We start from the raw sequence: 55,008 nt of genomic DNA, 5'->3' as shown, positions 1-55,008 counted from the left end.
GTCGAAGCGCTGGTCACCCTGGCGCTCCAGCTCATAGCGGCGCAGCGCGCTCATCGCGCCGCCCCGGTCCTTGGCGTGCTCGGTCCACAGGATGTCCACGAGGGGGCGCCCGTCCAGCTCGGGGTGGGCGTGGGTCTGCGCGAAGTGTCCGGGCACCACCCGCGCCCCCAGCTTCCACGCGCCCGTATGCGCGACCCCGTCGCCCGCCAGCAGCCGCAGGAAGTGCGACTTCCCCGAGCCGTTGCTGCCGAGTACGGCCACCCGCTCCCCGTAGAAGACCTCCAGGTCGAACGGTTTCATCAGCCCGGTGAGCTCCAGCCCCTGGCAGGTCACCGCGCGCACTCCGGTCCGGCCGCCCTTCAGCCGCATCCGGATGTCCTGCTCACGCGGCGGCTCCTGCGGCGGGCCCGCCTCCTCGAACTTCCGCAGCCGGGTCGTGGCGGCCTGGTAGCGGCTGGCCATGCCGGAGTTGTACGCCGCCTTCTGCTTGAGGGTGAGTATCAGCTGCCGGAGCTTGGCGTGCTCCTCGTCCCAGCGCCGCCGCAGCTCCTCGAAGCGGGTGAAGCGCTCCTTGCGGGCCTGGTGGTACGTGGCGAAGCCGCCGCCGTGCACCCAGACGTCGCTGCCCGCCGGGCCCGGCTCCACGCTGATGATCTTCTCGGCGGAGCGGGCCAGCAGCTCCCGGTCGTGGGAGACGAACAGCACCGTCTTCTTCGTCTCCCGCAGCCGCTCCTCCAGCCACCGCTTACCGGGGACGTCCAGATAGTTGTCCGGCTCGTCCAGCAGCAGCACCTCGTCGGCGCCGCGCAGCAGCGACTCCAGCACCAGCCGCTTCTGCTCACCGCCCGACAGCGTCCGCACCTGGCGCCACTGCGCCCGCTCGTACGGGACGCCGAGCGCGGCCATGGTGCACATGTCCCACACCGTCTCGGCCTCGTACCCGCCCGCCTCGGCCCAGTCGCTGAGCGCCTGCGCGTAACTCATCTGCGCGGGCTCGTCATCCTTCGTCATGATCGCGTACTCGGCCGCGTCCACCGCCCCGGCGGCCTTCCGGATCCCCGGCCGCGCGACCGACACCAGCAGGTCCCGCACCGTCCGGTCGTCCCGTACGGACCCCACGAACTGCGGCATCACCCCGAGCCCGCCGCTGACCGTCACCGCTCCGCCGTGCGGCTTGAGCTCCCCCGCGATCAGCCTCAGCAGCGTGGTCTTCCCCGCGCCGTTGGCCCCCACCAGCGCGACCGCGGCGCCCTCACCGACCCGGAACGACACATCCCCGAGCAGCACCCGCCCGTCGGGGAGGTAGTACTCGAGATGGCCCGCCTCCACATGTCCCATGCACCGGATTGTGACCTCTGGTGGTGTACCGGACCAACCGGTTTAGCACCCGACCGGATTAAGATGCGCGCCATGAGCTTTGGGCAAGGGGGGCCTTACGGGCCCGGGGGATCCCAGCCGCCGACGCCTGACTGGGCGGCACTCGCCGACGACACCGCGAGGCGTGGCCGCCGCCGCAAGCTGCTGTTCATCGGCGGCGGTGTGCTCGCGACGGCCGCCGTCGCGGCGATCGTCGCCACGGCCGTGATCAGCAGCGGCGGCAAGGGTGACTCCAACAAGTCTGACAAGTCCGCCAGTCAGCTGCCCGCGCCGCAGGACCTGCCCAGCGAGTCCCCCACCCCCGAGCCCACGTTCTCCGATGTGGCCCCACCGGCCCCACCGAAGCCGCTGGACATCATCTCCAGCGCGAAGCGGGACAAGGCGCCGATCAGCACCGGCACGCTCTTCTCCGGTGACAAGGCCGTCGGGAACGGCCATGAGTACTCCAAGGCCGCCACCGCCGCCACGAAGAACTGCGCGACGGCGGCCCAGGGCGGCCTCGGCTCCGTCCTCACCAACAACGGCTGCCGCCAACTGTTCCGCGCGACCTTCTCCAAGGACGGCGTCGCGGTCACCGTCGGCATCGCCGTCTTCGACACCAAGGCGGCGGCGGAGCGGGCCAAGAATCAGTCGGGGCCCAATGTGGCGTCCCTCGCCGGCGGCGGCGTACCCGTCTTCTGCCGCCAGGCCGACTGCCAGGCATCCGCCAACGCCATTGGCCGCTACGCCTACTTCACCATCGCCGGCTACACCTCCGGCAAGGACGTGACCAGCAGCGACACCAAGGCGGTGGGGGCGGGACGCGATATCGCGGACTACGCCTTCCGCCGCATCCTGGAGCGCGGCAACCAGCAGGCGTCGGCGGCGGCGACGGCCACCAACTAGAAGCCGCCGCCCGGCCCGTACCCGGCTCCGCGGCCGGGCACTGGCGGACGGCGGCGCTCTGTTACGCCTTCAGCGCCTTCTCCAACTTGGCGACCTGCGCCGAGACCACGACGTCCGGGAGGAGGGGCTTGGTGGGGTTCGCGATGTCGACGCCGAAGAACACGGACAGGTGCGTACCGGAGCGCACGACCGTGAACTTCACGGTGCCGACGTCCTCCGTGCCCGCCTCGGCCAAGGTGTAGGTCAGCGCCTCGTCGCCGAGCTTCGGCGCGGTCAGCGTCTCCACCTTCGCGACGTCCGCCTTCTCGCCGCTCCCGTCGGTCGCCTTGAACCCACCGGCGCATGCCGCGAGAGCGCCCCGCAGGTCCGATACGGTCTGCTCGGCACCGGCCTCCGCGTACGAGGACACCCGGATCATGCCCGTGGCGGTCCCCGTGCCCTTGCCGCCGCCGGTCAGCGCCCCGGCCGAGGAGAACGTCGCGTACGCCGAGTCCTTCGGCGCCGGGTTCGTCTGAGCACCCATCAACTGCGCCAGCGGCTGGCACTTGGCGTCCGCGGCCTTGGCCTCGCCGCCGTCCGAGTACTCCTTGTCCGTCATCTTCTCGACGTCGAAGCCCTTGATGTCGGCCTTCACGACCACGGCCTTCTCCAGCGCGGCCTTCGGCAGCGGCGCGGCCTGCTGCTCCGCCGCCGGCGCCTTCTCGGCCGACCTCTCCGACGACTTGTCGGACTTCTTGTCACCGTCGGAGTCGCCGCCGCACGCGGTCACCAACCCCAGCGCCGCCACGGCCGTGACCGCCAACACGACGCGCGACACAGACTTACTCACGTTTTTGTCCATCCTTGATTGACTCTCCCGCGATCGCGGTCGAGATCATCAAACATCGGGTTGCACCTGGTCGAACAGAGATTTCCATGACAATCCGATATCGCCGGAAAGGTTGCACAACGCCGGATCACGAGATCACAACGGCCCGGCGGCATGGAATCCCCGAGCATGGCAGAGGCCGCCCTGCTCGTGAGCGAGATTCAGCCGATGCGCCGCCTCACGGCATTCGGCTCACGCGGGCGCGGCGCCTGCTCTCGGCAACCGACGTACAACCCTCGCGGAAGGTTGTACCGGATGACCCAGATGTGGGGCATCACATATCACCATGCGCATAAGCAACCTTTCCCGCGTCCAACGGTCTTACCGACCGATCGATGCTTACCGAACCCATACCGGCCCCATACCGGGATCATGTGGGCGTATTTCAGAGTGGCTTGTGAGTTGAGCGCATTACGGAGAGCCGAAGGGGAGGCAGCGGCGCGACGGTCCGCACAGGCCGCGCGTACATCACCATGAAGATCTCATTCCTGCTGCACAACGCGTACGGCATAGGCGGCACCATCCGCACGACCTTCAACATGGCAAGCGCGCTCGCCGCCCGCCACACGGTCGAGATCGTCACCGTCATGCGGACCCACAGCGCCCCCAGCCTCCCCCTCCACCCCGCCGTCCGGATCACGCCGCTGATCGACCGGCGCCCGGACGCGAAGGGGAGCGACGCGGACAACCCCCTCCTGCAGCAGCCCACTTCGCGCATCCCGGCCGCCGAGGCGAAGGGCACCACGAACTTCAACGCGCTCACCGACCAGCGCATCGCCGCCTACCTCTCGGACACCGACGCGGACGTGGTCATCGCGACCCGCCCCGGGCTGGTGATCTACCTCGCCGAGTTCGGGCAGCGCCGCTATGTGCGGATCGGGCAGGAGCACCGGATCTACGGCACCCATCAGGCCTCGCTCCGCGCCGCCTGCGACGCCGCGATCGCCCGCCTGGACGCGTACACCACCGTCTCGGCGGCCGACGCGGCGACGCACCGCGCCCATCTGCCCGGCGTCGCCACCCGTATCGTCGGGCTGCCCAACGGGGTCCCCGCCACGGAGGTCGAACCCTCCGACGGCTCGGCCAAGCTGGTCGTGGCGGCCGGGCGGCTCATCCCCGTCAAGCGGTACGACCTGCTGGTGGAGGCCTGGGCGACAGTCGCCGCCAAGCACCCCGACTGGCATCTGCGCCTCTACGGCCGGGGTCCCCAACAGCCAGTCCTCCGCCGCCGGATCGACGAACTCGGCCTGGCCGACCACATCACGCTCATGGGCGCCCACTCCCCCATCGAGACCGAGTGGGCCAAGGGCTCGATCGCCGCCGTCACCTCGCGCGAGGAGTCGTTCGGGATGACGATCGTGGAGGCCATGCACTGCGGTGTACCCGTCGTCGCCACCGACTGCCCCCACGGACCCGGCGAGATCATCACCCACGGCCAGGACGGCCTCCTCGTCCCCGTCGGCGACCGCGACGCCATCGCCAAGGGGCTGTTGAGCCTGATCGAGGACAACGAACTGCGCCGCACGATGGGCGCGGCAGCCCGCGCGGCCGCCCAGCGGTACGCGCCGGAGCGCGTGGCGGAGGCGTACGAGCAGCTGTTCACGGAGCTGTACGAGGCACGCGGCGCGTCCGCCCCGGCCACCCGGCGCGGACGCGGTCCGCTGCTGGGGTTCCACAGCCCCTTGGCAATGGCGTCACCCCTGAAGACCACCCTCAAGGGCGCGGTGAAGCAGCTGATCCGCAAGCCGCTGCGCCCCAGCGCCTCCTGCCGCGTCGACGCGGACGGAAACCTGACCGTCCTGATCGACCGTACGGACATGCGCGGCGCCGACCTCGCGCTCGTCCTCACCCGCCGCGACGACCACGACGGCCGGGGGATCGCCCCGCTCACCCTGCCCCTGCGTCCCCCCGCCACCGATGACGCCCCCTGGACCGCGCTGCTCGACCGCCGCGCCCTCACCCTCGCCGAGGGCCGCTGGGACCTGCACGTCCTACGGCCCGGCGACGGCGTCAGCCGCCGGGTGCACTGCCGCTTCGCGGAGGGGCGCGGCCTGCTGGGCCTGGAGCCGCTGCCGGACGCCCCGTTCTCCTGGTGGATCCCGTACCGCACCGCCGGCGGCCATCTCGCCCTGCGCACCTGGCACCGCCGGGCCCACGCCGAAGCCCGTACGATCCGCGCCGACGCCGAGGCGATCAGCGTGACGGGCACCCTGCACGGCACCGTCTTCCCGGCGGACGGGGCCCCCACCGTCCGGGCCGTTCCGCGCGGCGGCGCGTCGAGCCCCTTCACCATCCCCGTCACGGCCCTCGGCCCGGCCGACTTCCGCGCCACCATCCCGTACGAGCGGATCCGCGAGGCCGCCGCTCACTCGGCCAAGGCGCCGGTATGGGATCTGACGCTCCGTCTCACCGCGGATGGCGCCGCGGTCGCGGGCGACACCGCTCCGCTCCGAGTCGGCCGGATCCTGGGTGACATCGTCGACCGCAACAAGACGGACCTCTACCCGGTCACCGACGGGATCCGCCCCTACCTGACCAAAGCGAACAACCTGGCTGTCACCCTCCCGGCGTGACGCTTCAGCAGCAGCCCGCCCCAGCCGCAGGATGCGCCAGCGGCAGCGTCCGCTTGTTGCGGGCCTCGCGGTTGCGGGCGGCGAGTTGGTCATCGGCCGGGTAGCCGACCTCTTCGAGGGTCAGCCCATGGGGGCGTACGACATGGACCGCGGAGTCGCGCACCCCGGCGGCCAGCACCTTGGCGGGCCAGTCCGCCGGGCGGTGGCCGTCGCCGACGAAAAGAAGGGCGCCGACCAGGGCCCGGACCATGTTGTGGCAGAAGGCGTCGGCCCGCACGGTCCCCGTGATGATGCCGTCGGGACCGCGCTCCCAGCTCAGCCGCTGGAGGGTGCGGATGGTGGTGGCGCCGTCGCGCTTCTTGCAGTACGCCGCGAAGTCGTGCTCCCCGAGCAGCTTCTGCGCGGCCTCGTTCATGGCGTCCACGTCCAGCGGCCAGTCGTGCCACAGCACATGGCCGCGCAGCAGCGGGTCGACGCCGCCGGGGTGGTCGACGACGCGGTAGGCGTAGCGGCGCCAGATGGCGGAGAAGCGGGCGTTGAAGCCGGGCGGGGCCTCGGCGACGGACCAGACGCGTATGTCGTGCGGAAGCCGGCCGGCCAGGCGGCGCAGCAGCTTCTCGTGGTGCTCGGCCCAGATGGGCTCCGGGAGGTCGACATGGGCGACCTGGCCGCGCGCGTGAACGCCGGCGTCGGTGCGGCCCGCGACGGTCAGCTCCACCGGGTCCCGCATGCGCATGACGACCTGCAAGGCGCTCTCCAGCTCGCCCTGTACGGTGCGCACCGTGTCCCGGCCGCGCTGCTTGGCCCAGCCCGAGAAGTCCGTGCCGTCGTACGACAGGTTCAGCCGGACGCGTACATAGCTTTCGGGCGCCTCGTCCGTCACCCAGAAATCCTCTCCATGCGGGACGGGCCCGCCCCCCAAGTCGCTGGGGGCGGGCCCGTCACCTCAAGCCTCAGAACGCTCAGGCGTCCTTGCCGCTCTCATCAGCCGCTTCCGTGGCGGGCTCGGCCGGGGCCTCAGCGGCCTCCGCCGGGGCCTCGGCGGCCTCGTCCTTCTTCAGGCCCTCGAGCGCCTGGTCGCCGGCAGCGTCCTTCGCGGTGCGCTTGGTGGCGGCCTCGGCCTCGCCGACAGCCTGCTGCTGCACGGTCAGCGCCTCGACCAGCTCGATGATCGCCATGGGCGCGTTGTCGCCACGGCGGCTACCGATCTTGGTGATGCGGGTGTAGCCACCCGGCCGGTTCTCGTAGCGCGGGCCGATCTCCGTGAAGAGGGTGTGCACCACGCTCTTGTCACGGATGGTCTGCAGCACCAGACGGCGGTTGTGAAGGTCGCCCTTCTTCGCCTTGGTGATCAGCTTCTCCGCCACCGGGCGCAGGCGGCGGGCCTTCGCCTCGGTGGTCTTGATGCGGCCGTGCTCGAACAGCGAGGTGGCGAGGTTCGCCAGCATCAGCCGCTCGTGCGCCGCGCTGCCGCCCAGACGGGCACCCTTGGTGGGCCTCGGCATTGTTTCTCCTTTGGTCTGCACCGGCCGTATGAGGTACCGGTGTCAGTTACCGACGGGCGAGCGCCCGCCGGAAGTCTTCAGGCTTCAGCTCAGGGCCCCGAGCGCGCGGCTCGGGGCCCCAGGGCTCAGTACTGCTCGGTCTCGACGAAACCGGCGTCCGCGTCGTCGTCCGCGCCGAACGCGTCCGCGGCGGCGGTCGGGTCGAACCCGGGCGGGCTGTCCTTGAGCGCCAGGCCCATACCGGCCAGCTTGGCCTTGACCTCGTCGATCGACTTGGCGCCGAAGTTGCGGATGTCGAGCAGGTCCGCCTCGGACCGCGCCACGAGCTCACCCACGGAGTGGATGCCCTCACGCTTGAGGCAGTTGTACGAGCGGACGGTGAGCTCGAGCTCCTCGATCGGCAGCGCCAGATCGGCGGCCAGGGCGGCGTCCGTCGGAGACGGGCCCATGTCGATGCCCTCGGCGTCGATGTTCAGCTCGCGGGCGAGACCGAACAGCTCGACCAGGGTCTTACCGGCGGAGGCCATGGCGTCGCGCGGGCGCATCGCCTGCTTGGTCTCGACGTCGACGATCAGCTTGTCGAAGTCGGTGCGCTGCTCGACACGGGTCGCCTCGACCTTGTAGGTGACCTTGAGCACCGGCGAGTAGATGGAGTCGACCGGGATCCGGCCGATCTCCTGGCCGACCTGCTTGTTCTGGACGGCGGAGACATAGCCGCGACCGCGCTCGACGGTCAGCTCCATCTCCAGCTTGCCCTTGCTGTTCAGCGTGGCCAGGACCAGGTCGGGGTTGTGCACCTCGACACCGGCCGGCGGGGCGATGTCGGCGGCGGTGACCAGGCCGGGGCCCTGCTTGCGCAGGTACATCACGACCGGCTCGTCGTGCTCGGAGGAGACGACCAGCTGCTTGATGTTGAGGATGAGGTCGGTGACGTCCTCCTTGACGCCCGGCACGGTGGTGAACTCGTGCAGGACCCCGTCGATCCGGATGCTGGTGACAGCCGCACCGGGGATCGAGGAGAGGAGCGTACGACGCAGGGAGTTGCCGAGGGTGTAGCCGAAGCCCGGCTCCAGCGGCTCGATCACAAACCGGGAGCGGAATTCGTCGACGACCTCTTCGGTCAACGAAGGACGCTGAGCGATCAGCATGGTGTTCGATCCTTCAGTCGTGGGCGCCCGCTATTTGACGCCCTCTGTACTGACGATGGTACGGGCGGCACGGGCCAAACGGCTCGTACCGCCCGTAATCCGGAGCCCCTCCTCCATAAATGGCGAGCGGCCCAAGCGTCGTGCTTACTTCGAGTAGAGCTCGACGATCAGCTGCTCCTGCACCTGGGTGTCGATCACCTGGCGCTCGGGCAGCGAGTGGACGAGGATCCGCAGCTGCGACGGAATGGCCTCCAGCCACGCCGGCACGGTGCGCTCGCCGGCCTCGGCCTGAGCCACCTGGAAGGGGGTCAGGGTCCGGGACTTCGGGCGGACCTCGATGATGTCGTTCACGGCGACGCGGGCCGACGGGATGTCGGTCTTGCGGCCGTTCACATTGATGTGCCCGTGGCGGACCAGCTGCCGGGCGTGGTCGCGGGACTTGGCGAAGCCGGCCCGGTAGACCACGTTGTCCAGCCGCGACTCGAGGATGCGAAGAAGGTTCTCACCGGTCTTGCCGGTCTTCTTGTTCGCCTCCGCGTAGTAACCACGGAACTGCTTCTCAAGGACGCCGTAGATACGGGTGGCCTTCTGCTTCTCACGGAGCTGCAGCAGGTACTCGCTGTCCTTGGTGCGCCCGCGACCGTGCTCACCCGGGGGGTAAGGACGGATCTCGATCGGGCACTTCGCGCTCTCGCACTTGCTCCCCTTGAGGAAGAGCTTCTGCTTCTCCCGACGGCAACGCTTGCAGTCGGCCCCGGTGTAACGCGCCATTTTCTGGTATCTCTCCTACTTCAGCTGGTCAGACGCGGCGGCGCTTGGGCGGCCGGCATCCGTTGTGCGGAGTCGGAGTGACGTCCTGGATCGAACCCACCTCCAGGCCGGTGGCCTGGAGCGAGCGGATCGCGGTCTCACGGCCGGAGCCCGGACCCTTGACGAACACGTCGACCTTGCGCATGCCGTGCTCCTGCGCCCGGCGGGCGGCCGACTCGGCGGCCATCTGCGCGGCGAACGGAGTCGACTTGCGCGAGCCCTTGAAGCCGACGTGGCCGGCAGAGGCCCAAGAGATCACATTCCCGGTCGGGTCGGTGATCGAGACGATGGTGTTGTTGAACGTGCTCTTGATGTGAGCGTGCCCGTGGGCGACGTTCTTCTTCTCCTTGCGGCGCACCTTCTTGGCGCCGGCCGTACGGCTCTTCGGAGGCATTCGGTGTATCTCCCGTGGAGGTGGTCGGTCCTACAGCCGGACCGCTTGAACAGCGTCCGGTGCGGACTACTTCTTGCCCGGCTTCTTCTTACCGGCGATGGCGCGACGCGGGCCCTTGCGGGTGCGGGCGTTGGTGCTGGTGCGCTGGCCGTGGACCGGCAGGCCGCGGCGGTGACGCAGACCCTGGTAGCAGCCGATCTCGACCTTGCGGCGGATGTCGGCCTGGATCTCGCGACGGAGGTCACCCTCGGTCTTGATGTTGTTGTCCACGTACTCGCGGATCTTGACCAGGTCCTCTTCCGCCAGGTCGCGAACGCGGGTGTCCGGGTTCACGCCGGTGTTGGCGAGGGTCTGCTGGGCAAGGGTGCGGCCGATGCCGAAGACATAGGTGAGGGCGACCTCGACGCGCTTGTCGCGCGGGAGGTCAACGCCTGCGAGGCGTGCCATGAATCTGGCTCCAGATGGTTGTCGGAGGTCTTCCGCAGCACCACTCCCGGCCGCCGCGCGGCGGCCGCCGGGTCCCCGGCCTCCGACCGGGGGTGTCGTCCCCGCGGGCACGGGAACGGGTGACTGCGTATGTACGTATGTGTATGCGTCGCGCGAAGATACTGCGAGGTGCAGGTCGTGCGGTCAGGCGTACGTCAGCCCTGGCGCTGCTTGTGGCGCAGGTTGTCGCAGATGACCATGACCCGACCGTGGCGGCGGATCACCTTGCACTTGTCGCAGATCTTCTTGACGCTCGGCTTGACCTTCATGGGTGTGAGGTTCTCCGGGTCGTGAGATCTACTTGTAGCGGTAGACGATCCGTCCGCGCGTCAGGTCGTACGGAGAGAGCTCCACGACGACCCGGTCATCGGGCAGGATGCGGATGTAGTGCATACGCATCTTGCCGCTGATGTGCGCGAGGACCTTGTGACCGTTCTGGAGCTCCACCTTGAACATCGCGTTCGGCAGAGACTCGATCACGGTGCCCTCGATTTCGATGGCGCCTTGCTTCTTGGCCATGTCCTGCTTTCGGGATCGGCTACCTTGATCGGTTCGCGACATGCCGAAGGACACGCGTGAGCCGACGTGTCAGTCTACGTCAGCCCATCGAGAAACACGAATCCGGGGCAGCATGCCCCGAATCGGAGATCATTAAGCCGATCGGGATCTTACGCCAGGGGGTCCGGGGCCGCCTGTATGCCGTACTCGGCGAGCTTGGCCGCCCCGCCGTCCACGGCGGTGAGCACCAGCGGGCCCTCCTCGGTGAGCGCGACCGAGTGCTCCCAGTGACTGGACCAGGTGCCGTCGTCCGTCTTGACCGTCCAGTCGTCGGACAGCACATGGGTCTTCGCGGTGCCCAGGCTCACCATGGGCTCGATCGCGATACAGAAGCCGGGCACCAGCCGCGGGCCCTTGCCGCGCTTCTTCGAGACATAGTTCAGCAGGTGCGGGTCCATGTGCATCTGGCTGCCGATGCCATGGCCGCCGTAGTCCTCGACGATCCCGTACTTACCGGAGGCCGGGCGCGGCTGGCGCCGGATGTAGCCCTCGATGGCCTTGGAGATGTCGACCAGGCGGTTGCCCTTGCGGACCGCGGCGATACCGGCCCACATGGACTCCTCGGTCACCCGGCTCAGCTCGTACAGCTCGGGCGCGTGGCCGTCGCCCACGAAGGCGGTGAAGGCGGCGTCACCGTGCCAGCCGTCCACGATCGCGCCCGCGTCGATGGAGATGATGTCGCCGTCCTTGAGGACGGTCTCGCGGTCCGGGATGCCGTGCACCACGACATCGTTCACCGAGGTGCAGATGGTCGCGGGGAAGCCCCCGTAGCCCAGGAAGTTCGACTTGGCGCCGTGGTCGGCGATCACCTTGCGGGCGACGTCGTCCAGGTCCTTGGTCGACGCACCGGGGACGGCCGCCTCGCGGGTGGCCTGGTGGATGGCCGCGACGACCAGTCCCGCCTCACGCATCTTCGCGATCTGCTCGGGGGTCTTTATCTCCACCACTGGGACTGCCTTCCCGCGTTTCCGCCGTTGCCGTCATTCACCTGGCCGACCACCAGGCCGACGCTCTTTGCACAACTCTCTGCACAACAGTACGGCCGCGGCGCCCGATGGGCACCGCGGCCGTAAGCCCTTGAGCGACCTCAGGCCGCCTTGGCCGCCAGCACGTCCATGGCCCGCTGGGTGACCTCGGAGACCTTGCCGAGCGCCGGAATCGTCACGACCTGGCCCTTGGCCTTGTAGTAGTCGATGATCGGCTCCGTCTCGCGGTGGTAGACCTCCAGCCGCTTGCGGACGGTCTCCTCGCTGTCGTCCTCGCGCTGGTACAGCTCGCCGCCGCACTCGTCGCAGACGCCTTCGGCCTTCGGCGGGGCGCCGGTGACATGGAAGACATGGCTGCTGTCATTGCGGCAGATGCGCCGCCCGGCGATACGCCGGACGACCTCGTCCTCGGGGACCTCGAGGTCCAGCACCGCGTCCAGCGAGATCTGGTTCTCCCGGAGGAACTCATCCAGCGCCTCGGCCTGCGCCAGATTGCGCGGGAAGCCGTCCAGCAGAAAGCCCGGCGCGGCGTCCGGCTGGCGCATCCGGTCTTCGGCCATGCCGATGGTGACCTCGTCCGGCACCAGCTGGCCGGCCCGCATGTACTCCTGCGCCTGCCGGCCGAGGGGCGTGCCCTGGCTGATGTTCGCGCGGAAGAGGTCGCCCGTGGAGATGTGCGGGATCGACAGGTTCTTGGCGAGGTACGCGGCCTGCGTACCCTTGCCAGCCCCAGGAGGCCCGACGAGGACGATTCGCATCAGCGGAGGAACCCTTCGTAATGTCGCTGCTGAAGCTGGCTCTCGATCTGCTTCACGGTCTCCAGGCCGACACCCACGATGATCAGGATGCTGGTCCCGCCGAACGGGAAGTTCTGATTCGCCTTGAGCGTCACCAGCGCCACCGTGGGCACCAGGGCGATCAGCCCCAGGTAGAGCGAACCGGGCCACGTAATGCGGTTCAGCACGTAGCTCAGATACTCGGCCGTGGGACGACCTGCCCGGATGCCCGGAATGAACCCACCATACTTCTTCATGTTGTCGGCAACTTCTTCGGGGTTGAAGGAGATGGCCACGTAGAAGAAAGCAAAGAAGACGATGAGCAGGAAGTACGTGGTGATGTAGTACGGGTGGTCGCCCTTGACGAAATTGGTCTGGATCCATTGGGCCCAGCCCGCTTTGGACCCGCTGAACTGAACGATCAGCGCGGGAATGTAGAGCAGCGAGGACGCGAAGATGACGGGAATCACACCCGCCTGGTTGACCTTCATCGGAATGTAGGTCGAGGTGCCGCCATACGAACGACGGCCGATCATGCGCTTCGCGTACTGGACCGGAATGCGGCGCTGGGCCTGCTCGACGAAGACCACCAGGCCGACCATGACCAGGCCACAGGCGACGACCAGGCTGAACTCCAGCCAACCGCCCATGATCTTGCCCTGCTGCTTGATCGTCCACATGGCGCTCGGGAAGCCGGCCGCGATGGAGACGAACATCAGGATCGACATGCCGTTGCCGATGCCGCGGTCGGTGACCAGCTCACCGAGCCACATGATCAGCGCCGTACCCGCGGTCATCGTGATCACCATGACGACCGTGGTGAAGATCGCGTCGTCCTTGACGATCTGGTTGCCGACGTCGCAGGCCTGGAACAGCTGGCCGCTGCGGGCGGTGGCCACCAGGCCGGTGCCCTGCAGAATCGCGAGCGCCACGGTCAGGTAGCGGGTGTACTGTGTGATCTTCGCCTGACCTGACTGGCCCTCCTTCTTGAGGGCTTCGAGGCGCGGGATCACCACGGTCAGCAGCTGCAGGATGATGCTCGCCGTGATGTACGGCATGATCCCGAGCGCGAAGATGGTGATCTGCAGCAGCGCGCCGCCGCTGAACATGTTGACCAGACCGAAGAGCCCCTGCTGACCCTTGGCCTGATCGATGCAGGTCTGGACGTTCTGATAGTTAATGCCCGGGATCGGGACATGTTGCCCGAGCCGGAACAGCACGATGATGCCCAGCGTGAACAGCAGCTTCTTGCGCAGGTCGGGCGTCTTGAACGCCCGGGCGAACGCGGTGAGCACGGTGCCTCCTGCGCCCCCCGCGTCAGCCGCGAGAGGTGGTGGTCTTGAGAATCGACGAATACTTATCGGTCAAGGCCCGCGCGTACACGGGCCGCGCGGAAGGTAACAACGCACGCCACCTTACCGGCGACCTGGCCCCCCTTGGAACGACCAACCGGGGATGCCCCGTATGTGGGGCATCCCCGGCCAGGTGTGCCACCGTTCTCAGACGAGCTCGGTGACCGTGCCTCCAGCGGCGGTGATCTTCTCCTTGGCGGAACCGGAGACGGCGTCGACCGTCACCTGGAGCGCCACGGAGACCTCGCCGGTGCCCAGCACCTTGACGAGCTGGTTCTTGCGAACCGCGCCCTTGGCGACCAGGTCGGCCACCGTGACCTCGCCACCCTGCGGGTAGAGCGCGGCCAGCTTGTCCAGGTTGACGACCTGGTACTCGGTGCGGAACGGGTTCTTGAAGCCCTTGAGCTTCGGGAGCCGCATGTGGAGGGGCATCTGCCCACCCTCGAAGCGATCCGGAACCTGGTAGCGGGCCTTGGTGCCCTTGGTGCCACGACCAGCGGTCTTACCCTTGGACGCCTCACCACGACCGACACGGGTCTTGGCGGTCTTGGCACCCGGGGCGGGCCGGAGGTTGTGGACCTTCAGCGGGTTGTTGCTGTCCGCCATGTCAGTCGACCTCCTCGACCGTCACGAGGTGCCGCACGGTCTTCGCCATGCCGCGGAACTCGGGGCGGTCCTCCTTGACAACCGTGTCGCCCAGCTTCTTCAGGCCGAGCGAGCGCAGGGTGTCGCGGTGGTTCTGCTTGCTGCCGATGTACGACTTCGTCTGCGTGATCTTCAGGCGGGCCATGCTTACGCACCCACCCCGGCACGCGCCCGCAGCAGAGCGGCGGGGGCGACGTCCTCGAGCGGCAGACCACGACGGGCGGCGATCTCCTCGGGGCGCTGAAGCCCCTGGAGAGCGGTCACCGTGGCGTGCACGATGTTGATCGGGTTCGACGAGCCGAGCGACTTGCTCAGCACGTCGTGGATGCCCGCGCACTCCAGCACGGCGCGCACCGGGCCACCGGCGATCACACCGGTACCGGGCGAAGCCGGCTTCAGCAGCACGACGCCCGCGGCCTTCTCGCCCTGGATCGGGTGCGGGATGGTGCCGGCGATCCGGGGGACCTTGAAGAAGTGCTTCTTGGCCTCCTCCACACCCTTGGCGATGGCGGCCGGCACCTCCTTGGCCTTGCCGTAACCGACACCCACGGTGCCGTCACCGTCGCCCACCACGACCAGCGCGGTGAAGCTGAAGCGACGACCACCCTTCACAACCTTGGCGACGCGGTTGATCGCGACAACGCGCTCGACGTAAGCGGTCTTCTCGGCAGCTGAGCCGCCGTCCCGCCGGTCCTTCCGGTCCCGCCGCTCGCCGCCACCGGCGCCGCCACCGCGGCGCTGGGGTCCAGCCATTGGATTTACCTCTCTCGTTTATGTCCGCTGTGCGTAGGGACCTGGGCTAGAACTTCAGCCCGGCCTCGCGGGCGGCGTCCGCCAGAGCGGCGATACGCCCGGCGTACTGGTTACCACCGCGGTCGAACACGACGGCCTCGACGCCCGCCGCCTTGGCCCGCTCGGCAACCAGGGCGCCGACCTGCTTGGCCTGCGCGCTCTTGTCACCCTCGCCGCCACGGATGGACGTGTCCAGGGTCGACGCCGAGGCCAGCGTGTGGCCCGCGATGTCGTCGATGACCTGCGCCACCATGTGACGGTTGGAACGCGTCACGACGAGGCGGGGGCGCTCCGGCGTACCGGAGATCCGCTTGCGGACGCGGATGTGACGGCGCTTGACGGCAGCGGCCTTACGGGCGTCGCCCTTGGCGATCTTCACACCGTATGCCATGGCTTACTTACCAGCCTTTCCGACCTTGCGGCGGATGACCTCGCCCGCGTACTTCACGCCCTTGGCCTTGTAGGGGTCGGGCTTGCGCAGCTTGCGGATGTTCGCGGCGACCTCGCCGACCTTCTGCTTGTCGATGCCCTCGACGCTCAGCTTGGTCGGGGACTCCACCTTGAAGGAGATGCCCTCGGGGGCTTCAACCACGATCGGGTGGCTGTAGCCCAGGGCGAACTCCAGGTTGGAGCCCTTCGCCTGGACGCGGTAACCGACACCGCTGATCTCGAGCGCCTTGCTGTAGCCCTGGGTCACGCCGGTGATCATGTTCGCCACCAGCGTGCGGGACAGGCCGTGCAGGGCCTTGTTCTGACGCTCGTCGTTCGGGCGGATGACAACGAGCGTGTTGTCCTCACCCTTGGCGACCTCGATGGGCGCGGCGACGGTGTGCGAGAGAGAACCCTTGGGGCCCTTCACTGCGACCGTACGGCCATCGATGGTGACGTCCACACCAGCGGGAACCTGGATGGGCAGCCGTCCAATTCGCGACATGGCTCTTCCTCCGTTCCCTGGTTACCAGACGTAGGCGAGGACTTCCCCGCCCACACCCTTCTTGCCTGCCTGCTTGTCGGTGAGCAGCCCGTGCGACGTGGAGATGATCGCCACGCCCAGGCCGCCGAGCACCTTCGGCAGGTTGGTGGACTTTGCGTAGACCCGCAGACCCGGCTTCGAAATCCGCTTGATGCCGGCGATCGAGCGCTCGCGGTTGGGGCCGAACTTCAGCTCGAGGACGAGGTTCTTGCCGACCTCGGCGTCCTCGACCTTCCAGCCGGTGATGTAACCCTCCTGCTGGAGGATCTCCGCGATGTGCGACTTGATCTTGCTGTGGGGCATCACGACGGAGTCGTGGTACGCCGAGTTCGCGTTTCGCAGACGGGTCAGCATGTCTGCGATCGGATCGGTCATGGTCATGATGGCCTTCGGCCTCTCTCGCCGGGGTTTCCTATCTGCGCCATCCCTCTCACCCAACTCAGTGGTGGGCACGGGTGCGGCGCGGGGACCTACGGCGTAGTAAGACGATATTGGGCAGCGGGTGCCCAACCCCACAAGCCTACGGGATTGTGGGGCGGGCTCCCGCCAACCATTTGCTTACCGAGAGTCCTGGTTCCTCCCTCTTAGGGGATTACCAGGAGCTCTTGGTCACGCCCGGCAGCTCGCCACGGTGAGCCATCTCACGGAGGCACACGCGGCACAGGCCGAACTTGCGGTACACGGAGTGGGGCCGGCCGCAGCGCTGGCAGCGGGTGTACCCGCGGACACCGAACTTCGGCTTGCGGGCGGCCTTAGCGATCAGAGCCTTCTTCGCCACGGTCAGTTCTCCTTGAACGGGAAGCCGAGGAGACGAAGCAGGGCGCGGCCTTCCTCGTCGTTGGACGCCGTGGTCACCACGGTGATGTCCATGCCGCGCACCCGGTCGATCTTGTCCTGGTCGATCTCGTGGAACATGACCTGCTCCGTGAGACCGAAGGTGTAGTTGCCCCGGCCGTCGAACTGCTTGGGCGACAGACCACGGAAGTCGCGGATGCGCGGCAGCGCGAGCGACAGCAGGCGGTCCAGGAACTCCCACATGCGGTCACCGCGGAGGGTGACATGGGCACCGATCGGCTGGCCCTCACGCAGCTTGAACTGCGCGATGGACTTGCGGGCCTTGGTGACAGCCGGCTTCTGGCCGGTGATCGTGGCGAGGTCGCGGATGGCGCCCTCGATCAGCTTGGAGTCGCGGGCGGCGTCGCCCACACCCATGTTGACCACGATCTTGGTGAGACCGGGGATCTGCATGACGTTCTCGTAGGAGAACTGGTCCTTCAGCTTGCCCGTGATCTCTTCGCGGTAGCGCAGCTTGAGGCGCGGTGAAGTGGTGGTGGCAGTCATCAGATGTCCTCACCGGTCCGCTTGGCAACGCGGATCTTGTTGCCCTCGTCGTCGAAGCGGTATCCGACGCGGGTGACGACCTTCTTGCCGTCCTTCTCCACCACGAGCTGAACGTTGCTCACGTGGATCGGGGCCTCGGTCGTCACGATGCCACCGGTCTTCGAACCACGAGCGGTCTGGCCGGCCTTGGTGTGCTTCTTGACCCGGTTGACACCCTCGACCAGGACGCGGTCCTCGCGGGGGTAGGCCTGGATGACCTTGCCCTGCTTGCCCTTGTCCTTGCCGGTGATGACCTGAACCAGGTCGCCCTTCTTGATCTTCATCGGTTACAGCACCTCCGGCGCGAGCGAGATGATCTTCATGAACTTCTTCTCGCGCAGCTCACGGCCCACCGGGCCGAAAATACGGGTGCCGCGGGGGTCGCCATCGTTCTTGAGGATGACGGCCGCGTTTTCGTCGAAGCGGATGTACGAACCGTCCGGGCGGCGGCGCTCCTTGACGGTGCGCACGATGACCGCCTTGACGACGTCACCCTTCTTCACGTTGCCACCGGGGATCGCGTCCTTGACGGTGGCGACGATGACGTCACCGATGCCCGCGTAGCGGCGACCGGAACCGCCGAGAACACGGATGCAAAGGATTTCCTTCGCGCCCGTGTTGTCGGCGACGCGCAGTCGCGACTCCTGCTGGATCACGTCTATCTCCTGATCGTCTGCCGGTTCCCGGCAGGGGCCGTGTGTCACGGACCCCTGCCGAGCCTGGCGGAACTGGCCTGAGGGCTGCTGCCCTCAGGGGATTACTTGGCCTTCTCGAGGATCTCGACGACGCGCCAGCGCTTGGTCGCGGACAGCGGCCGGGTCTCCATCAGGAGGACACGGTCGCCGACACCCGCGGCGTTCTGCTCGTCGTGCGCCTTGAGCTTGTTCGTACGGCGGATGACCTTGCCGTACAGGGCGTGCTTGACGCGGTCCTCGACGGCGACGACGACGGTCTTGTCCATCTTGTCGCTGACGACCAGACCCTCACGGGTCTTGCGGAAGCCGCGCTTCTCGTCGTTGTTCTCTGCAGTCACATTCGTCTCGCTCATCAGGCGCTCTCCACCGTCTCGATGCCGAGCTCGCGCTCCCGCATCAGGGTGTAGATCCGGGCGATGTCCTTGCGGACGGCCTTCAGCCGGCCGTGGTTCTCGAGCTGTCCGGTCGCCGCCTGGAAGCGGAGGTTGAACAGCTCTTCCTTGGCCTCACGGAGCTTGCCAACGAGGTCCTCGTTGTTCAGCTCACGCAGCTCGGACGCCTTGGTACCGGCCGCCATCACGACTCACCTGCCTCGCGCCGCACGATCCGGCACTTCATCGGGAGCTTGTGAGCAGCGCGGGTGAGCGCCTCACGCGCAATCTTCTCGTTCGGGTAGGACAGCTCGAACATCACCCGACCGGGCTTGACGTTCGCGATCCACCACTCAGGCGAGCCCTTACCGGAACCCATGCGGGTCTCGGCCGGCTTCTTCGTCAGCGGACGGTCCGGGTAGATGTTGATCCAGACCTTGCCGCCACGCTTGATGTGGCGGGTCATCGCGATACGCGCGGCCTCGATCTGACGGTTGGTGACGTACGCCGGGGTGACGGCCTGAATGCCGTACTCGCCGAACGCCAGCTCCGTGCCGCCCTTGGCCATACCCGACCGCTTCGGGTGGTGCTGCTTGCGGTGCTTGACCCTGCGAGGGATCAGCATGTCGGTCAGGCCTCCGTTCCGGTGCTCTCAGCAGCCGGAGCAGCGGTCGCGGCGGCCTCGGCCTTGGGGGCCTCGGCTGCGGCGTTCTGCTGCTGCGGCTTACGGCCGCGGCCACCGCGGTCGCCGCCACGGCGCTGCGGGCGGTCGCTGCCGCCACCACGCGACGGGCGGTTGCCGGCGCGGGCGGCGGCGTTCTCGGCGCGGACCTCGGCGATGTTCTTGACGTCGCCCTTGTAGATCCAGACCTTCACGCCGATGCGGCCGAACGTAGTACGGGCCTCGAAGAAGCCGTAGTCGACGTTCGCGCGGAGCGTGTGCAGGGGCACCCGGCCCTCGCGGTAGAACTCCGAGCGGGACATCTCGGCGCCGCCGAGACGGCCACCGCACTGGATCTTGATGCCCTTGGCACCGGCCTTCATCGTGCTCTGCATCGACTTGCGCATCGCACGACGGAAGGAGACGCGGGAGGACAGCTGCTCGGCGACGGCCTGGGCCACCAGCTGAGCGTCCACCTCGGGGTTCTTGACCTCGAGGATGTTCAGCTGCACCTGCTTGCCGGTGAGCTTCTCCAGCTCGCCGCGGATACGGTCGGCCTCCGCGCCGCGGCGGCCGATGACGATGCCCGGCCGGGCGGTGTGGATGTCGACGCGGACGCGGTCACGGGTGCGCTCGATCTCCACCTTGGAGATACCGGCGCGCTCCATGCCCTTCGTCATCATCCGGCGGATGGCGACGTCTTCCTTGACGTAGTCCTTGTACAGCTTGTCGGCGTACCAGCGGGACTTGAAGTCCGTGGTGATGCCGAGCCGGAACCCATGCGGGTTAACCTTCTGGCCCATTACCGGGTTCCTTCCTTGCTGCTGACGACCACGGTGATGTGGCTGGTCCGCTTGCGGATCCGGTAGGCGCGGCCCTGGGCCCGCGGACGGAACCGCTTCAGGGTCGGGCCCTCGTCGACGTACGCCTCGGAGATGACGAGGCTGTCGGCGTCGGTGTGGTCGTAGTTGTGCGCGGCGTTGGCAATGGCGCTGTCCAGCACCTTGCCGACCGGCACGCTCGCGGCCTGCGGAGCGAATCGCAGGACCGCCTGAGCCTCCGTGGCACTCATGCCACGGATGAGGTCCACCACGCGGCGGGCCTTCATGGGCGTGACGCGGATGTACCGCGCCTGGGCCCTGGCTTCCATGGTTGTCCCTTCGGTGTCTGTCTGAGTCATTCGCTTGTTCCGCTGATCAGCGACGACGCGACTTGCGGTCGTCCTTCTCATGGCCGCGGAAGGTGCGGGTCGGCGCGAACTCGCCGAGCTTGTGGCCGACCATCGACTCGGTGACGAACACCGGGACGTGCTTGCGGCCGTCGTGCACCGCGATCGTGTGGCCGAGCATGGCCGGGACGATCATCGAGCGGCGGGACCAGGTCTTGATGACGTTCTTGGTGCCGGCTTCGTTCTGGACATCCACCTTCTTGATCAGGTGGTCGTCGACGAAGGGCCCCTTCTTGAGACTGCGCGGCATCTAAACCCGCTCCTAGCGCTTCTTGTTCGTCTTGCGGCGGCGGACGATGTACTTGTTGCTGGCCTTCTTCGGCGAGCGAGTACGACCTTCCTTCTGGCCCCACGGGGAAACCGGGTGGCGACCACCGGAGGTCTTGCCCTCACCACCACCGTGCGGGTGGTCGACCGGGTTCATCACGACACCACGCACGGTCGGGCGGACGCCCTTCCAGCGCATACGGCCGGCCTTGCCCCAGTTGATGTTCGACTGCTCGGCGTTGCCGACCTCGCCGACGGTGGCGCGGCAGCGGATGTCGACCAGGCGGACCTCACCGGAGGGCATGCGCAGATGCGCGAAGGAGCCCTCCTTGGCCAGCAGCTGCACGGAGGCACCCGCGGAGCGGGCGAACTTCGCGCCGCCGCCGGGCCGCAGCTCGATGGCGTGGATCGTGGTACCGACCGGGATGTTGCGCAGCGCCAGGTTGTTGCCCGGCTTGATGTCGGCCCCGGGGCCGTTCTCGACCCGGTCGCCCTGCGACAGGCCGCGCGGCGCGATGATGTAGCGCTTCTCGCCGTCGGCGTAGTGCAGCAGCGCGATACGCGCGGTGCGGTTGGGGTCGTACTCGATGTGTGCGACCTTCGCCGGGACGCCGTCCTTGTCATGACGGCGGAAGTCGATCACGCGGTACGCACGCTTGTGACCGCCACCCTGGTGGCGGACCGTGATGCGGCCGGCGTTGTTACGACCACCCTTGCTGTGCAGCGGGCGGACCAGCGACTTCTCCGGCGTGGACCGCGTGATCTCGACGAAGTCGGCGACGCTGGAGCCACGACGGCCCGGGGTCGTCGGCTTGTACTTGCGGATACCCATTTCTCAGTCCTCGGAAGATTCCGGACTTCTGGACGCTCCGATCTCCGTTAGGAGACCGGGCCGCCGAAGATGTCGATTCGGTCGCCCTCGGCGAGGGTCACGATGGCGCGCTTGGTGTCCTTGCGCTTGCCGAAACCGGTGCGGGTGCGCTTGCGCTTGCCCTGCCGGTTGATCGTGTTGACCCCGGTGACCTTGACCGAGAAGACCGCCTCGACGGCCTGCTTGATCTGGGTCTTGTTCGCGCGCGGGTCGACGATGAACGTGTACTTGTTCTCGTCCAGCAGCGCGTAGCTCTTCTCGGACACGACCGGCTTGACGAGAACGTCGCGGGGGTCCGTGAAGGTCTTGCTGGTGACAGCGGTCGCCTCACTCATCAGGCGGCGCTCCCTTCGGTCTTCTCAGCGGCCTTGGGACCAGCCACGAAGGACTCGAAGGCGGCCTTGGTGAAGACCACGTCGTCGGAGACGAGCACGTCGTACGTGTTCAGCTGGCCCGGCTCCAGGATGTGCACCTGGGGCAGGTTGCGGGCGGACAGCCACGCGGCCTCATCGCTCCGCTCGACGACCAGGAGCAGGTTCTTGCGCTCGCTGATCTTGCCGAACAGGGTCTTGGCGGCCTTGGTGGAGACCTCGCCCTCGATCACGCCGGTCACGACGTGGATACGGCTGTGGCGCGCCCGGTCCGAGAGGGCACCGCGCAGCGCGGCGGCCTTCATCTTCTTCGGGGTGCGCTGGCTGTAGTCGCGCGGCACGGGACCGTGCACGACGCCACCGCCGGCGAACTGCGGCGCGCGGGTCGAGCCCTGACGGGCGCGGCCGGTGCCCTTCTGGCGGTACGGCTTCTTGCCACCGCCGCGGACCTCGCCACGGGTCTTCGTCTTGTGCGTGCCCTGTCGGGCAGCGGCCAGCTGGGCGACGACGACCTGGTGGATCAGCGGAACGCTGACCTGCGCGTCGAAGATCTCCGCGGGGAGCTCGACGGTCCCGGCCTTGTCGCCTGCCGGCGAAAGGATGTCAATGGTGCTCATCGGTTACCTCAGGCCCCCTTGGCCGCGGTACGGACCAGGACGAGGCCGCCGTTCGGACCAGGAACCGCTCCCTTGATCAGGAGCAGACCCTTCTCCGCGTCAACGGCGTGGACGGTCAGGTTCTGGGTGGTGACCCGCTCGTTGCCCATACGGCCGGCCATGCGCAGGCCCTTGAACACGCGGCCCGGGGTGGCGCAGCCACCGATGGAGCCCGGCGAGCGGTGCTTGCGCTGGGTGCCGTGGCCGGCGCCCAGGCCCTTGAAGCCGTGGCGCTTCATGACACCGGCGGTGCCCTTGCCCTTGCTGGTGCCGGTCACATCGACCTTCACACCGGAGTCGAACACCTCGGCCGTGACTTCCTGGCCGAGCGCGTACTCGGAGGCGTCGGCGGTGCGCAGCTCCACCAGGTGGCGGCGCGGGGTCACGTCGGCCTTGGCGAAGTGGCCCTTGAGGGGCTTGTTCACCTTGCGCGGGTCGATCTCGCCGAAGGCGATCTGGACGGCGTCGTAGCCGTCCGAGTCAGCGGTACGGACCTGGGTCACGACACAGGGGCCGGCCTTGACGACGGTGACCGGGACGATGCGGTTGTTCTCGTCCCACACCTGCGTCATGCCGAGCTTCTCGCCCAGGACGCCCTTGATCTGCTTAGCCATCTCGCGCGTCACCTCAGAGCTTGATCTCGATGTCGACGCCGGCCGGCAGGTCGAGACGCATGAGCGAGTCGACGGTCTTCGGCGTGGGGTCGAGGATGTCGATGAGGCGCTTGTGCGTACGCATCTCGAAGTGCTCGCGCGAGTCCTTGTACTTGTGCGGCGACTTGATGACGCAGTACACGTTCTTCTCTGTGGGCAGCGGCACCGGGCCCGCGACCGACGCACCAGTGCGGGTCACCGTCTCGACGATCTTCTTCGCCGAGGAGTCGATGACCTCGTGGTCGTAGGCCTTGAGCCGGATGCGGATCTTCTGTCCCGCCATGGCTGCTTCGTAGTCCTGTCTCTCGTAACGCTCCGGAACCCGGTCGGTTTCCGTCCCTCCCCGCCGCACCTCCGACCCACGCGGTCGGGCGTGTCGCACCCCCTCCGGCAAATCTCGGCATGCGAGATCCCTTATGGAAGAGGGTTGTGGGGGAAGAACACCCACCGGGTGCCTGGCCGGGGCCCCGCTGACACTTCCCGGAAGATTCCCGTACTTCCGCCCCTGATGAGAGGCGACGAGTACTGTGGGACTCGCTTCCGGTCCTCCCGGCGGGAGGCGCGCAGCATCGGCACTCAACCGAGCAACCCGGATAGTCTGCCACACGGGCCGTGCCGGATGCCAATTGGGAAGCGGTGAAGCGTACCCCTGACGGGGGGTTCTTCAAACTCGGCGCGCGCCCCCGAGACCCGAGCACACTGTCACGCGCAAGTGTGCCGATCGGAACGTCACCCCATGTGACCCCGCGCACAACAGGGCCCAAGACCCAACCGGCGCCGATCTCCGCACGTCTCTCTCCAGGGGAACACACGACGCATTCGCACTCCGGGGCACCGTCATGCTCACGCGGCATGCTCACGCGGCCGATTCACCCGCCCCGCTGACACCCCCTGGAAGCGCCCCCATGACCTCCACCGCGCAGGCCCCCAAGCAGACCCGCGGCCCGCGGCGTGCCCGAAGCACCCGCCCCCGAAATGTGGTGGCGGCGCTGGCGGCCGGTGCGGCCCTGATCGCCGGGGTCGCGTTCGCCTTACGCGATGACGGCGGCGACGGCAAGGACGCGGCCCGCGGCGCGGACCCGACAGCCCTGCCGCCCGACGCCATCTCGGCCACCTCCAGACCCCCTCAGCCTGGCTCTCCCGCCACCGCGACCGGCGAGTTCGTCACCGCGAAGTCCTCTGGTGCGGCAATCGGCAAGGGAAGCGATCTGCGGCGGTTCAAGGTCATGGTGGAGAAGGGCACCGGCATCGACGCGAAGCGGGCCGCGGCCGAGATCTCGGCGATCCTGGCCGACAAGCGCGGCTGGACCAGAGACGGCACGCACTCCTTCCAGCTGGTCGCCGACGGCCCCTCCGACTTCGAGGTGAAGATCGCCACCCCGGACACGGTCGACGAGATCTGCGGCGCCGTCGGCCTGGACACCCACGGCGAGGTCAACTGCGACGCCGGCACCCAGATCATGGTCAACCTCAAACGCTGGAACACCGGCTCACCGGAGTTCTCCGGCCCCATCAGCGGCTACCGGGCGCTGATCGTCAACCACGAGGTCGGCCACCGCATCGGCCACGGCCACGAGACCTGCCCGGGGAAGGGCAAACGGGCGCCGGTGATGATGCAGCAGATATACGGGCTCAAGGGCTGTGTCGCGAACGAGTGGCCCTACGAAGCGAAGGGCCGGTACATCGAGGGCCCGGCGGTGCCGTGAGACCACGTGGCCCCACTCCGTATCGCCGCCGAGCGCATAGCCGCATTTGGTTTCAGGCGAAACCGTATCGAATGAACGGACGGCTGTACCGTGGCCTCATGACCGCCGACGCCCCTCGCCGAACCACCGCCTCGCACGCGACCGACCGCCCCGGGGATGCGTCACCGTTCGCTCTCGGCCTGCTGCTCCGCCGGGCACACTGGCACGCGGCCTCGGTGATGACGGAGGCGCTGCGGCCGCTCGGCATCGAGTTGCGGCATTTCGCCGTGCTGATCGAGCTGGTCAACCGTGGGGCGACGGTGCAGCGCGACCTGGCGGCGGCCACGGGGTCGGACAAAGCGGGAATCATGCGGGTCGTGGACGACCTGGAGCGCAAGGGGCTGGTCGTACGAAAGGCCGTTCCGGGGGACCGGCGGGCGCGGGCGGTGGAGATCACGCCTCAGGGACTCGAACTCTTCGAGGCGGCCCATGTGGCGGCGGAGCCGCTGGCTGAGCGACTGGTTGCCGAACTGGGGCCGGGCGAGCCTGAGCGGCTGACGGATCTGCTGACCCGGTTCGCCCACCCCTCAGGGGGCAAGGCGTAAGCGCGCCCATGCAGCCGGCTGCCCGCCGGCCGCATGGGCGCGCCTCGTCTCACGCGGCCTTCGTCTCACGCGGCCTTCGTCTCACGCGGCTTTCGCGGCGAAGCGCTCCGCGAGTTCCTTGGCCATGCCGGCCGCTTCCTCGAAGGCGCGCTCCCGGGAGGCCTCGTAGAGGGGGACCAGTTCTGACATGGCCGGGTTACGGGGGGCCATGGTGAGCTCCGGGACGATGAAGTCGAGGTCCAGGCCGAGGGCGCCCTTGAATACGGCCTCCAGGTAGTTCAGCACGAACTCGAAGCCCTCGCGCGGGGTGCCCGGCGCGTAGGAGCCACCGCGGCTGGCGACGACGGTGACCGGGGTGCCCTGGGCGGAGGGGGCCTCGCCCGCGGTGCGGCCCATCAGGAACACGTTGTCCAGCCACGCCTTGAGAGTCGACGGGATCGAGTAGTTGTGCATGGGGGCGCCGATCAGGACGGCATCCGCCCGCTCCAGTTCCTCGATGAGCTTCTCGCGCGCGGCGAACGCGGCGGACTGCTCCGGAGTGCGCCCGGACGGGGCGGTGAAACCAGCGGACCAGGCGGCGGCGGTGATGTGCGGCACAGGGTCGGCGGCGAGGTCGCGGTAGATCACCGTGCCCTGCGGGTGCTGCTCCTCCCACGCCTTGCGGAAGACGTTCGTGATCGAACGGGACGAGGACACCTCGCCGGGGAGCACGGACGAGTCGATGTGCAGCAGCGTGACCATGGACTTTCTCCAAAGAGTGGCGCCCGAGGCGGGGAACCCGGGGCTGAGGATTGGCGCGCTCGATTTTAGTTACGGTCGCGACGGTATCGAATGATACAATTGCGAGTGTAACGGAGACGGACACGTCGAGCAGCTGGGAGGCAGGCGATCATGGACGTCTACGAGGCGGTCACGAGCCGAAGGGCGGTGCGCGGCTTCATCGACCGGCCAGTCCCGAGGGAGACGCTGGAGCGCGTGCTGTCCGCCGCGGCCCAGTCACCGTCCGGATCGAACATTCAGCCGTGGCACGTCTACGTACTGACCGGCGGGCCGCTGGCCGAGATCAAGAAGCGCGCCTGCGAGCGCTTGTCCGCGGGCGACCCCTGGGACGAGCCGGAGTACGAGCAGTACCCGCCCGCACTGAAGTCCCCGTACCGCGAGCGCCGGTCCGCCTTCGGTGAGCAGCGCTACGGCGCACTCGGCATTCCGCGCGAGGACCTGGAGGCGCGCCAGAGAGCCGCCTCCGCGAACTGGAACTGCTTCGGCGCGCCCGCCGCCCTGTTCTGCTACATCGACCGCGACATGGGCTCGCCCCAATGGGCCGACGCCGGCATGTTTCTGCAGACCGTCATGCTGCTGCTCCGCGCCGAAGGGCTGCACAGCTGCCCACAGATGGCATGGGCGAAGTTCCACCGGAGCGTCGCGGAGGTCCTGTCACCCCCGGACGAGCTCATCCTCTTCTGCGGCATGTCGATCGGGTACGAGGACGTCACGGTGGATGACGCCCGTACGTGCCGGGCGCCGCTCGACGAGACGGTCACGTTCGTCGATGGCCACTGACACCGCCCGCCCTCAGCTGATCAAGTCGCTGTTTCTCGCCGCGTCCGCATAGTTGTTCATGTGGCGCATTACATGCATACCTGAATGAAAGGCGCATCATGAGGTTCGCAGTCATTGGCGGCACCGGGCTGATCGGGTCGCAGGTCGTCAGGAATCTGAACGCCGCCGGACACGAGGCGATACCGCACTCGCAGTCCACCGGAGTCGACGTCATCAGCGGCCAGGGGCTGGACGCGGCGGTGGCGGGAGCCGACGTCGTCGTCAACCTGACGAACTCCCCGACCTTCGACGAAGCCTCCCCGGCCTTCTTCCAGACCTCGATGGACAACCTCCTGGCCGCGGCCCACAAGGGCGGCGTCGGCCACTTCGTCATCCTCTCGATCGTCGGCACGGACCAGGTGCCGGAGCTGGACTACTACCGGGCCAAGGCGCTCCAGGAGCAGATTCTCGCGGCCGGGCCGATCCCCTACTCGATCGTCCGGGCGACGCAGTTCATGGAGTTCATGGACGCGGCGATGTCCTGGACCGCCGACGCCGACACCGTCCGGCTGCCCGCCACGCCGATCCAGCCGATCGCCGCAAAGGACGTGGCCAACGCGGTGGCGGAGGTCGCCGCGGGCACCCCGCTGAACGGCATCCGCAACATCGCCGGCCCCGAGATCTTCTCCCTGGACGAGCTGGGCCGGATCACCCTGTCCCACAAGGGCGACAACCGCACCGTGGTCACCGACCCCACCGCCGGCATGTTCGCCGTCGTCAAGGGCGACGTCCTCACCGACAGGCACGCTCACCTCGCCCCCACCCGCTACGCCGACTGGCTCTCCTGAGCGACATACCTGTGAACTCGGCGCGGGAAGCGCGCAGTAGAGAGCGTGGCAGCGTCCCGCATCGTGCTCGCCCTCTCCGGGGTGGTCGTCGATGACCTTGACACAGCCGGTCAGCGCGCGCAGTGCCGCACGGTCAGCGGCCAGCCGCTCGGCCCGCTGCGCGTCGGTGGGCTGTTGCTCGACATACTGTCCGAGACTCAGACCCGCCCCATTTGACTTAGCGCGCCGCCACCGGGGAAGACCGCAACGTGAGTCGTTCAGCCATGGAACCCGACGGCGAGAGGGATCAGCATGCGGACCGGCATCGTCATGACTGCACGCCCGGGTCTGGAGCACCTGGCCGCCCGTGCGGAGGAACTCGGCTTCAGTAGTTTCTGGGTATACGACACGCCGATGGTCCATGGTGATCCGTTCGTCAGCCTCGCGCTCTGCGCCAAGTCCACCAGCCGGATCAAACTCGGCATCGGGGTCACCTCACCGGCGCTGCGCTCCGCGCCCGCCGCGGCGGCGGCGCTCAGCAGTCTCAACGCCCTCGCTCCCGGCCGCATCATCTGCGGGGTCGGCACCGGCAACACCGCACGCCGCACGCTGGGCATGCGGCCTACGAAGATGGTGGAGCTGGAGTCGTTCACGGCCACCCTGCGGGATCTCACCGCCGACTGCGAGACGGACTACCACGAGGGAACCCGGACCAGCAGGGTGCGCTTCCTGCATGTCGGCGGCTACGTCAACACCGCGGACCCGGTGGAGTTCGTCGTGGCTGCATTCGGCCCGAAAGTTGCCGCCATCGCCGGCCGCCTGGGTACAGGAATGATCTCCTTCGCGCTGCACGCCCCCGCAGCCTGGTCCGCGCTCGGCCAGGCCCACCGGGCAGCGGCGGAGGCCGCGGGCAACAGCGAGAAGACGCATTCGTACCTCATCTCCTCCCTGTACGTTCTCGCCGACGGCGAGGACCGGTACGGCGATGCCGTCAAGGACGCAATGGGGCACATCGCGGTGAGCGCGCTGATCCTCGCAGTGGAGAACCCGGCCTTCCGCGCGGCCCTGTCTCAGGAGGAGTCCGCGGCCGTCGACCGCCTGCTCCAGCTACGCGGCACCACCGCCACCGACCCCAACCGCCACCACACCCTCTACCACAATTATCTCGGCCGACTGTCCACCGAGGACCGCGATCTCGTCGTGCCATCACTGGTGGACAAGTTCGGTCTGATCGGTACCAGGGATGAGATCGGACAGCAGATCAACACGCTGGAGAAGTCAGGGGTCAACGAGCTCGTGATCCAGCCCGTGGTGGACCCTGAGGCGGAAATGGCCGAGCTCGCGCGGCTCCTGCCCCGATGACGAATCCCGGCCGTCCCCGCCGAACCTCGATGTGCCCGACGGTCGTGCCGTCCTTGCGCTTGCGTAGCCGAAACGAGCCGCCGAGCCCGGCGGTCTCTTCACGGTTCAGCGGCAGGACTTGGGGGTCTACGTTGCACAATGACTGGCCGGACCCCGTGAACTGGTCCACAGCGAACGAGAGTCGTTCCGACGGACTGAAAAGGTTGGACTATCAGCTGAGTGCTTGAATCTCGGTCGCTGGCTTCTCCTGCCTAGCCGCCCACGACGCCAATAGGGCTAGACCGTCTGCGGTCGCCGTGCCAGCAGGCGCGGTGTAGACGTTCAGGAGCAGGCCGGGTTCGGCAGGCATCTCCATCGACTCGACGTCCAGGTCGAGCTGGCCCACTACCGGATGGTGCACACGCTTGCGTCCGGACCGGTGGAGCCGAACGTCCTGAGATGCCCACCGCTGCCGAAATAGTTCACTGCGTGTTGACAATTCACCGACTAGGGCGATCAGCTCCTCGTCGCGTGGATTGCGGCCGGCTTCCATGCGTAGCTTCGCGGCCACATCGCAGGCGATGTGGTCATAGTCGACGAAGAACGTTTTTGCCGCTTCGGGATCCAGATACACGAACCGCGCGGTGTTCACCGGCCGTCGCGCGTCGGCCAGCACCGGTGAATACAGCGCGCGGGCAAGGTGATTCATGGCCAGCACGTCATAACGGCCGTTGCAAATCCAAGCCGGCGCATCGGTGATGGCGTCGAGCACCCGCCGAAGCGCCGGACGCACCGTCACGGCGGGTCGCCGGCGGCGTGGACCGCTGGGCGCCCTGGACTGCCGCGCAAGGTGGAATAGGTGATCGCGCTCGGCCTCGTCAAGTTGCAAGGCAGAGGCCAACGCGTCGAGCACCCCGTCGGAGGCGCCGGCGAGGCTGCCGCGCTCCATACGCACGTAGTAGTCGACCGATACCCCCGCTAGTAGAGCCACCTCTTCGCGACGCAGACCTTTGACCCGGCGGTTGCCGCCGTAGGCGGGCAGTCCGGCCCGCTCGGGCGCGATCCGCGCGCGCCGCGAGCTCAGGAATTCCTTGATCTCAGTGCGCAGATCGATCGTGGCCACGCCTTCACCATAGGCCCTGTCCACAGGCGAAGGGAGGTCCTGCTGGTACCCCGACGGCTACGCACCCCCTCACACGCGGCATGCGCTCAGCGTCGTAGCAGGAAAAAGCCGCGTCGACGCCTAGGTACCTGATGCGGTCGTGGCGATGCCGCCGTCGATCGGGATGATGGTGCCCGTGAGGTAAGACCCGGCCCGGCCAGCGAGGAACACGGCGATACCTGCCATGTCGTCGTCGCGGCCGAGCCGGCGCAGAGGGGCCTTCGCCGCGATCGTGTCGCCGATGGCATCGAGCGTGGACGCCATCATCTGCGACGGGAACGGTCCTGGGGCTACCGCGTTCACCGTGACGTGCTGTGGGCCCAGTTCCCTGGCAAGCACTCTGGTGAGTTGATGGAGTGCCGCTTTGCTGCTGGCGTACGAGTAGTTGGGCGACTCGGCGACGTGGATGGCGGCGATACTGCCGATGTTAATGATCCGCGCGGGATCATCGGCGGTGCCCGCCCTGCGAAGTGCGGGGAGCAGCGCCTGCACCAGCCAGAACGGCGACTTGAGGTTGAGGTCGATCACTGCGTCCCATGCCTCGTCCGGGAACGTCTCCAGCGGCTCGCGCCACATCGCTCCCGCGTTGTTGACGAGGATGTCCAGGCGTTCCGAGTCGGCCTTGACAAGATCAGCGAGGCGCTGACACTCGTCGTACCTGGACAGGTCGGCGGGGATTGCTTGAACCTCGCCGAATTCGGACAGTAGATGCTGTGCCTCCGCGCACGCGTCTGCCTTGCGTGAGCTGATAACGACGCGGGCGCCCGCCTGCAGAAGGCCGCGCGCTATCATCATCCCAATTCCCCTAGTGCCGCCAGTGACAAGTGCGTACTTCCCGCTCAGATCGAAAAGGTCTGCGTGAGTGGTGAACTGGTTGTCCGGCATTGGTCTTCGTCTCTTCTGTCGTGGAAGCATGTGCTGACACGGTCGCGCGTCCGGTGCAGCTGAATTGAACTGACTCAAACAGGTTGACAGGCGTCCTGGACGTCTGGGAGACCCTGGTGATACAGGCACTGTGAGAACCCCCCTTGCCTGGTGCGCCGCATTTTCTTGATTGCTTTGATCTGTATTGCGACCCGGCATCGTCGTCGTGACCTCCGCATCGAGATGCGGGACCCCTGCCCGGAACGGCTGCCGACCATCCGCCCGAAGGAGGGCGCGAACGACCTCGGCGAGAACGGCCACGGACTCCTGCTCGTCGAGGAGTTGGCGGACCGCTGGGGCGTCGTACCCGAGCCGATCTGCAAGACGGTGTGGGCTGAACTCACCGTCCGCCTCTGACCTCGTCCGCCCGCAGCGGCGTCACCGAAGCCCGGAAAGACGGTCCTCGGTGGCCCGTACGCCCCGCTCGCGGGCGATCAAAGACAAAGAACCCCTGGAAAGAACCCACCCAACCCAACCAAACCTCACCCCCGTCACCCGCGCGGGTGATTCCACCCAACCGGGCTGGCGCTCAAGCGGTTCGGCGGGGCAGGCTCGGGCTCGACAACCCCAGACATGCGACGGCCCCCGGCCGGGACTCGCAATCCCGATCGAGGGCCTGACCACCGAGGAAGTAAGAGGCTTCCCGATGGCTGAACAGCAGCTTAGCGCGCACTCGCGCGCCCGTTCCGTGGTTCGCCGATCCGCAGGCGGCGTCACTCAGATCAGTGACTACCAGCCCAAGCGATACACGATCATCGGCGATCACCTCACCCAGAACCACGACCTCTCCCTGACCGCGATCGGGCTCGGCGCGCACATCCAGTCGCTGCCCGACGGGGCCGCCGCCCGCGCCCGAGCGCGTCGTACGGCCCCCGGTAGCCACCCCGCCACCGCCGCCGAGCACCGACGCCGCCCCCACACCACCGCCCGCGCGGCCCAGCCGCCCCGCACCGCCCCCACTCCCCCAGCCCGCCGCACCCACCCCGCAGCACCACTCCGCCGCCGCCCTGCTCGCCGAGCTGCGCCGCGACGACGCCCGGTTGCTGCTCGCCGAGCGCGACGTACGGCGCCTCGCGCCCGCCGTCGCGACCTGGCTGGAGCGCGGGGCCGCCCCCGACGCCGTACGCCGTGCCCTGGCCACGGACCTCCCGCCGGACCTGCGCCACCCGGCCGCCCTCCTCGCGCACCGTCTCACCACGCTGCTCCCGCCGCCTCTCCCAGCAGCCCAGCCCAGGTCGCACCACGTCCCCCTCCAGGAACTGCGACGGCTGCGACCGCGCCTTCCGTGCTCCACGCCCCGGGCTCTGCCGCGACTGCCGCGAGGCCCCACAGGCCCCGACGCGTGTCGCTGCCTGAGCGGGTCCGGTACCCGAACGAAGAGCTCTGCCTTTGTATGGAACATCCGCTAGCCTTGTATGTACCCCATGCTACGGAGGTACCGGTGTCAGCCACCCAGATCGACATCGATGACGAAGCTCTCGCGGAAGCCATGCGGCTGTCCGGCGCCAGGACCAAGAAGGAGATGGTCAACATCGCCTTGCGCGAATACGCGGAGCGGCGCGCGCGCACCGAAGCGCGCCTGCGCCACCTCGAAGCGGCCCAGCACTGGGACGAGGAAGGGTTCTGGCAGCGCCATGCGGCCGAGAAGGGCGCCGCTGACAGCACCGAGAAGGGCGCCGCCTGACCGTGATCCGCTACCTCGCTGACTCCACCGCCGTCTGGCGCCTCCAGCGAGATCGCAAGTTGAACGATCTCTGGGGACACGAACTCGACGAGGGTGCGATCGGCTCATGCGCCGCGCAGCGCACAGAATTCAGGCAGTCCGCGCGGAGTCTCGACGAGTACGACGGGATGGACGCGATGTTCGCCGACTCGTATCCGGATGTCTCCGTCCCAAAGACCGCCTGGAAATGGATCGAAGCCGGCCAGTACCGCCTCGCTCAACGCGGTCAGCACCAGAGCCTGTCTGCCGTCGACTGGCTAGTCTGTGCCACGGCCGCACACCACGGCCTTGTTGTACTGCACGACGACGCCGACTTCCGCGCGGCCGCACGTCTCCTTCCGGACCTGACAGAGCGCAACGTATACGCCACGCCGAGCTGATTGGACAACCTTCCCCACTACCCAATGGAGCGCTGACGCCCCAAGCCGCTACTCCGCCACCGCCAGCCGCCGGTCCAGGAAGTCGATGACCGTACGGGCCAGCGCGACACGGTGGTCGGACAGGGCGTGGTCGCTCGGGAAGACGTGGTGTTCCAGCCGGGGGACCGGGTGCGCCTCGTACGCCCTCACCAGGGGTTCGTGGTGGATCTCGTGCGGTGCCGCGGTATCGCGGCTGGTGCCGACGAGCAGTACGGGGCGGTCGGCCAGGCGCGGGGCGAGCCGAGCCAGGCTCCAGGCGTCCCCGGCCGTCTCCATCTCGGCGACGAGCGCTTCGCCGCTGGTGCCTCGCAGCGGCAGCAACTCCTCCTCGAACGCCTCCACGTACCCGCGGCGCACCGCCGGATCGGTGAATGTGGGGGCGACCGCGCCGAAGTTGAAGCCGGACACGGATGCCACCGCCCCGATGGTGAGGTCGTCCGCCGCCGTCATCAGCGCCGTGAAACCGCCGAGGCTGTGACCGACGAGGGCCAGCCGCCGGGGGTCGAGGCGGTGGGCACCCGCGATCTCGTCCGCGCGGATCGCGGCGGTCACCTGGGCGGCGTCCTCCAGGACATGACCCCAGGACCAGGTGCCGCCCATGCCCCATGAGCCCCGGTAGTGGAACACCAGAGCCGCGTAGCCCGCCCGGCGCAGCGCCTGCGCCAGGTCGAAGTTGCGCTCGTTGCCGGGGAAGCCGTGCAGGACGACGACGATCGGGTGCGGTCCGGGGCCAGCGGGTACGTGCAGGATCCCCTGCAAGGTCTCGCCGCCGCTGGTGAACCGCAGCGCCGGGGTGCTCGCCGCCGGCGTCAGCGCGCTCGACGGGTCGGATACGAGGAAGTCGGCCGTCATCATCTCTCCACTATCGAGATCCCGGGCTCCGAGATGTCCGCATTCGAGACCTCACACGAGATCGAGAAGCCTCATTGTCCGCCCTACGTCTCAGGCCATTGCTCCGGTGGCCGTATCCAGCGCATACACGGCTTCTCTGTTCTTGCTGACGACATACAGCACCCCGTCGCCGATCCGCAGGGAGCTGCCACTGATGTCTGAGCCCCACTTCTTCGTACCGGTGGCCGCGTCGAGCGCCTGGACATGGGGGTTGTCGGCGGTCTTGCTGACGTACACCACCTTGCCGGCACCCACCAACTCCTGACGGTCAGGGCTGGTGATCGACCACTCCGTCGCCCCCGAGGCCACGTTCAGCGCATACGCCTGATCACGTCCGCGTACGTACAACGCCCCGCCGATTGCCGTCAGCGTGCCGAAGCCCAGGTCGTCTCCGCCTTCCGGGCGCACGGACCACTTCTGCTTCCCGGTGGCGGCATCCAGCGCATGTACCTCCTGGTCATAATTCTTGGCGGAGGACCCGACGACATATGCCACCCCGTCGGCCACCGCCGTGCCCTTGTGCGCGCTGGATTCGCCCCCCGCAAACGCGTTGGTGGGGCTGACGAACTCCCATTTCCGCGCGCCCGTGGCCGCGTCCAGCGCATACAGGGTGATGGGCTCGACGACCGTACGGGTGTACACCAGCCCGCCGGCCGTCCATAGGCGATCCGCCCAACGGCCGGTCAACTCCCACTTCTTGCTGCCGGTGGCCGCGTCGAGCGCCCGCAGGTCGCCCTTGCCGTCGATGCAGACGTGCACTGCCCCGTCGTCCGCTGCCAGATAGTCCTTGACGCCGACGATTCCGCGTCGCGTCGCCCACTTCTCGTTCCCGGTGGCCGCGTCCAAGGAGTGGATGGCGTCATCGCCCGAGACGTACACCTGCACCATCCCGCCGACCGTCGTCAACCAGGTGGCGCTGCCGCCGGGGGCGTAGTCCCACTTCTTCTTTCCGGTGGCCGCGTCCAGAACGCAGAGTTTTTCGTCCGAGACGTTGACGTACACCGCTCCGTCGATCACCGCCGGAGGCGGGACGTTCAGGGAGTCGCCCTCCTTGGCACCGGCTTGGCCGAAGCCCCCGTCCTTGAGGCGGTAGGACCACTTCTTCTTCCCGGTGGCCCCGTCCAGCGCGTACACCGTGGCGTCCTGGAGGTCCTGCCCCTTGATGTACACCACCTTGCCGTCCACCACCGGGGGCGAGAGCTTTTGGCCACCGGCGGCGAACCATGCCCCGCTTGCCGATGTCCCGTGGTCGGGCGACTTCCCGTCGTCGGAAGACGTCCCGTCGTCGAGAAGGGCGAAGCCGGTCGGGATGCCCGCACCGGCCGCGATGGCGGCGGCACCGAACCACAAGGCCCTGCGCCGGGTGACGAGCCCTGTCCGGAGTGGGGTCGGCCGGTCCACGCGCGTCGGCGGTAGCCCGGCCGTCGCGGTGGGTGCGTCCGCCGTCGCGGGCGACGCGGGGCCGGCGGGTGGGGTATCGCTGGTATCCCTGGCGTCCCTGGTATCCCTGGCGTCCCTGCCCTCGGCGGTGCGCGTGGCCATGTCGTGCAGGCTCGGGCCCGAGGCCGCCGCGAATGAGAGGGCGCGGAGGCGGTCGTGGACCCGGGCCGCGGAGGGCGGCCGGTCCTCGGGCGCCTTGGCGAGCAGTTCCATGACGAGGTCGTCCAGGGCCGCCGGCACCCCGGGCCGGATCCGCCCCGGGGGCACGGGGGTCTTGGTCAGATGTGCGCTCATCATCGACGCCGCGCTGGTGGCATCGAACGGGAGCTGCCCGGTGAGCAGTTCGTGGAGGACACAGCCGAGGGAGTACAGGTCCGAGCGCGCTTCGCCGGAGTGCCCGTCGAACCGCTCCGGCGGCATGTACGGGAACGTCCCCATCACCTTGCTCGACGGCAGCGCCTCCATGAACCGGGCGATGCCGAAGTCAAGGATCTTCACCCGCCCGTCCGCGGCCAGATGCAGGTTCGCCGGCTTCAGATCCCGGTGGATGACGTCCGCCTCATGGGCCCGGGCCAGCCCGGCCGCCACCTGCGCGATCCAGTCGACCACGGTGGGCACCGGTGGGGGGCCGTCCTCACGGAGTACCGAGGCCAGGTTCCGCCCCTCGAGCAACTCCATGACCAGGAACAGCGACCCCTCCGCCTCGTCCTCACCGAAGTCGTGCACGGTGACCACGGCGGGATGGTTGAGCGCTCCGGCGGTGTTGGCCTCGCGGCGGAACAAGTCGGCAGCGGCGGTATCGCCTCTGTCGTGCGGCAGCAGCTTGACCGCCACCCGCCGCCCGATCACCCGGTCGCGGCCCTCCCACACCTCGCCCATACCGCCGCGGCCGACGAACCGCACCAGTTCGTAACGCCCGACCAGAACCCGCGTCACCATTCGTGCCCCCCAAGCGGAATGAGCGAAGCGTAGCGGCCGGGCGCCGGGGGCGCAGCCGTCACTCCCGCCCCTTCGCCCTGCCGCGTCAGCGGAGCATCAACGGGGCGTCAACGGGGACCGCCACGCTTGCCCGGATCGAGCACCCGCAAACCAACTCTTGCCCGATTCGTGACCGACACCATGCCCAACGGGGACAACCTCCCAAGATCACCAGCCGTCCCATAGCACGGGGAGGCAGCCGGAGACAACGTGCTGCACAACGGGACGGGGTCATCAGGTTGAATATTCGAAACACCACGCCTGCCGCCACGCGCAGGCAGGCACTCGCCGCGCTGGCCGCTCTCACCGCCGCCACCGCCGCCACCACCGCGGGCTGCAGCGGCTCCTCGGGCGGCTCGCCCACCTCGGCCGTCCCGGTCCGGCCGCTGTCGCCGCGCCCCGCGGAGTCGTTCGCGAACACCGAGAACGCGCTGCTGCTGCAGATCCTCGCCCACCCCGACGACGACCTGTACTTCATGAACCCGGACGCCGAGCACATGCTGACCGCGGGGGTGCCCGTGGTCTGCGTGTACGTCACGGCGGGCGAGGCGGCGGGGATCAACCGGGAGGCCGGTACGCCCCGGCCGGCCGCCGACAAGGCCGCGTACTCCGCCGCTCGCCACCAGGGGCTGCGCCAGGCGTACGCGCAGTTGCTGGGGCTCGACAAGTTCACCCGCTGGCGGCGCTCGGTGCTTGAGCTGCCCGGCGGGGTCACGGCGGAGACGAACGTGCTGGGGAACGGCGGGCGCAGCGTGCGGCTGATCTTCCTCAACATCGCCATGCTGTCCGCGGGGAACGTACGCATCCCCCAGCTGTGGAATCTCCCGGGCATCCTCATGCGTACGCTCATCGCCGCCGACTCCCCGGTCCGCACCCCCAGCACCTACCGCCACCAGACCCTCGTCGACGTGCTCGCCGGGATCATGGACCGCTACCGGCCCACCGTGATCCACACCCTGGACCCCGACCCCGACTTCCAGATCCACGACGCCACCCACCCCCGCGACAACGACCAGCCGGGCTGCTCCGACCACCGGGACCACACCCCGGTCGCGCTGTTCGCCTGGAAGGCCATCGCGCAGTGGGCGGACGATGTGGCGCGGCGCGAGAAGCGGGCGCCGCGCTTCACGGTCACGTCGTTCCGCGGCTACTACAACCAGCGCTGGCCGCACAATCTGCCGCCCGCCGTGGTCGAGCAGAAGGCCCGCGCCGTGGCGGCGTACGGCGGCAGCCCGCAGTGGGACTGCGGCAACGTGGCGGGCTGCGGCGACTACGGGCAGGGCGGCACCCGGCCGCTGACCAACCGCAAGGGCTGGATCCGCTCCACCCACTACCGCTACCCCAGCGCCCTGCCCACGCCGCTGACCGACCCCGACGGCCGCCTCGTCGCATACGGCGCGCTGGGCGCGCAGGCCGTGCGGTGGCGCGAGACCGCGCCCGGCAGCGGGCGCTTCGGCGCGCCGCAGGGCCTGGGCGGCGGGCCGCTGGCCCCGGCGCTGTGCGCGGTCCGGGACGCCCGCGGCCGTCATGTGCTGGTCGCGCTGCGCTTCTCCGCGCTGGACGGACAGGGCGGCGCCAACACCCGCGAGCTGGTGGCGCTGGAGCAGCGCACCCCGGGCGGGCCGTTCCGGGCGTGGACCGGCCTCGGCACCCCCGACTCCGACCCCGAGCACGGCCGCCGCGTCGGCTGCCCGGCGGCCGTGGCCACCCCGGACGGCCGGGTCCATCTCTTCGTACGCACCGCCGACAAGGGCCTGGCCACCCGGATACGGGACGCGAACGGGGCGTGGGGGCCCTGGCAGCGGCTGGAGGGCGGCGAGATCCAGGACGGGCTGACCGTACTGCTGGACCGGCAGGCGCGGGTCCATGTCGTCGCGGCGGGCCGTGACACCGTGCACTACTGGGCCCAGGACCGGCCGGGCGACCCGGTGGCGCTCCGGCCGCTCGCGGGCCTGCCGCGGCCGGGCGAGCAGCCGGGCGCGGTGCCCTCCCCGGACGGGTCGATCGCGCTGGTCTACCGCCCGCCCGCCGGTGCGGTGCCGTACGTACACAGCGGCGGCACCTCCGTACCGCTGCGCCACTTCGAGGGCTACGGCCCGGTCACCGCCCACGCCCTGGCCGCGTCCGGCGGCCGCCAGGGGCCGCTTCTGCTGCTGAGCCGGGATCTGAACGGCGAGGTCCAGGTCCAGTACGGCACGAAGCCCGCGGCCAAACCGCTGCGCCCCACCAGCCGGCTGGTCCCGGTGGGCACGCCGACGCTGCTGGCGGGCGAGGGCGAGCAGGTGCGCGTGGTGGGCATGTCCCCCGGCGCCACGCCCTGGATCTGGCGGCCCCGCGCCACGTCCCGGGCCTGACCGCCCTACGCGAACACGCCAAAGGCCCCGCTCCACCGTCCTCGCGGACGGGGGTGCGGGGCCTTCGAGCAGCCCGCTCCGTAGAGCTTGAGCAGCGTCAGGTCACTTGACGATCTTGGTGACCTGGCCGGCGCCGACAGTCCGGCCACCCTCACGGATGGCGAACTTCAGGCCCTCCTCCATGGCGACCGGCTGGATCAGCTGGACCGACATCTCGGTGTTGTCGCCCGGCATGACCATCTCGGTGCCCTCGGGGAGGGTCACAACGCCCGTCACGTCCGTGGTACGGAAGTAGAACTGCGGACGGTAGTTGTTGAAGAACGGGGTGTGGCGACCGCCCTCGTCCTTCGACAGGATGTAGGCCTGGGCCTCGAACTCGGTGTGCGGGGTGACCGAACCGGGCTTGATGATGACCTGGCCGCGCTCGACGTCCTCGCGCTTGATGCCGCGGAGCAGCAGACCGACGTTCTCACCGGCCTGGCCCTCGTCGAGCAGCTTGCGGAACATCTCGATGCCGGTGACCGTGGTGGTGGTCTTCTCGGTCTTGATGCCGATGATGTCGACGGTCTCGTTGACCTTCAGCACACCGCGCTCGATACGGCCGGTGACGACCGTACCGCGACCGGTGATGGTGAAGACATCCTCGATCGGCATCAGGAACGGCTTGTCGACGTCGCGCTCGGGCTGCGGGATGGCCTCGTCCACGGCCTCCATCAGCTTGAGGACGGACTCGCCCCACTCCTTGTCGCCCTCGAGCGCCTTGAGCGCCGAGACCTTGACGACCGGAAGGTCGTCGCCCGGGAACTCGTACTCGGAGAGGAGCTCACGCACCTCGAGCTCGACGAGCTCCATGATCTCCTCGTCGTCCACCATGTCGGCCTTGTTCAGGGCGACAACGATGTACGGAACGCCGACCTGGCGGGCCAGGAGCACGTGCTCCTTGGTCTGCGGCATCGGGCCGTCGGTGGCGGCGACCACGAGGATGGCGCCGTCCATCTGCGCGGCACCGGTGATCATGTTCTTGATGTAGTCCGCGTGACCCGGGCAGTCGACGTGCGCGTAGTGACGCGACTCCGTCTGGTACTCGACGTGCGCGATGGAGATGGTGATACCGCGCTGACGCTCCTCAGGAGCCTTGTCGATCTGATCGAAGGCCGAGGCCTCGTTCAGGTCCGGGTACTTGTCGTGCAGCACCTTGGTGATCGCCGCGGTAAGGGTCGTCTTACCGTGGTCGATGTGACCGATGGTGCCGATGTTGACGTGCGGCTTAGTCCGCTCGAACTTCGCCTTCGCCACTGGGGTCCTCCTGTGGAGTGGTTCTGTACGCATCCACACTTTGCGGATGGGTTCAGGTGGTCTTTCCGAACCGGCCAGGACCCCGAGGGGGATGCCCTTCGCCGTATTCGTGTGGGGGCCGGCGGCCGGGGCCCGTCACAGATGCCACCATGAGCGATCTGTGACGGAATACCCCGATGCCTTTGCTCCAGCCTAAAGGGTGAGAAACGCGGATGAACCCGCCTTACTCGCCCTTGGCCTTCGCGATGATCTCCTCGGCGACGCTCCTGGGAACCTCGGCGTAGGAGTCGAACTGCATGGAGTAGCTGGCGCGACCGGAGGTCTTGCTCCGGAGGTCGCCCACGTAACCGAACATCTCCGACAGCGGAACCAGGCCGGTGACCAGCTTGGCGCCACTGCGGTCCTCCATGGACTGAATCTGTCCACGGCGGGAGTTGATGTCACCGATCACGTCGCCCATGTAGTCCTCGGGCGTGGTGACCTCGACCTTCATCATCGGCTCGAGCAGGGCCGGGGAGGCCTTGCGGGCAGCCTCCTTGAAGGCCATCGAACCGGCGATCTTGAAGGCCATTTCGGAGGAGTCGACCTCGTGGTAGCCACCGTCGAGAAGCGTGACCTTGACGCCGGTCAGCGGGTAGCCCGCGAGCACGCCGAACTCCATGGCCTCCTGGCAGCCCGCGTCCACGGACGGGATGTACTCCCGCGGGATACGGCCACCGGTGACCTTGTTCTCGAACTCGTAGCCGTCGCCCTCGAGCGGCGCGATGGCGATCTGGACCTTCGCGAACTGGCCCGAACCACCGGTCTGCTTCTTGTGCGTGTAGTCGACCCGGTCGACGCTCTTGCGGAGCGTCTCGCGGTAGGCCACCTGCGGCTTGCCGACGTTGGCCTCGACCTTGAACTCACGCTTCATACGGTCGACCAGCACGTCGAGGTGCAGCTCGCCCATACCCGCGATGATGGTCTGGCCGGTCTCCTCGTTGGTCTTGACCCGGAAGGACGGGTCCTCCTCAGCGAGGCGCTGGATGGCCACACCCAGCTTCTCCTGGTCGCCCTTCGACTTGGGCTCGATGGCGACCTCGATGACCGGGGCCGGGAAGTCCATCGACTCGAGGATCACCGGGTTCGCCGGGTCGCAGAGGGTCTCACCGGTGGTGGTCTGCTTGAGACCCATGACGGCGACGATGTCGCCGGCACCCACCGAGTCGATCTCCTCACGCTTGTTGGCGTGCATCCGGTAGATCTTGCCGATGCGCTCCTTCTTGCCCTTCACGGAGTTCTGCACCTGGGTGCCGGTCTCCATGCGGCCCGAGTAGACCCGGACGAAGGTGAGCTTGCCGAGGTGCGGGTCGCTCATGATCTTGAACGCCAGACCCGCGAACGGCTCGTCGTCCGACGGCTTGCGCTTGACGACCTCGTCGGGGTCCTTCACCGAGTGGCCCTCGACGGCCTCGATGTCCAGCGGCGAGGGGAGGTAGCGCACGACCGCGTCGAGCAGCGGCTGAACACCCTTGTTCTTGAAGGCGGTGCCACAGAACACGGGGGTGATCGTCGGCGAGCCCTCGGTGCCGGTGGAGGCGATGGTGATACGGCGGATCGCCGCGTACAGCTGCTCCACGGTGGGCTCCTCGCCCTCCAGGTACAGCTCCATCATCTGCTCGTCGTTCTCGGCGACGGCCTCGAGGAGCTTGCCGCGCCACTCGTCGGCGGCCTCGAGGTGGGTGTCCGGGATGTCGACGGTGTCGTACATCTCGCCCTTGGTCGCCTCGGCGGACCAGACGAACGCCTTCATGGTGACGAGGTCGACGACGCCCTTGAAGTCGGCCTCGGTACCGATCGGCAGCTGCATGACCAGCGGCACCGCGCCCAGGCGGTCCACGATCATGTCCACACAGCGGTGGAACTCGGCACCGGTGCGGTCGAGCTTGTTGACGAAGCAGATACGCGGAACGCCGTAGCGGTCCGCCTGACGCCACACAGTCTCGGACTGCGGCTCCACACCGGCCACACCGTCGAACACCGTCACGGCGCCGTCGAGCACGCGCAGCGAGCGCTCCACCTCGACGGTGAAGTCGACGTGGCCCGGGGTGTCGATGATGTTGATGGTGTGATCGACGTTCTCGAGCGGCCAGTGACAGGTCGTCGCGGCCGACGTGATCGTGATGCCGCGCTCCTGCTCCTGCTCCATCCAGTCCATGGTGGCAGCGCCATCGTGGACCTCACCGATCTTGTAGCTCACGCCGGTGTAGAACAGGATCCGCTCGGTGGTGGTCGTCTTGCCCGCGTCGATGTGGGCCATGATCCCAATGTTGCGGACCTTGGCCAGGTCAAGTGAAGTGGTGGCCATATGGCTCAGTCTTCTCTCGGTTCTCGATGGGGTAGCGACTACCAGCGGTAGTGCGCGAAGGCCTTGTTGGACTCGGCCATCTTGTGGGTGTCCTCGCGACGCTTGACGGAGGCGCCCAGACCGTTGCTGGCGTCCAGCAGCTCGTTCATCAGGCGCTCGGTCATGGTCTTCTCGCGACGGGCGCGGGAGTAGCCCACGAGCCAGCGCAGCGCGAGGGTGGAGGAGCGGCCGGGGCGAACCTCGACCGGCACCTGGTAGGTGGCGCCACCGACGCGGCGGGAGCGGACCTCGAGGGTCGGCTTCACGTTCTCCAGCGCGCGCTTGAGCGTGATGACCGGGTCGTTGCCGGACTTCTCGCGCAGGCCCTCCATGGCGCCGTAGACGATGCGCTCGGCGGTGGAGCGCTTGCCGTTCAGCAGCACCTTGTTGATGAGGGAGGTCACCAGAGGAGAGTTGTAGACCGGGTCGATGATGACCGGGCGCTTCGGGGCGGGGCCCTTACGAGGCATTCTTACTTCTCCTTCTTGGCGCCGTAGCGGCTGCGAGCCTGCTTGCGGTTCTTGACGCCCTGCGTGTCGAGGGAGCCGCGGATGATCTTGTAGCGAACACCCGGCAGGTCCTTCACACGGCCGCCACGCACGAGCACGATGGAGTGCTCCTGGAGGTTGTGGCCCTCACCCGGAATGTAAGCGGTGACCTCGATGCCGCTGGTCAGACGCACACGCGCGACCTTACGCAGGGCCGAGTTCGGCTTCTTCGGGGTGGTCGTGAAAACACGCGTGCAGACGCCACGACGCTGGGGCGAACCCTCGAGCGCGGGCGTCTTGTTCTTCTCGACCTTGTCCTGCCGGCCCTTGCGGACCAGCTGCTGGATCGTAGGCACCGTTTCTCCGGTTTCTGTGTGCCAGTCTCGATAAAGCTAACCTGGGGATTTCTCCGACCCACGCGGTCGGGTGTGTCGCGCACTGCAGACCCCCGCGCAGATTGCGGGAGAGTGCAGATTGTCGGTGTCGACACCTCGGTCTCCCGGAGAGGCCCCTCCGGGCCCTGAGGCCACTGAAGAGTGCGCATACGGGAGCCCAGGGACACCCCAGGCACAAGGTCAGAGCGTACCTACCGCATCGGCTCCGGTCAAAACAAATGCACACGCGGCAAGGCACACCGGCCCGCAAGCATAGCCGCAGGGCGGCCACCCCGCCATGGGGTGGCCGCCCTGTGCGCCCGCGGATACGGGATTACTGGTTGTACGGACCGTAGTCGTAGTCCTCCAGCGGGACCGCCTGGCCGGAGCCCGTGCCGAAGGGCGAGTAGTCGATGTCGTCGTAACCGACGGCCGAGTACATCGCGGCCTTCGCCTCCTCGGTCGGCTCGACCCGGATGTTGCGGTAGCGGGACAGGCCCGTACCGGCCGGGATGAGCTTACCGATGATCACGTTCTCCTTGAGGCCGATCAGGGAGTCCGACTTGGCGTTGATCGCCGCGTCGGTGAGCACCCGGGTCGTCTCCTGGAAGGACGCCGCCGACAGCCAGGACTCGGTCGCCAGCGAGGCCTTGGTGATACCCATCAGCTGCGGACGGCCGGAGGCCGGGTGGCCGCCTTCCTGGACCACACGACGGTTCTCGGACTCGAAGCGCGACCGCTCCACCAGCTCGCCCGGCAGCAGCTCGGCGTCGCCGGACTCGATGATCGTCACCCGGCGCAGCATCTGCCGGATGATGATCTCGATGTGCTTGTCGTGGATCGACACACCCTGCGAGTTGTAGACCTTCTGGACCTCGCCGACCAGGTGCACCTGGACGGCGCGCTGGCCGAGGATGCGCAGCACGTCGTGCGGATTGGTGGCACCCAGGGTCAGCGGCTGGCCGACCTCGACGTGATCGCCCTCGCCCACCAGCAGACGGGCTCGCTTGGAGACGCCGAAGGCCGTCTCGTCGGAGCCGTCGTCCGGGGTGACGACGATCTTCTTGGTCTTCTCGGTCTCCTCGATCCGGACGCGGCCGGCCGCCTCCGAGATCGGGGCGACACCCTTGGGCGTACGGGCCTCGAAGAGCTCGACGACACGCGGCAGACCCTGGGTGATGTCGTCACCGGCCACACCACCGGTGTGGAAGGTACGCATCGTCAGCTGGGTGCCGGGCTCACCGATGGACTGGGCGGCGATGATGCCGACCGCCTCGCCGATGTCCACCAGCTTGCCGGTCGCCAGCGAGCGGCCGTAGCAGAAGGCACAGGTGCCCACGGCGGACTCGCAGGTGAGGACCGAGCGGGTCTTGACCGTCTCCACGCCGTGCCGCACGAGCTGGTCGATGAGCACATCGCCCAGGTCGACGTTGGCCGGCGCGATGACCTTGCCGTCCACGACGACGTCCTCGGCGAGCATGCGCGCGTACACGCTGGTCTCGACGTCGTCCGTCTTGCGCAGCACGCCGTCGGCGCCCCGGGTCGCGATCGCGAGCTTCAGACCGCGCTCGGTGCCGCAGTCCTCCTCACGGATGATCACGTCCTGGGAGACGTCCACCAGACGACGGGTCAGGTAACCCGAGTCGGCGGTACGCAGCGCGGTGTCCGCGAGACCCTTACGGGCACCGTGGGTGGAGATGAAGTACTCCAGCACGGAGAGACCCTCACGGAACGACGCCTTGATGGGCCGCGGGATGGTCTCGTTCTTCGCGTTGGACACCAGACCACGCATACCGGCGATCTGACGCATCTGCATCATGTTTCCGCGAGCGCCCGAGTCGACCATCATGAAGATGGGGTTGGTCTTCGGGAAGTTCGCGTTCATCGCGTCGGCAACCTCGTTGGTCGCCTTGGTCCAGATCGAGATGAGCTCCTGGGTGCGCTCATCCTTGGTGATCAGACCACGCTCGTACTGCTTCTGGACCTTCTCGTCCTGCGCCTCGTAGCCCTCGATGATGGCCTTCTTGGCCGCGGGGACGACGACGTCGGAGATGGCGACGGTGACACCGGAGCGGGTGGCCCAGTGGAAACCGGACGCCTTCAGGTTGTCCAGGGTCGCCGCGACGATGACCTTCGGGTAGCGCTCGGCGAGGTCGTTGACGATCTCGGAGAGCTGCTTCTTGCCCACCGAGTAGTCGACGAACGGGTAGTCCTCGGGCAGCAGCTCGTTGAAGAGCGCGCGGCCCAGGGTGGTGCGCAGCCGGAAGCTGTCGCCCGGCGTCCAGGCAGGCTCGCCCTCCTCCGGAACCGGCGGGGTCCAGCCACGGGGCGGGACGGTGCCGATCGGGAAGCGGATGTCGATCTTCGCCTGGAGCGAGAGCTCGCGGGCGTCGAACGCCATGATCGCCTCAGCGGTCGAGCCGAACGCCCGGCCGTCGCCGATGACCTTGCGCTCCTCCTCGTCGGTGGTGAGGAAGAACAGGCCGAGCACCATGTCCTGGGTGGGCATGGTCACCGGGCGGCCGTCGGCCGGCTTGAGGATGTTGTTCGAGGACAGCATCAGGATGCGGGCCTCGGCCTGGGCCTCCGCGGACAGCGGCAGGTGCACGGCCATCTGGTCACCGTCGAAGTCCGCGTTGAACGCGGTGCACACGAGCGGGTGGATCTGAATGGCCTTGCCCTCGACCAGCTGCGGCTCGAAGGCCTGGATGCCCAGACGGTGCAGGGTCGGCGCACGGTTCAGCAGCACCGGGTGCTCGGCGATGACCTCTTCGAGCACGTCGTACACGACCGTGCGGCCGCGCTCGACCATGCGCTTGGCCGACTTGATGTTCTGCGCGTGGTTCAGGTCCACCAGGCGCTTCATCACGAACGGCTTGAAGAGCTCCAGCGCCATGGCCTTGGGCAGACCGCACTGGTGCAGCTTGAGCTGCGGGCCGACGACGATGACCGAACGGGCCGAGTAGTCGACTCGCTTGCCGAGCAGGTTCTGGCGGAAACGACCCTGCTTACCCTTCAGCATGTCGCTGAGGGACTTCAGCGGACGGTTACCGGGACCGGTCACCGGGCGGCCGCGGCGGCCGTTGTCGAACAGCGCGTCGACGGCCTCCTGCAGCATCCGCTTCTCGTTGTTCACGATGATCTCGGGGGCACCGAGGTCAAGGAGACGCTTGAGGCGGTTGTTCCGGTTGATGACGCGGCGGTACAGGTCGTTCAGGTCGGAGGTCGCGAAGCGGCCACCGTCCAGCTGCACCATCGGACGCAGGTCCGGCGGGATCACCGGGATGCAGTCCAGCACCATGCCGTTGGGGCTGTTGCGGGTCTGCAGGAAGGCGGAGACGACCTTGAGGCGCTTGAGCGCACGGGTCTTCTTCTGGCCCTTGCCGGTCCGGATGATCTCGCGGAGCTTCTCGGCCTCCTCGTCGAGGTCGAAGGACTCCAGGCGCTTCTGCAGGGCAGCGGCGCCCATGCCGCCCATGAAGTACGTGCCGAAGCGGTCACGCAGCTCACGGTAGAGCAGCTCATCGCCCTCCAGGTCCTGGACCTTGAGGTTCTTGAAGCGGTTCCACACCTCGTCGAGACGGTCGATCTCGCGCTGGGCGCGGTCGCGCAGCTGCTTCATCTCACGCTCGGCGCCCTCGCGCACCTTGCGGCGCACATCGGCCTTGGCGCCCTCGGCCTCCAGCTCGGCGAGGTCCGCCTCGAGCTTCTTGGCGCGGGCCTCCAGGTCGGCGTCGCGGCGCTGCTCGATCTGCTGGCGCTCGACGGAGACATGGGCCTCCAGCGAGGGGAGATCGCGCGTACGACGCTCGTCGTCCACCCACGTGATCATGTAGGCGGCGAAGTAGATGACCTTTTCCAGGTCCTTCGGGGCGAGGTCGAGCAGGTAGCCCAGGCGCGACGGAACGCCCTTGAAGTACCAGATGTGGGTGACGGGAGCGGCCAGCTCGATGTGGCCCATCCGCTCACGGCGCACCTTGGCGCGGGTGACCTCGACACCGCAGCGCTCACAGATGATGCCCTTGAAGCGGACGCGCTTGTACTTGCCGCAGTAGCACTCCCAGTCCCGGGTCGGACCGAAGATCTTCTCGCAGAAGAGTCCGTCCTTTTCGGGCTTCAGGGTGCGGTAGTTGATGGTTTCCGGCTTCTTGACCTCACCGTGGGACCACTGACGGATGTCGTCAGCAGTGGCGAGGCCGATCCGCAGCTCGTCGAAGAAGTTGACGTCGAGCACTTGTCGTCAATCCCTCTTTCAGGGTCGTGTCTTCGGGTCTGACTGGGGGTCCGGGGAGAGGCCGGGGCGGTCGCGGTGGACGACCGTCCCGGCCAGACCCGTCAGACCTCTTCGACGCTGCTCGGCTCGCGCCGCGACAGGTCGATACCGAGCTCCTCCGCAGCGCGGAAGACGTCCTCGTCGGTGTCGCGCATCTCGATGGACATGCCGTCGGACGACAGCACCTCCACGTTGAGGCACAGGGACTGCATCTCCTTGATGAGCACCTTGAAGGACTCAGGGATGCCGGGCTCGGGGATGTTCTCGCCCTTGACGATGGCCTCGTAGACCTTCACTCGGCCGGTGACGTCGTCGGACTTGATGGTCAGCAGCTCCTGGAGGGCGTACGCGGCGCCGTAGGCCTCGAGCGCCCACACCTCCATCTCACCGAAGCGCTGGCCACCGAACTGAGCCTTACCACCCAGCGGCTGCTGGGTGATCATCGAGTACGGACCGGTGGAGCGGGCGTGCAGCTTGTCGTCCACCAGGTGGTGCAGCTTGAGGATGTACATGTAGCCGACGGAGATCGGGTCCGGGAACGGCTCGCCGGAGCGGCCGTCGAACATCCGGGCCTTACCGGACGACTGGACCAGGCGGTCGCCGTCGCGGTTCGGGATCGTCGAGTCGAAGAGACCGGAGATCTCGTCCTCGCGGGCGCCGTCGAAGACCGGGGTCGCGACGTTGGTGCCCGGCGCCACCTCATCGGCGCCGATCGCCTGCAGCCGCTGCATCCACTCCTCGGAGCCTTCGACCTTCCAGCCGCGGGAGGCCAGCCAGCCGAGGTGGATCTCCAGGACCTGTCCCGGGTTCATTCGGGACGGGACACCCAGCGGGTTGAGGATGATGTCGACCGGGGTGCCGTCCTCCAGGAACGGCATGTCCTCGACCGGCAGGATCTTGGAGATGACGCCCTTGTTGCCGTGGCGGCCGGCGAGCTTGTCACCGTCGGTGATCTTGCGCTTCTGCGCCACGTAGACGCGGACCAGCTGGTTCACGCCCGGGGGCAGCTCGTCGCCCTCCTCGCGGTCGAAGACACGCACGCCGATGACCTTGCCGATCTCGCCGTGCGGCACCTTCAGCGAGGTGTCACGGACCTCACGGGCCTTCTCGCCGAAGATCGCGCGCAGCAGGCGCTCCTCCGGGGTCAGCTCGGTCTCACCCTTCGGGGTGACCTTGCCGACCAGGATGTCCCCGGCCACGACCTCGGCGCCGATGCGGATGATGCCGCGCTCGTCGAGGTCGGCCAGGACCTCCTCGGAGACGTTCGGGATGTCCCGGGTGATCTCCTCGGGGCCGAGCTTGGTGTCACGGGCGTCGACCTCGTGCTCCTCGATGTGGATCGAGGAGAGGACGTCGTCCTGCACCAGGCGCTGGCTGAGGATGATCGCGTCCTCGTAGTTGTGGCCCTCCCACGGCATGAACGCCACCAGGAGGTTCTTGCCGAGCGCCATCTCGCCGTCCTCGGTGGACGGGCCGTCGGCCAGCACCTGGCCGGCGATCACCCGCGCGCCCTCGTCCACGACGACCTTCTGGTTGAAGGAGGTGCCCTGGTTGGAGCGGGAGAACTTGGCCACCCGGTAGGTGGTGTAGGTGCCGTCGTCGTTGGCCACCGTCACGTAGTCGGCGGAGACCTCCTGGACGACACCGTCCTTCTCGGCCTTGATGACGTCACCGGCGTCGACCGCGCAGCGGTACTCCATGCCGGTGCCGACCAGCGGGGACTCCGCCTTGATCAGCGGCACGGCCTGGCGCATCATGTTCGATCCCATGAGCGCGCGGTTGGCGTCGTCGTGCTCGAGGAACGGGATCATGGCGGTCGCGACCGACACCATCTGGCGCGGCGAGACGTCCATGTAGTCGACGTCGTCGCCCGGGATGTAGTCGACCTCGCCGCCACGGCGGCGGACCAGGACGCGGTTCTCGGCGAAGTGGAGGTCGTCCGTCAGCGGCGCGTTGGCCTGCGCGATGACGAATCGGTCCTCTTCGTCGGCCGTCAGGTAGTCGACATCGTCGGTGACGACACCGCCGACGACCTTCCGGTACGGGGTCTCGATGAAACCGAACGCGTTGACCCGGCCGTACGAGGCGAGCGAGCCGATCAGACCGATGTTCGGGCCTTCGGGCGTCTCGATCGGGCACATGCGGCCGTAGTGCGACGGGTGCACGTCTCGGACCTCGAAGCCCGCCCGCTCACGGGACAGACCACCGGGGCCCAGCGCGTTCAGACGGCGCTTGTGGGTCAGACCCGACAGCGGGTTCGTCTGGTCCATGAACTGCGACAGCTGGCTGGTGCCGAAGAACTCCTTGATGGAGGCGACGACCGGCCGGATGTTGATCAGGGTCTGCGGCGTGATCGCCTCGACGTCCTGAGTCGTCATGCGCTCACGGACGACGCGCTCCATACGGGCCAGACCCGTACGGACCTGGTTCTGGATCAGCTCGCCGACGTTACGGATACGGCGGTTGCCGAAGTGGTCGATGTCGTCGGTCTCGACGACGATCATCTGACCGTTCTCGCCGACCGTCTCGGTCTCACCGGCGTGCAGCTTCACCAGGTACTTGATCGAGGCGATGACGTCCTCGACCGTCAGGACGCCCGCGTCCAGCGGAGCGGCCGCACCCAGCTTCTTGTTGACCTTGTAGCGGCCGACCTTCGCGAGGTCGTAGCGCTTGGGGTTGAAGTAGAGGTTCTCGAGCAGCGTCTGCGCGGCCTCACGCGTCGGGGGCTCGCCCGGGCGCAGCTTGCGGTAGATGTCGAGCAGCGCGTCGTCCTGGCCCTGGGTGTGGTCCTTCTCCAGGGTGGCGCGCATGGACTCGTACTCGCCGAACTCCTCGAGGATCTGCTCGGTGGTCCAGCCCAGCGCCTTCAGCAGAACGGTGATGGACTGCTTGCGCTTGCGGTCGATGCGGACACCGACCATGTCGCGCTTGTCGATCTCCATCTCCAGCCAGGCACCCCGGGACGGGATGACCTTGACGGAGAAGATGTCCTTGTCGGACGTCTTGTCGATGGAGGAGTCGAAGTACACACCCGGCGAGCGCACCAGCTGAGACACCACGACACGCTCGGTGCCGTTGATGACGAAGGTGCCCTTGTTGGTCATGAGCGGGAAGTCGCCCATGAAGACCGTCTGGGACTTGATCTCACCGGTCTCGTTGTTGGTGAACTCGGCCGTGACGAAGAGCGGAGCGGCGTACGTGAAGTCGCGCTCCTTGCACTCGTCGATCGAGTTCTTCGGGGGCTCGAAGCGGTGATCGCGGAAGGTCAGGGACATCGACCCGGAGAAGTCCTCGATCGGGGAGATCTCCTCGAAGATCTCTTCCAGACCGGACTTGGTGGGGACGTCCTGACCGCTGTCCAGCGCAGCCTCGACGCGAGCCTTCCAGGCGGCATTGCCGAGCAGCCAATCGAAGCTCTCGGTCTGCAGCGCAAGGAGGTTCGGAACCTCGAGAGGCTCCTTGATCTTCGCAAATGAGATGCGCAGCGGGGCGGTGCTGGCGCCGTTGTTCGTATTGGCAGTCGAGGCGTTGCGCGAGGCGGCCAAGAGGGGGTCCTTCCGAGGGCTCGGACTCACTACGCGCGTGCCGGTCCCAACTCGAGCCACAGAAGGAAATCCCTGGTCAGAGAGATTTCCTCGGCCGTGCTCTCAGGTGGGCATGCCCCTGGTGACGGGCAGGAGGCAGCTAACAGGCAGCGCAAAGGGTCAGTGTAGCCACTTGGCACACTGATGTCCAGCTCCGAGTTTCTGAGACCGGCAGAGCCAATCTCTCCCTCCGCTGAGGGGGCCGCTCCCCCTCGTTGTCTTCTCGTTGTTTTCGAACGCCTGCAGCCAACCATGCGCCTCAGGCGCATATCGATACTGCCCGCTTCGCCGACGATCCATGCCTCGGACTTGGATCGGTGTGACGTCGCGTCCTGAGAATTGCGCGCTGCGTGCCGTTCGTCAAGGCCCCCCACTCCGGCGAGATCGTCACAGGGCGTGGCGACGGGCAACGAAGATCACCATACCCGCAGGGACCGACAAGGCAACGCAGCCGTGACGGAAGCGCCGAAGGGCGACCACCCCAACGGGTGATCGCCCTTACGGAACGGAGCGGGTCAGCGGGCCCGGCAGGGCCCCTGAACCCCTCGGGTCACTTGACCTCGACGGAGGCGCCGGCGCCCTTGAGGGACTCGGCGGCCTTCTCGGCCTGCTCCTTGTTGACCTTCTCCAGGACCGGCTTCGGGGTGCCGTCGACGAGGTCCTTGGCCTCCTTCAGACCCAGCGAGGTCAGCTCACGCACGACCTTGATGACCTGGATCTTCTTCTCGCCAGCGCCGGTGAGGATGACGTCGAACTCGTCCTTCTCCGGCTCGGCCTCGGCCGCGGCACCCGGGGCACCCGGGGCAACGGCGATGGCGGCCGGGGCGGCGGCGGTGACGTCGAACTTCTCCTCGAAGAGCTTCACGAACTCGGAGAGCTCGATGAGGGTCATCTCCTCGAACTGGGCGAGCAGGTCTTCCTGGCTGAGCTTCGCCATGATGGCGGTCCTTCCACTAAATCGGCTGGTGCCGGATGTACATGTCGGCGGGCACGGGCCCGCTGGGCAGCGGGAGAATTACTCCGCGGCCTCGGCGGGAGCCGGCTCGCCGGCACCGCCCTGCTCTTCCTTCTTGACGCGAAGCGCCTCCGCCGTGCGGACGAACTTCGACGGGAGCGCCTGGAAGAGCGCCGCAGCCTGGGACTGCTTGCCCTTCATGGCGCCCGCCAGCTTGGCGAGCAGCACCTCGCGGGACTCGAGGTCCGCGAGCTTCTTGATCTCGTCGGCGGACAGCGCCTTGCCGTCAAGGACACCGCCCTTGATGACGAGAGCGGGGTTCTCCTTGGCGAAGTCACGGAGACCCTTCGCCGCCTCGACCGGGTCACCGGTCACGAAAGCGACGGCCGACGAACCCGCGAACAGGTCGTCGAGCGTGGTGATCCCGGCCTCGTTGGCCGCGATCTTGGTCAGCGTGTTCTTCACCACACGGTACTGAGCGTTCTCACCGAGCGAACGGCGCAGCTCCTTGAGCTGCGCGACGGTGAGACCGGTGTACGCGGTCACAACAGCAGCGTTGGAGGTACGGAACTTGTCCGTCATCTCCTCGACGGCCGCGACCTTGTCAGGCCTCGCCATGAGCCTCGGCCTCCTTCCGGGTGATGAGGACCGCATCGGCCGGGCAAGGAGGCTTAACAAAACGAAACGCCCCGGCGCAGGCGCTCGGGGCGTGACTCGACCGTACGGGCTCGCGGCCCGGTCGGGAGTCCATCCACAATCACCTGCGCAGGTCGTCCGCAGCTAGCGGATCCTTCGGCCACCACACCCCTTGCGAGGCACAGCAGCGACCAGCGGTCTTTGGCTTCGGTGGAAGGCTACGCGAACGGGCCGCGGCCAGGCAAATCGGCTCTTCCGTCAGGTCAGCTCTGCTGACCCAGGGCGTCCTCGAAGTTCATGGTGTCCGAGGCCGGCGGCTCCTCGACGGTGACCTTGGTGCCGTAGTCCGAGTAGAAGACCGTCGAGTCGTACTTCCCGTTGTTGCTGTCGGCCTGCTCCCGCTTCTTGACCAGGAGGTTGTCACCGTCGATCCACAGGTCGATGGTCTCGGTCTCCATGCCCGAGGTCTCCAGCTGCTTCTGCAGGGCCTCGAGGTCCGACTGGGTGAGGTCCTTGGACTGCATCTTGGCCAACTCGGAGACCTTCACGGTGCCGGTGTAGTGGGTCGCCTTGACGCCCTTGACCGACTCCGAGCCCACGCTCTTGACCTGGCCGGTGGCGATCAGCAGCTGCACCGAACGCGCCGGGTCGGTGTTCTGCATCTGGTCCTTGAGGAACTCACCGGAGGCGCCGGCCTGCTTGGCCAGGGTGTCGTAGTCGTACTTCATCCAGTGCTTGCCGCCCGCCTGCGCCGCGAACTCGGGGCCGAGGTTCATGAACATCGCGTCGGGCGTGTAGCGAGCCTCCATGGGCTTGCCCGCCAGCGGCGAGTTCTGGACCGACCCGCCCTTCTGCGTGATGGTCATGTTGGCGCGCATGCCGTCCGCCCAGTCCATCGCGCCGGACATGGTCGAGTTCTGCGCACCCATCTGCGTGGTGCCCTCGACCTTGGCCGAGTGCTGCTGGTCCGTCTGCTGCGAGGCGAGCTTGAGGGCGGCGAGCGGGCCGCCCACCGACTCGGCGGCCTTGTCGGAGCCCTTGCTCGACTTGTCGCTGTCGGCCTTGTCGCTCCCACAGGCCGTGAGACCGGCCACCAGAACCACACCGCTGAGCACCGCCGCACTCCGAGCAGCGAAACGAGTACCGCGCACAGGTCCCCCTATGTCTTTGTCTTTGCTTCTTATTTATCTTTTACGACTGCTGAGACTGTATCTGAGGGGACGCCCAACGCAGTGAGCCGGGTTCCCACCCTCCACTTGGGAGGTGCGGGAACCCGGCTCACAGGGGTTGAGCGCCGCCTCATACGGCACTCAGAGTGCGCTCAGCACGCGTATCAAGCGCGTGCTGAGACAGAACGTGCTCAGACGGCCTCGTCCTCGACCAGCAGGTTGCGGGTGCGGTTGGCGTCCAGCGGGATGCCAGGGCCCATCGTGGTGGTCAGGGTCGCCTTCTTGATGTAGCGGCCCTTGGCGGCGGACGGCTTGAGACGGTTGATCTCCTCGAGCGCCGCGGCGTAGTTCTCCACCAGCTTGGCCTCGTCGAAGGAGACCTTGCCGATGATGAAGTGCAGGTTCGAGTGCTTGTCGACGCGGAACTCGATCTTGCCGCCCTTGATGTCGGTGACGGCCTTGGCCACGTCGGGGGTGACGGTGCCGGTCTTCGGGTTCGGCATCAGACCACGCGGACCGAGCACCCGGCCCAGGCGGCCGACCTTGCCCATGAGGTCCGGGGTGGCGACGACGGCGTCGAAGTCCAGCCGGCCCTTGGACACCTCGTCGATCAGCTCGTCGGAGCCGACGATGTCGGCGCCGGCGGCCTCCGCGGCCGCAGCACGGTCACCGGTCGCG

61 protein-coding genes (2 of these 61 cut by a window edge) are annotated in these 55,008 nt (G+C 67.8%); 12 read left to right on the top strand and 49 right to left on the bottom strand.

What is annotated here, in order from left to right; translation table 11 throughout:
• On the bottom strand, positions 1 to 1,338 hold the 5' portion of the coding sequence (locus ACFV2X_RS10350; protein ID WP_385613900.1) for an ABC-F family ATP-binding cassette domain-containing protein. Its footprint begins 282 nt before the window's first position; only the first 1,338 of its 1,620 coding nucleotides appear in the window; its start codon is at positions 1,336 to 1,338; its stop codon lies off the left edge, out of view.
• A gap of 72 nt (positions 1,339 to 1,410) precedes the next feature.
• Here ACFV2X_RS10350 and ACFV2X_RS10345 point away from each other — a divergent pair, with 72 nt between their 5' ends.
• On the top strand, positions 1,411 to 2,262 hold the full coding sequence (locus tag ACFV2X_RS10345; protein WP_385613897.1) for a hypothetical protein: 852 nt from the start codon (positions 1,411 to 1,413) through the stop codon (positions 2,260 to 2,262).
• Between the two features lie 61 nt (positions 2,263 to 2,323).
• Here the strand turns inward: ACFV2X_RS10345 and ACFV2X_RS10340 are convergent, their stop codons facing one another.
• The gene (locus tag ACFV2X_RS10340; RefSeq protein ID WP_385613894.1) at positions 2,324 to 3,091 is read right to left on the bottom strand and encodes a hypothetical protein; all 768 of its coding nucleotides are present in this window, start codon (positions 3,089 to 3,091) and stop codon (positions 2,324 to 2,326) included.
• A 512-nt stretch (positions 3,092 to 3,603) separates the two neighbouring features.
• On the opposite strand from ACFV2X_RS10340, the gene ACFV2X_RS10335 reads away from it, so the two are divergent.
• Positions 3,604 to 5,703 (top strand): glycosyltransferase, encoded by a 2,100-nt coding sequence (locus tag ACFV2X_RS10335; protein ID WP_385613891.1) that lies wholly within the window; start codon positions 3,604 to 3,606, stop codon positions 5,701 to 5,703.
• A 4-nt stretch (positions 5,704 to 5,707) separates the two neighbouring features.
• Here the strand turns inward: ACFV2X_RS10335 and truA are convergent, their stop codons facing one another.
• The 32 genes from truA to rpsJ all read right to left on the bottom strand — a co-directional run bounded on the left by truA (position 5,708) and on the right by rpsJ (position 23,564).
• On the bottom strand, positions 5,708 to 6,586 hold the full coding sequence (truA, locus tag ACFV2X_RS10330) for a tRNA pseudouridine(38-40) synthase TruA (protein WP_385613888.1): 879 nt from the start codon (positions 6,584 to 6,586) through the stop codon (positions 5,708 to 5,710).
• A gap of 79 nt (positions 6,587 to 6,665) precedes the next feature.
• Positions 6,666 to 7,208, bottom strand: coding sequence for a 50S ribosomal protein L17 (gene rplQ / locus ACFV2X_RS10325; RefSeq protein WP_385613886.1), 543 nt, complete (start codon positions 7,206 to 7,208; stop codon positions 6,666 to 6,668).
• A gap of 125 nt (positions 7,209 to 7,333) precedes the next feature.
• Positions 7,334 to 8,356, bottom strand: a complete 1,023-nt coding sequence (locus ACFV2X_RS10320; RefSeq protein ID WP_031080491.1) for a DNA-directed RNA polymerase subunit alpha — start codon at positions 8,354 to 8,356, stop codon at positions 7,334 to 7,336.
• A 144-nt stretch (positions 8,357 to 8,500) separates the two neighbouring features.
• Positions 8,501 to 9,127, bottom strand: a complete 627-nt coding sequence (rpsD, locus tag ACFV2X_RS10315; RefSeq protein ID WP_014178789.1) for a 30S ribosomal protein S4 — start codon at positions 9,125 to 9,127, stop codon at positions 8,501 to 8,503.
• Between the two features lie 28 nt (positions 9,128 to 9,155).
• Positions 9,156 to 9,560 (bottom strand): 30S ribosomal protein S11, encoded by a 405-nt coding sequence (gene rpsK / locus ACFV2X_RS10310; protein WP_009715860.1) that lies wholly within the window; start codon positions 9,558 to 9,560, stop codon positions 9,156 to 9,158.
• Positions 9,561 to 9,626: 66 nt separating this feature from the next.
• Positions 9,627 to 10,007: a 30S ribosomal protein S13 gene (gene rpsM, locus ACFV2X_RS10305; RefSeq protein ID WP_060945198.1), complete on the bottom strand. Its 381-nt coding sequence runs from the start codon at positions 10,005 to 10,007 to the stop codon at positions 9,627 to 9,629.
• A gap of 194 nt (positions 10,008 to 10,201) precedes the next feature.
• A complete protein-coding gene (rpmJ, locus tag ACFV2X_RS10300; RefSeq protein ID WP_003956441.1) occupies positions 10,202 to 10,315 on the bottom strand; it encodes a 50S ribosomal protein L36 in 114 nt (37 codons plus the stop codon).
• A 28-nt stretch (positions 10,316 to 10,343) separates the two neighbouring features.
• Positions 10,344 to 10,565, bottom strand: coding sequence for a translation initiation factor IF-1 (infA, locus tag ACFV2X_RS10295; RefSeq protein ID WP_003956442.1), 222 nt, complete (start codon positions 10,563 to 10,565; stop codon positions 10,344 to 10,346).
• Between the two features lie 149 nt (positions 10,566 to 10,714).
• Entirely contained in the window at positions 10,715 to 11,551 is an 837-nt protein-coding gene (map, locus tag ACFV2X_RS10290) for a type I methionyl aminopeptidase (protein WP_385613881.1), read from the bottom strand.
• 140 nt (positions 11,552 to 11,691) lie between these two features.
• Positions 11,692 to 12,348, bottom strand: a complete 657-nt coding sequence (locus ACFV2X_RS10285; protein WP_385613879.1) for an adenylate kinase — start codon at positions 12,346 to 12,348, stop codon at positions 11,692 to 11,694.
• Positions 12,348 to 13,661, bottom strand: coding sequence for a preprotein translocase subunit SecY (secY, locus tag ACFV2X_RS10280; RefSeq protein WP_385613877.1), 1,314 nt, complete (start codon positions 13,659 to 13,661; stop codon positions 12,348 to 12,350). The genes ACFV2X_RS10285 and secY overlap by 1 nt, the downstream gene beginning before the upstream one ends.
• Before the next feature lie 204 nt (positions 13,662 to 13,865).
• Positions 13,866 to 14,324, bottom strand: a complete 459-nt coding sequence (gene rplO / locus ACFV2X_RS10275) for a 50S ribosomal protein L15 (RefSeq protein ID WP_353592316.1) — start codon at positions 14,322 to 14,324, stop codon at positions 13,866 to 13,868.
• A 1-nt stretch (position 14,325) separates the two neighbouring features.
• A complete protein-coding gene (gene rpmD / locus ACFV2X_RS10270; protein ID WP_014178783.1) occupies positions 14,326 to 14,508 on the bottom strand; it encodes a 50S ribosomal protein L30 in 183 nt (60 codons plus the stop codon).
• Positions 14,509 to 14,510: 2 nt separating this feature from the next.
• Entirely contained in the window at positions 14,511 to 15,116 is a 606-nt protein-coding gene (gene rpsE / locus ACFV2X_RS10265) for a 30S ribosomal protein S5 (RefSeq protein WP_089509688.1), read from the bottom strand.
• 46 nt (positions 15,117 to 15,162) lie between these two features.
• Positions 15,163 to 15,546 carry a 50S ribosomal protein L18 gene (gene rplR / locus ACFV2X_RS10260; protein WP_014178781.1) on the bottom strand — a complete coding sequence of 128 codons (384 nt, stop codon included), beginning with the start codon at positions 15,544 to 15,546 and terminating at the stop codon, positions 15,163 to 15,165.
• Positions 15,547 to 15,549: 3 nt separating this feature from the next.
• The gene (rplF, locus tag ACFV2X_RS10255; protein WP_089509689.1) at positions 15,550 to 16,089 is read right to left on the bottom strand and encodes a 50S ribosomal protein L6; all 540 of its coding nucleotides are present in this window, start codon (positions 16,087 to 16,089) and stop codon (positions 15,550 to 15,552) included.
• A 21-nt stretch (positions 16,090 to 16,110) separates the two neighbouring features.
• Entirely contained in the window at positions 16,111 to 16,509 is a 399-nt protein-coding gene (gene rpsH / locus ACFV2X_RS10250; protein WP_014178779.1) for a 30S ribosomal protein S8, read from the bottom strand.
• A 211-nt stretch (positions 16,510 to 16,720) separates the two neighbouring features.
• Positions 16,721 to 16,906: a type Z 30S ribosomal protein S14 gene (locus tag ACFV2X_RS10245; protein ID WP_003948630.1), complete on the bottom strand. Its 186-nt coding sequence runs from the start codon at positions 16,904 to 16,906 to the stop codon at positions 16,721 to 16,723.
• A 2-nt stretch (positions 16,907 to 16,908) separates the two neighbouring features.
• Positions 16,909 to 17,469, bottom strand: a complete 561-nt coding sequence (gene rplE / locus ACFV2X_RS10240; protein ID WP_358631183.1) for a 50S ribosomal protein L5 — start codon at positions 17,467 to 17,469, stop codon at positions 16,909 to 16,911.
• Positions 17,469 to 17,792 carry a 50S ribosomal protein L24 gene (gene rplX / locus ACFV2X_RS10235; RefSeq protein ID WP_319688008.1) on the bottom strand — a complete coding sequence of 108 codons (324 nt, stop codon included), beginning with the start codon at positions 17,790 to 17,792 and terminating at the stop codon, positions 17,469 to 17,471. Before rplX ends, rplE begins: the two co-directional genes overlap by 1 nt.
• A 3-nt stretch (positions 17,793 to 17,795) precedes the next feature.
• Complete coding sequence (gene rplN, locus ACFV2X_RS10230) at positions 17,796 to 18,164, bottom strand: 50S ribosomal protein L14 (protein WP_003998823.1); 369 nt, start codon at positions 18,162 to 18,164, stop codon at positions 17,796 to 17,798.
• A gap of 101 nt (positions 18,165 to 18,265) precedes the next feature.
• Positions 18,266 to 18,556: a 30S ribosomal protein S17 gene (rpsQ, locus tag ACFV2X_RS10225; protein WP_385613870.1), complete on the bottom strand. Its 291-nt coding sequence runs from the start codon at positions 18,554 to 18,556 to the stop codon at positions 18,266 to 18,268.
• Positions 18,556 to 18,780 carry a 50S ribosomal protein L29 gene (gene rpmC, locus ACFV2X_RS10220; RefSeq protein WP_009715874.1) on the bottom strand — a complete coding sequence of 75 codons (225 nt, stop codon included), beginning with the start codon at positions 18,778 to 18,780 and terminating at the stop codon, positions 18,556 to 18,558. The genes rpsQ and rpmC overlap by 1 nt, the downstream gene beginning before the upstream one ends.
• Positions 18,780 to 19,199: a 50S ribosomal protein L16 gene (rplP, locus tag ACFV2X_RS10215; protein ID WP_065963000.1), complete on the bottom strand. Its 420-nt coding sequence runs from the start codon at positions 19,197 to 19,199 to the stop codon at positions 18,780 to 18,782. Before rplP ends, rpmC begins: the two co-directional genes overlap by 1 nt.
• Positions 19,200 to 19,204: 5 nt before the next feature.
• Positions 19,205 to 20,038, bottom strand: a complete 834-nt coding sequence (gene rpsC, locus ACFV2X_RS10210; protein ID WP_089509693.1) for a 30S ribosomal protein S3 — start codon at positions 20,036 to 20,038, stop codon at positions 19,205 to 19,207.
• Positions 20,038 to 20,385, bottom strand: coding sequence for a 50S ribosomal protein L22 (gene rplV, locus ACFV2X_RS10205; RefSeq protein ID WP_014054168.1), 348 nt, complete (start codon positions 20,383 to 20,385; stop codon positions 20,038 to 20,040). Before rplV ends, rpsC begins: the two co-directional genes overlap by 1 nt.
• A gap of 46 nt (positions 20,386 to 20,431) precedes the next feature.
• The gene (gene rpsS, locus ACFV2X_RS10200) at positions 20,432 to 20,713 is read right to left on the bottom strand and encodes a 30S ribosomal protein S19 (protein WP_014178772.1); all 282 of its coding nucleotides are present in this window, start codon (positions 20,711 to 20,713) and stop codon (positions 20,432 to 20,434) included.
• A 12-nt stretch (positions 20,714 to 20,725) separates the two neighbouring features.
• Entirely contained in the window at positions 20,726 to 21,562 is an 837-nt protein-coding gene (gene rplB, locus ACFV2X_RS10195) for a 50S ribosomal protein L2 (protein WP_065962996.1), read from the bottom strand.
• A 47-nt stretch (positions 21,563 to 21,609) separates the two neighbouring features.
• Positions 21,610 to 21,936: a 50S ribosomal protein L23 gene (gene rplW / locus ACFV2X_RS10190; protein ID WP_030835099.1), complete on the bottom strand. Its 327-nt coding sequence runs from the start codon at positions 21,934 to 21,936 to the stop codon at positions 21,610 to 21,612.
• Positions 21,936 to 22,589: a 50S ribosomal protein L4 gene (rplD, locus tag ACFV2X_RS10185; protein ID WP_014178769.1), complete on the bottom strand. Its 654-nt coding sequence runs from the start codon at positions 22,587 to 22,589 to the stop codon at positions 21,936 to 21,938. Before rplD ends, rplW begins: the two co-directional genes overlap by 1 nt.
• A gap of 8 nt (positions 22,590 to 22,597) precedes the next feature.
• Complete coding sequence (gene rplC, locus ACFV2X_RS10180) at positions 22,598 to 23,242, bottom strand: 50S ribosomal protein L3 (protein WP_089509866.1); 645 nt, start codon at positions 23,240 to 23,242, stop codon at positions 22,598 to 22,600.
• Positions 23,243 to 23,255: 13 nt separating this feature from the next.
• Positions 23,256 to 23,564, bottom strand: coding sequence for a 30S ribosomal protein S10 (gene rpsJ / locus ACFV2X_RS10175; RefSeq protein WP_003948644.1), 309 nt, complete (start codon positions 23,562 to 23,564; stop codon positions 23,256 to 23,258).
• 622 nt (positions 23,565 to 24,186) lie between these two features.
• Between rpsJ and ACFV2X_RS10170 the strand changes: the two genes are divergently transcribed.
• Both ACFV2X_RS10170 and ACFV2X_RS10165 read left to right on the top strand, forming a co-directional pair.
• The gene (locus ACFV2X_RS10170) at positions 24,187 to 24,987 is read left to right on the top strand and encodes a DUF3152 domain-containing protein (RefSeq protein ID WP_385613865.1); all 801 of its coding nucleotides are present in this window, start codon (positions 24,187 to 24,189) and stop codon (positions 24,985 to 24,987) included.
• A gap of 98 nt (positions 24,988 to 25,085) precedes the next feature.
• On the top strand, positions 25,086 to 25,571 hold the full coding sequence (locus ACFV2X_RS10165) for a MarR family winged helix-turn-helix transcriptional regulator (protein ID WP_385613862.1): 486 nt from the start codon (positions 25,086 to 25,088) through the stop codon (positions 25,569 to 25,571).
• An 81-nt stretch (positions 25,572 to 25,652) separates the two neighbouring features.
• Here the strand turns inward: ACFV2X_RS10165 and ACFV2X_RS10160 are convergent, their stop codons facing one another.
• Positions 25,653 to 26,312, bottom strand: a complete 660-nt coding sequence (locus ACFV2X_RS10160; protein ID WP_385613860.1) for an FMN-dependent NADH-azoreductase — start codon at positions 26,310 to 26,312, stop codon at positions 25,653 to 25,655.
• Positions 26,313 to 26,462: 150 nt separating this feature from the next.
• On the opposite strand from ACFV2X_RS10160, the gene ACFV2X_RS10155 reads away from it, so the two are divergent.
• From ACFV2X_RS10155 to ACFV2X_RS10140, 4 genes are all read left to right on the top strand, one after another.
• Positions 26,463 to 27,131: a nitroreductase gene (locus ACFV2X_RS10155; RefSeq protein ID WP_385613859.1), complete on the top strand. Its 669-nt coding sequence runs from the start codon at positions 26,463 to 26,465 to the stop codon at positions 27,129 to 27,131.
• Between the two features lie 98 nt (positions 27,132 to 27,229).
• Positions 27,230 to 27,958, top strand: a complete 729-nt coding sequence (locus tag ACFV2X_RS10150; RefSeq protein ID WP_385613857.1) for an SDR family oxidoreductase — start codon at positions 27,230 to 27,232, stop codon at positions 27,956 to 27,958.
• 45 nt (positions 27,959 to 28,003) lie between these two features.
• A complete protein-coding gene (locus tag ACFV2X_RS10145; RefSeq protein WP_385613855.1) occupies positions 28,004 to 28,174 on the top strand; it encodes a hypothetical protein in 171 nt (56 codons plus the stop codon).
• A gap of 75 nt (positions 28,175 to 28,249) precedes the next feature.
• On the top strand, positions 28,250 to 29,299 hold the full coding sequence (locus tag ACFV2X_RS10140; protein WP_385613853.1) for an LLM class flavin-dependent oxidoreductase: 1,050 nt from the start codon (positions 28,250 to 28,252) through the stop codon (positions 29,297 to 29,299).
• Positions 29,300 to 29,510: 211 nt separating this feature from the next.
• Here ACFV2X_RS10140 and ACFV2X_RS10135 read toward each other — a convergent pair whose 3' ends face one another.
• Together ACFV2X_RS10135 and ACFV2X_RS10130 are read right to left on the bottom strand one after the other, a co-directional pair.
• Complete coding sequence (locus tag ACFV2X_RS10135; protein ID WP_385613851.1) at positions 29,511 to 30,401, bottom strand: helix-turn-helix transcriptional regulator; 891 nt, start codon at positions 30,399 to 30,401, stop codon at positions 29,511 to 29,513.
• 120 nt (positions 30,402 to 30,521) lie between these two features.
• The gene (locus ACFV2X_RS10130; protein ID WP_385613849.1) at positions 30,522 to 31,325 is read right to left on the bottom strand and encodes an SDR family oxidoreductase; all 804 of its coding nucleotides are present in this window, start codon (positions 31,323 to 31,325) and stop codon (positions 30,522 to 30,524) included.
• A 222-nt stretch (positions 31,326 to 31,547) separates the two neighbouring features.
• Between ACFV2X_RS10130 and ACFV2X_RS10125 the strand changes: the two genes are divergently transcribed.
• The 3 genes from ACFV2X_RS10125 (at position 31,548) to ACFV2X_RS10115 (ending at position 33,467) form a co-directional block, all read left to right on the top strand.
• On the top strand, positions 31,548 to 31,721 hold the full coding sequence (locus ACFV2X_RS10125; RefSeq protein ID WP_385613847.1) for an ATP-binding protein: 174 nt from the start codon (positions 31,548 to 31,550) through the stop codon (positions 31,719 to 31,721).
• A 1,084-nt stretch (positions 31,722 to 32,805) separates the two neighbouring features.
• Positions 32,806 to 33,048, top strand: a complete 243-nt coding sequence (locus ACFV2X_RS10120; RefSeq protein ID WP_385613845.1) for a type II toxin-antitoxin system VapB family antitoxin — start codon at positions 32,806 to 32,808, stop codon at positions 33,046 to 33,048.
• A gap of 2 nt (positions 33,049 to 33,050) precedes the next feature.
• Entirely contained in the window at positions 33,051 to 33,467 is a 417-nt protein-coding gene (locus tag ACFV2X_RS10115) for a PIN domain-containing protein (RefSeq protein WP_385613842.1), read from the top strand.
• Positions 33,468 to 33,515: 48 nt separating this feature from the next.
• On the opposite strand, the gene ACFV2X_RS10110 is transcribed toward ACFV2X_RS10115, so the two are convergent.
• Entirely contained in the window at positions 33,516 to 34,361 is an 846-nt protein-coding gene (locus ACFV2X_RS10110) for an alpha/beta hydrolase family protein (protein ID WP_385613839.1), read from the bottom strand.
• 87 nt (positions 34,362 to 34,448) lie between these two features.
• Entirely contained in the window at positions 34,449 to 36,776 is a 2,328-nt protein-coding gene (locus tag ACFV2X_RS10105) for a serine/threonine-protein kinase (RefSeq protein WP_385613837.1), read from the bottom strand.
• Positions 36,777 to 37,060: 284 nt separating this feature from the next.
• Between ACFV2X_RS10105 and ACFV2X_RS10100 the strand changes: the two genes are divergently transcribed.
• A complete protein-coding gene (locus ACFV2X_RS10100) occupies positions 37,061 to 39,169 on the top strand; it encodes a PIG-L family deacetylase (protein WP_385614018.1) in 2,109 nt (702 codons plus the stop codon).
• A 102-nt stretch (positions 39,170 to 39,271) separates the two neighbouring features.
• On the opposite strand, the gene tuf is transcribed toward ACFV2X_RS10100, so the two are convergent.
• From tuf to rplA, 10 genes are all read right to left on the bottom strand, one after another.
• Positions 39,272 to 40,465: an elongation factor Tu gene (gene tuf, locus ACFV2X_RS10095; protein ID WP_358631128.1), complete on the bottom strand. Its 1,194-nt coding sequence runs from the start codon at positions 40,463 to 40,465 to the stop codon at positions 39,272 to 39,274.
• A gap of 223 nt (positions 40,466 to 40,688) precedes the next feature.
• A complete protein-coding gene (gene fusA, locus ACFV2X_RS10090; protein WP_385613834.1) occupies positions 40,689 to 42,812 on the bottom strand; it encodes an elongation factor G in 2,124 nt (707 codons plus the stop codon).
• A gap of 38 nt (positions 42,813 to 42,850) precedes the next feature.
• Positions 42,851 to 43,321: a 30S ribosomal protein S7 gene (gene rpsG, locus ACFV2X_RS10085; RefSeq protein ID WP_014178748.1), complete on the bottom strand. Its 471-nt coding sequence runs from the start codon at positions 43,319 to 43,321 to the stop codon at positions 42,851 to 42,853.
• 2 nt (positions 43,322 to 43,323) lie between these two features.
• Positions 43,324 to 43,695, bottom strand: coding sequence for a 30S ribosomal protein S12 (gene rpsL, locus ACFV2X_RS10080; RefSeq protein ID WP_003948652.1), 372 nt, complete (start codon positions 43,693 to 43,695; stop codon positions 43,324 to 43,326).
• 352 nt (positions 43,696 to 44,047) lie between these two features.
• On the bottom strand, positions 44,048 to 47,947 hold the full coding sequence (locus tag ACFV2X_RS10075) for a DNA-directed RNA polymerase subunit beta' (RefSeq protein ID WP_385613829.1): 3,900 nt from the start codon (positions 47,945 to 47,947) through the stop codon (positions 44,048 to 44,050).
• Between the two features lie 101 nt (positions 47,948 to 48,048).
• Positions 48,049 to 51,531: a DNA-directed RNA polymerase subunit beta gene (gene rpoB, locus ACFV2X_RS10070; RefSeq protein WP_385613827.1), complete on the bottom strand. Its 3,483-nt coding sequence runs from the start codon at positions 51,529 to 51,531 to the stop codon at positions 48,049 to 48,051.
• 589 nt (positions 51,532 to 52,120) lie between these two features.
• Positions 52,121 to 52,507 (bottom strand): 50S ribosomal protein L7/L12, encoded by a 387-nt coding sequence (gene rplL, locus ACFV2X_RS10065; protein WP_089509708.1) that lies wholly within the window; start codon positions 52,505 to 52,507, stop codon positions 52,121 to 52,123.
• Between the two features lie 78 nt (positions 52,508 to 52,585).
• The gene (gene rplJ / locus ACFV2X_RS10060; RefSeq protein ID WP_065962956.1) at positions 52,586 to 53,143 is read right to left on the bottom strand and encodes a 50S ribosomal protein L10; all 558 of its coding nucleotides are present in this window, start codon (positions 53,141 to 53,143) and stop codon (positions 52,586 to 52,588) included.
• A 281-nt stretch (positions 53,144 to 53,424) separates the two neighbouring features.
• The gene (locus ACFV2X_RS10055) at positions 53,425 to 54,276 is read right to left on the bottom strand and encodes a hypothetical protein (protein ID WP_385613822.1); all 852 of its coding nucleotides are present in this window, start codon (positions 54,274 to 54,276) and stop codon (positions 53,425 to 53,427) included.
• 245 nt (positions 54,277 to 54,521) lie between these two features.
• A protein-coding gene (rplA, locus tag ACFV2X_RS10050; protein WP_385613819.1) for a 50S ribosomal protein L1 crosses the window boundary here: on the bottom strand, positions 54,522 to 55,008 show its 3' portion. 230 nt of this gene lie beyond the right edge of the window; 487 of the gene's 717 nt are visible here — the last part of the coding sequence; the start codon falls outside the window, past its right edge; its stop codon occupies positions 54,522 to 54,524.

The sequence above is a fragment of the Streptomyces sp. NPDC059679 genome (assembly GCF_042734105.1).
In the GTDB taxonomy this organism is placed as follows: domain Bacteria; phylum Actinomycetota; class Actinomycetes; order Streptomycetales; family Streptomycetaceae; genus Streptomyces.
This window is presented reverse-complemented; position numbering and strand designations above follow the sequence as displayed.

What these genes read in the sequence shown, in the direction of transcription:
- ACFV2X_RS10345 (WP_385613897.1), top strand. Translation starts at nt 1,411, where the DNA reads ATGAGCTTTGGGCAAGGGGGGCCTTACGGGCCCGGGGGATCCCAGCCG.
- ACFV2X_RS10335 (WP_385613891.1), top strand. Translation starts at nt 3,604, where the DNA reads ATGAAGATCTCATTCCTGCTGCACAACGCGTACGGCATAGGCGGCACC.
- rplQ (WP_385613886.1), bottom strand. Translation starts at nt 7,208, where the DNA reads ATGCCGAGGCCCACCAAGGGTGCCCGTCTGGGCGGCAGCGCGGCGCAC.
- ACFV2X_RS10320 (WP_031080491.1), bottom strand. Translation starts at nt 8,356, where the DNA reads ATGCTGATCGCTCAGCGTCCTTCGTTGACCGAAGAGGTCGTCGACGAA.
- rpsD (WP_014178789.1), bottom strand. Translation starts at nt 9,127, where the DNA reads ATGGCGCGTTACACCGGGGCCGACTGCAAGCGTTGCCGTCGGGAGAAG.
- rpsK (WP_009715860.1), bottom strand. Translation starts at nt 9,560, where the DNA reads ATGCCTCCGAAGAGCCGTACGGCCGGCGCCAAGAAGGTGCGCCGCAAG.
- rpsM (WP_060945198.1), bottom strand. Translation starts at nt 10,007, where the DNA reads ATGGCACGCCTCGCAGGCGTTGACCTCCCGCGCGACAAGCGCGTCGAG.
- rpmJ (WP_003956441.1), bottom strand. Translation starts at nt 10,315, where the DNA reads ATGAAGGTCAAGCCGAGCGTCAAGAAGATCTGCGACAAGTGCAAGGTG.
- infA (WP_003956442.1), bottom strand. Translation starts at nt 10,565, where the DNA reads ATGGCCAAGAAGCAAGGCGCCATCGAAATCGAGGGCACCGTGATCGAG.
- ACFV2X_RS10285 (WP_385613879.1), bottom strand. Translation starts at nt 12,348, where the DNA reads ATGCGAATCGTCCTCGTCGGGCCTCCTGGGGCTGGCAAGGGTACGCAG.
- rplO (WP_353592316.1), bottom strand. Translation starts at nt 14,324, where the DNA reads ATGGCGGACAGCAACAACCCGCTGAAGGTCCACAACCTCCGGCCCGCC.
- rpmD (WP_014178783.1), bottom strand. Translation starts at nt 14,508, where the DNA reads ATGGCCCGCCTGAAGATCACGCAGACGAAGTCGTACATCGGCAGCAAG.
- rpsE (WP_089509688.1), bottom strand. Translation starts at nt 15,116, where the DNA reads ATGGCTGGACCCCAGCGCCGCGGTGGCGGCGCCGGTGGCGGCGAGCGG.
- rplR (WP_014178781.1), bottom strand. Translation starts at nt 15,546, where the DNA reads ATGGCATACGGTGTGAAGATCGCCAAGGGCGACGCCCGTAAGGCCGCT.
- rplF (WP_089509689.1), bottom strand. Translation starts at nt 16,089, where the DNA reads ATGTCGCGAATTGGACGGCTGCCCATCCAGGTTCCCGCTGGTGTGGAC.
- rpsH (WP_014178779.1), bottom strand. Translation starts at nt 16,509, where the DNA reads ATGACCATGACCGATCCGATCGCAGACATGCTGACCCGTCTGCGAAAC.
- rplE (WP_358631183.1), bottom strand. Translation starts at nt 17,469, where the DNA reads ATGACTGCCACCACCACTTCACCGCGCCTCAAGCTGCGCTACCGCGAA.
- rplX (WP_319688008.1), bottom strand. Translation starts at nt 17,792, where the DNA reads ATGAAGATCAAGAAGGGCGACCTGGTTCAGGTCATCACCGGCAAGGAC.
- rpsQ (WP_385613870.1), bottom strand. Translation starts at nt 18,556, where the DNA reads ATGAGCGAGACGAATGTGACTGCAGAGAACAACGACGAGAAGCGCGGC.
- rpmC (WP_009715874.1), bottom strand. Translation starts at nt 18,780, where the DNA reads ATGGCGGCCGGTACCAAGGCGTCCGAGCTGCGTGAGCTGAACAACGAG.
- rplP (WP_065963000.1), bottom strand. Translation starts at nt 19,199, where the DNA reads ATGCTGATCCCTCGCAGGGTCAAGCACCGCAAGCAGCACCACCCGAAG.
- rpsC (WP_089509693.1), bottom strand. Translation starts at nt 20,038, where the DNA reads ATGGGCCAGAAGGTTAACCCGCATGGGTTCCGGCTCGGCATCACCACG.
- rplV (WP_014054168.1), bottom strand. Translation starts at nt 20,385, where the DNA reads ATGGAAGCCAGGGCCCAGGCGCGGTACATCCGCGTCACGCCCATGAAG.
- rpsS (WP_014178772.1), bottom strand. Translation starts at nt 20,713, where the DNA reads ATGCCGCGCAGTCTCAAGAAGGGGCCCTTCGTCGACGACCACCTGATC.
- rplB (WP_065962996.1), bottom strand. Translation starts at nt 21,562, where the DNA reads ATGGGTATCCGCAAGTACAAGCCGACGACCCCGGGCCGTCGTGGCTCC.
- rplW (WP_030835099.1), bottom strand. Translation starts at nt 21,936, where the DNA reads ATGAGTGAGGCGACCGCTGTCACCAGCAAGACCTTCACGGACCCCCGC.
- rplD (WP_014178769.1), bottom strand. Translation starts at nt 22,589, where the DNA reads ATGAGCACCATTGACATCCTTTCGCCGGCAGGCGACAAGGCCGGGACC.
- rplC (WP_089509866.1), bottom strand. Translation starts at nt 23,242, where the DNA reads ATGGCTAAGCAGATCAAGGGCGTCCTGGGCGAGAAGCTCGGCATGACG.
- rpsJ (WP_003948644.1), bottom strand. Translation starts at nt 23,564, where the DNA reads ATGGCGGGACAGAAGATCCGCATCCGGCTCAAGGCCTACGACCACGAG.
- ACFV2X_RS10170 (WP_385613865.1), top strand. Translation starts at nt 24,187, where the DNA reads ATGACCTCCACCGCGCAGGCCCCCAAGCAGACCCGCGGCCCGCGGCGT.
- ACFV2X_RS10165 (WP_385613862.1), top strand. Translation starts at nt 25,086, where the DNA reads ATGACCGCCGACGCCCCTCGCCGAACCACCGCCTCGCACGCGACCGAC.
- ACFV2X_RS10160 (WP_385613860.1), bottom strand. Translation starts at nt 26,312, where the DNA reads ATGGTCACGCTGCTGCACATCGACTCGTCCGTGCTCCCCGGCGAGGTG.
- ACFV2X_RS10155 (WP_385613859.1), top strand. Translation starts at nt 26,463, where the DNA reads ATGGACGTCTACGAGGCGGTCACGAGCCGAAGGGCGGTGCGCGGCTTC.
- ACFV2X_RS10150 (WP_385613857.1), top strand. Translation starts at nt 27,230, where the DNA reads ATGAGGTTCGCAGTCATTGGCGGCACCGGGCTGATCGGGTCGCAGGTC.
- ACFV2X_RS10140 (WP_385613853.1), top strand. Translation starts at nt 28,250, where the DNA reads ATGCGGACCGGCATCGTCATGACTGCACGCCCGGGTCTGGAGCACCTG.
- ACFV2X_RS10130 (WP_385613849.1), bottom strand. Translation starts at nt 31,325, where the DNA reads ATGCCGGACAACCAGTTCACCACTCACGCAGACCTTTTCGATCTGAGC.
- ACFV2X_RS10125 (WP_385613847.1), top strand. Translation starts at nt 31,548, where the DNA reads ATGCGGGACCCCTGCCCGGAACGGCTGCCGACCATCCGCCCGAAGGAG.
- ACFV2X_RS10110 (WP_385613839.1), bottom strand. Translation starts at nt 34,361, where the DNA reads ATGATGACGGCCGACTTCCTCGTATCCGACCCGTCGAGCGCGCTGACG.
- ACFV2X_RS10105 (WP_385613837.1), bottom strand. Translation starts at nt 36,776, where the DNA reads ATGGTGACGCGGGTTCTGGTCGGGCGTTACGAACTGGTGCGGTTCGTC.
- fusA (WP_385613834.1), bottom strand. Translation starts at nt 42,812, where the DNA reads ATGGCCACCACTTCACTTGACCTGGCCAAGGTCCGCAACATTGGGATC.
- rpsG (WP_014178748.1), bottom strand. Translation starts at nt 43,321, where the DNA reads ATGCCTCGTAAGGGCCCCGCCCCGAAGCGCCCGGTCATCATCGACCCG.
- rplL (WP_089509708.1), bottom strand. Translation starts at nt 52,507, where the DNA reads ATGGCGAAGCTCAGCCAGGAAGACCTGCTCGCCCAGTTCGAGGAGATG.
- rplJ (WP_065962956.1), bottom strand. Translation starts at nt 53,143, where the DNA reads ATGGCGAGGCCTGACAAGGTCGCGGCCGTCGAGGAGATGACGGACAAG.